The organism is Streptomyces sp. NPDC047869, assembly GCF_040704065.1.
GTDB lineage: Bacteria > Actinomycetota > Actinomycetes > Streptomycetales > Streptomycetaceae > Streptomyces.
Genome location: NZ_JBEYRK010000030.1, coordinates 1 through 56,717 on the forward strand (window position 1 = coordinate 1; position 56,717 = coordinate 56,717).

The 56,717-nt window shown below is 71.0% G+C and carries 51 protein-coding genes and 1 pseudogene (1 of these 52 running past the window's edge); 22 read left to right on the plus strand and 30 right to left on the minus strand.

Features of this window, described 5'->3' with window-relative positions:
• The first annotated feature begins 219 nt into the window (after positions 1–219).
• On the plus strand, positions 220–594 hold the full coding sequence (locus AB0924_RS29795; protein ID WP_366913015.1) for a DUF192 domain-containing protein: 375 nt from the start codon (positions 220–222) through the stop codon (positions 592–594).
• 37 nt (positions 595–631) lie between these two features.
• Here the strand turns inward: AB0924_RS29795 and AB0924_RS29800 are convergent, their stop codons facing one another.
• From AB0924_RS29800 to AB0924_RS29865, 14 genes are all read right to left on the minus strand, one after another.
• Entirely contained in the window at positions 632–1,255 is a 624-nt protein-coding gene (locus AB0924_RS29800) for an OmpA family protein (protein ID WP_366913016.1), read from the minus strand.
• A 7-nt stretch (positions 1,256–1,262) separates the two neighbouring features.
• On the minus strand, positions 1,263–1,847 hold the full coding sequence (locus tag AB0924_RS29805; protein WP_366913017.1) for a hypothetical protein: 585 nt from the start codon (positions 1,845–1,847) through the stop codon (positions 1,263–1,265).
• A gap of 34 nt (positions 1,848–1,881) precedes the next feature.
• A complete protein-coding gene (locus AB0924_RS29810) occupies positions 1,882–2,412 on the minus strand; it encodes a pilus assembly protein TadG-related protein (protein WP_366913018.1) in 531 nt (176 codons plus the stop codon).
• Between the two features lie 56 nt (positions 2,413–2,468).
• Positions 2,469–2,666: a hypothetical protein gene (locus tag AB0924_RS29815; RefSeq protein WP_366913019.1), complete on the minus strand. Its 198-nt coding sequence runs from the start codon at positions 2,664–2,666 to the stop codon at positions 2,469–2,471.
• A gap of 113 nt (positions 2,667–2,779) precedes the next feature.
• On the minus strand, positions 2,780–3,535 hold the full coding sequence (locus AB0924_RS29820) for a response regulator transcription factor (protein ID WP_366913020.1): 756 nt from the start codon (positions 3,533–3,535) through the stop codon (positions 2,780–2,782).
• 67 nt (positions 3,536–3,602) lie between these two features.
• On the minus strand, positions 3,603–4,838 hold the full coding sequence (locus AB0924_RS29825; protein ID WP_358927618.1) for a histidine kinase: 1,236 nt from the start codon (positions 4,836–4,838) through the stop codon (positions 3,603–3,605).
• A 233-nt stretch (positions 4,839–5,071) separates the two neighbouring features.
• The gene (locus AB0924_RS29830) at positions 5,072–5,959 is read right to left on the minus strand and encodes a DUF5936 domain-containing protein (protein WP_358927397.1); all 888 of its coding nucleotides are present in this window, start codon (positions 5,957–5,959) and stop codon (positions 5,072–5,074) included.
• 13 nt (positions 5,960–5,972) lie between these two features.
• The gene (locus tag AB0924_RS29835) at positions 5,973–6,917 is read right to left on the minus strand and encodes a type II secretion system F family protein (RefSeq protein ID WP_366913021.1); all 945 of its coding nucleotides are present in this window, start codon (positions 6,915–6,917) and stop codon (positions 5,973–5,975) included.
• Between the two features lie 8 nt (positions 6,918–6,925).
• Complete coding sequence (locus tag AB0924_RS29840) at positions 6,926–8,263, minus strand: CpaF family protein (RefSeq protein WP_358927395.1); 1,338 nt, start codon at positions 8,261–8,263, stop codon at positions 6,926–6,928.
• Between the two features lie 18 nt (positions 8,264–8,281).
• Positions 8,282–8,629 (minus strand): TadE/TadG family type IV pilus assembly protein, encoded by a 348-nt coding sequence (locus AB0924_RS29845; RefSeq protein ID WP_358927394.1) that lies wholly within the window; start codon positions 8,627–8,629, stop codon positions 8,282–8,284.
• A 1-nt stretch (position 8,630) separates the two neighbouring features.
• Complete coding sequence (locus tag AB0924_RS29850; RefSeq protein WP_358927393.1) at positions 8,631–9,014, minus strand: TadE family protein; 384 nt, start codon at positions 9,012–9,014, stop codon at positions 8,631–8,633.
• 7 nt (positions 9,015–9,021) lie between these two features.
• The gene (locus tag AB0924_RS29855; RefSeq protein WP_358927392.1) at positions 9,022–10,272 is read right to left on the minus strand and encodes an AAA family ATPase; all 1,251 of its coding nucleotides are present in this window, start codon (positions 10,270–10,272) and stop codon (positions 9,022–9,024) included.
• 12 nt (positions 10,273–10,284) lie between these two features.
• Positions 10,285–10,992, minus strand: a complete 708-nt coding sequence (cpaB, locus tag AB0924_RS29860; RefSeq protein WP_366913022.1) for a Flp pilus assembly protein CpaB — start codon at positions 10,990–10,992, stop codon at positions 10,285–10,287.
• A gap of 62 nt (positions 10,993–11,054) precedes the next feature.
• Positions 11,055–11,882: a hypothetical protein gene (locus tag AB0924_RS29865; RefSeq protein ID WP_366913065.1), complete on the minus strand. Its 828-nt coding sequence runs from the start codon at positions 11,880–11,882 to the stop codon at positions 11,055–11,057.
• A 358-nt stretch (positions 11,883–12,240) separates the two neighbouring features.
• Between AB0924_RS29865 and AB0924_RS29870 the strand changes: the two genes are divergently transcribed.
• The 5 genes from AB0924_RS29870 to AB0924_RS29890 all read left to right on the plus strand — a co-directional run bounded on the left by AB0924_RS29870 (position 12,241) and on the right by AB0924_RS29890 (position 20,438).
• On the plus strand, positions 12,241–13,956 hold the full coding sequence (locus AB0924_RS29870) for a glycoside hydrolase family 18 protein (RefSeq protein ID WP_366913023.1): 1,716 nt from the start codon (positions 12,241–12,243) through the stop codon (positions 13,954–13,956).
• Positions 13,957–14,107: 151 nt separating this feature from the next.
• Positions 14,108–14,635, plus strand: coding sequence for a hypothetical protein (locus AB0924_RS29875; RefSeq protein WP_366913024.1), 528 nt, complete (start codon positions 14,108–14,110; stop codon positions 14,633–14,635).
• Entirely contained in the window at positions 14,632–15,291 is a 660-nt protein-coding gene (locus AB0924_RS29880) for a hypothetical protein (protein WP_366913025.1), read from the plus strand. The genes AB0924_RS29875 and AB0924_RS29880 overlap by 4 nt, the downstream gene beginning before the upstream one ends.
• Positions 15,291–20,030: a putative T7SS-secreted protein gene (locus AB0924_RS29885; RefSeq protein ID WP_366913026.1), complete on the plus strand. Its 4,740-nt coding sequence runs from the start codon at positions 15,291–15,293 to the stop codon at positions 20,028–20,030. The genes AB0924_RS29880 and AB0924_RS29885 overlap by 1 nt, the downstream gene beginning before the upstream one ends.
• 30 nt (positions 20,031–20,060) lie before the next feature.
• Positions 20,061–20,438 carry a hypothetical protein gene (locus tag AB0924_RS29890; RefSeq protein ID WP_366913066.1) on the plus strand — a complete coding sequence of 126 codons (378 nt, stop codon included), beginning with the start codon at positions 20,061–20,063 and terminating at the stop codon, positions 20,436–20,438.
• 248 nt (positions 20,439–20,686) lie between these two features.
• On the opposite strand, the gene AB0924_RS29895 is transcribed toward AB0924_RS29890, so the two are convergent.
• Positions 20,687–21,094 (minus strand): ATP-binding protein, encoded by a 408-nt coding sequence (locus AB0924_RS29895; RefSeq protein WP_366913027.1) that lies wholly within the window; start codon positions 21,092–21,094, stop codon positions 20,687–20,689.
• Positions 21,095–21,299: 205 nt separating this feature from the next.
• On the opposite strand from AB0924_RS29895, the gene AB0924_RS29900 reads away from it, so the two are divergent.
• From AB0924_RS29900 to AB0924_RS29920, 5 genes are all read left to right on the plus strand, one after another.
• The gene (locus tag AB0924_RS29900) at positions 21,300–22,151 is read left to right on the plus strand and encodes a DUF5753 domain-containing protein (protein ID WP_366913028.1); all 852 of its coding nucleotides are present in this window, start codon (positions 21,300–21,302) and stop codon (positions 22,149–22,151) included.
• A 4-nt stretch (positions 22,152–22,155) separates the two neighbouring features.
• The gene (locus AB0924_RS29905) at positions 22,156–22,365 is read left to right on the plus strand and encodes a DUF397 domain-containing protein (protein ID WP_358936438.1); all 210 of its coding nucleotides are present in this window, start codon (positions 22,156–22,158) and stop codon (positions 22,363–22,365) included.
• Positions 22,366–22,400: 35 nt separating this feature from the next.
• On the plus strand, positions 22,401–23,657 hold the full coding sequence (locus tag AB0924_RS29910) for a DUF1266 domain-containing protein (protein ID WP_366913029.1): 1,257 nt from the start codon (positions 22,401–22,403) through the stop codon (positions 23,655–23,657).
• A 228-nt stretch (positions 23,658–23,885) separates the two neighbouring features.
• Positions 23,886–25,244: a M14 family metallopeptidase gene (locus tag AB0924_RS29915; RefSeq protein ID WP_358936434.1), complete on the plus strand. Its 1,359-nt coding sequence runs from the start codon at positions 23,886–23,888 to the stop codon at positions 25,242–25,244.
• A 90-nt stretch (positions 25,245–25,334) separates the two neighbouring features.
• The gene (locus AB0924_RS29920) at positions 25,335–26,141 is read left to right on the plus strand and encodes an SDR family oxidoreductase (RefSeq protein ID WP_366913031.1); all 807 of its coding nucleotides are present in this window, start codon (positions 25,335–25,337) and stop codon (positions 26,139–26,141) included.
• Between the two features lie 55 nt (positions 26,142–26,196).
• On the opposite strand, the gene AB0924_RS29925 is transcribed toward AB0924_RS29920, so the two are convergent.
• The 5 genes from AB0924_RS29925 to AB0924_RS29945 form a co-directional block, all read right to left on the minus strand.
• Positions 26,197–26,742 (minus strand): hypothetical protein, encoded by a 546-nt coding sequence (locus tag AB0924_RS29925; protein WP_366913032.1) that lies wholly within the window; start codon positions 26,740–26,742, stop codon positions 26,197–26,199.
• A 74-nt stretch (positions 26,743–26,816) separates the two neighbouring features.
• Positions 26,817–28,298, minus strand: a complete 1,482-nt coding sequence (locus AB0924_RS29930) for a gluconate:H+ symporter (RefSeq protein WP_366913033.1) — start codon at positions 28,296–28,298, stop codon at positions 26,817–26,819.
• A 184-nt stretch (positions 28,299–28,482) separates the two neighbouring features.
• Positions 28,483–28,893: a RidA family protein gene (locus AB0924_RS29935; RefSeq protein WP_366913034.1), complete on the minus strand. Its 411-nt coding sequence runs from the start codon at positions 28,891–28,893 to the stop codon at positions 28,483–28,485.
• Positions 28,890–29,654 carry an IclR family transcriptional regulator gene (locus tag AB0924_RS29940; RefSeq protein ID WP_366913035.1) on the minus strand — a complete coding sequence of 255 codons (765 nt, stop codon included), beginning with the start codon at positions 29,652–29,654 and terminating at the stop codon, positions 28,890–28,892. The genes AB0924_RS29935 and AB0924_RS29940 overlap by 4 nt, the downstream gene beginning before the upstream one ends.
• On the minus strand, positions 29,651–30,682 hold the full coding sequence (locus AB0924_RS29945; RefSeq protein WP_366913067.1) for a sugar kinase: 1,032 nt from the start codon (positions 30,680–30,682) through the stop codon (positions 29,651–29,653). The genes AB0924_RS29940 and AB0924_RS29945 overlap by 4 nt, the downstream gene beginning before the upstream one ends.
• Before the next feature lie 142 nt (positions 30,683–30,824).
• On the opposite strand from AB0924_RS29945, the gene AB0924_RS29950 reads away from it, so the two are divergent.
• Positions 30,825–32,102, plus strand: coding sequence for an amino acid deaminase (locus AB0924_RS29950; protein ID WP_366913036.1), 1,278 nt, complete (start codon positions 30,825–30,827; stop codon positions 32,100–32,102).
• Positions 32,103–32,110: 8 nt separating this feature from the next.
• Positions 32,111–33,718 carry a D-aminoacylase gene (locus tag AB0924_RS29955; RefSeq protein WP_366913037.1) on the plus strand — a complete coding sequence of 536 codons (1,608 nt, stop codon included), beginning with the start codon at positions 32,111–32,113 and terminating at the stop codon, positions 33,716–33,718.
• A 48-nt stretch (positions 33,719–33,766) separates the two neighbouring features.
• On the opposite strand, the gene AB0924_RS29960 is transcribed toward AB0924_RS29955, so the two are convergent.
• Positions 33,767–34,600: a serine protease gene (locus tag AB0924_RS29960; protein ID WP_366913038.1), complete on the minus strand. Its 834-nt coding sequence runs from the start codon at positions 34,598–34,600 to the stop codon at positions 33,767–33,769.
• A gap of 211 nt (positions 34,601–34,811) precedes the next feature.
• Positions 34,812–35,456 carry a hypothetical protein gene (locus tag AB0924_RS29965; protein WP_366913039.1) on the minus strand — a complete coding sequence of 215 codons (645 nt, stop codon included), beginning with the start codon at positions 35,454–35,456 and terminating at the stop codon, positions 34,812–34,814.
• Between the two features lie 253 nt (positions 35,457–35,709).
• Here AB0924_RS29965 and AB0924_RS29970 point away from each other — a divergent pair, with 253 nt between their 5' ends.
• On the plus strand, positions 35,710–36,921 hold the full coding sequence (locus AB0924_RS29970) for a pyridoxal phosphate-dependent aminotransferase (protein WP_358936416.1): 1,212 nt from the start codon (positions 35,710–35,712) through the stop codon (positions 36,919–36,921).
• Between the two features lie 128 nt (positions 36,922–37,049).
• Positions 37,050–37,469 carry a hypothetical protein gene (locus tag AB0924_RS29975; protein ID WP_358936414.1) on the plus strand — a complete coding sequence of 140 codons (420 nt, stop codon included), beginning with the start codon at positions 37,050–37,052 and terminating at the stop codon, positions 37,467–37,469.
• An 83-nt stretch (positions 37,470–37,552) separates the two neighbouring features.
• On the opposite strand, the gene AB0924_RS29980 is transcribed toward AB0924_RS29975, so the two are convergent.
• On the minus strand, positions 37,553–39,283 hold the full coding sequence (locus tag AB0924_RS29980) for an Ig-like domain repeat protein (protein ID WP_366913040.1): 1,731 nt from the start codon (positions 39,281–39,283) through the stop codon (positions 37,553–37,555).
• A gap of 215 nt (positions 39,284–39,498) precedes the next feature.
• On the minus strand, positions 39,499–41,331 hold the full coding sequence (locus tag AB0924_RS29985; RefSeq protein WP_358936410.1) for a phosphoenolpyruvate carboxykinase (GTP): 1,833 nt from the start codon (positions 41,329–41,331) through the stop codon (positions 39,499–39,501).
• Between the two features lie 279 nt (positions 41,332–41,610).
• On the opposite strand from AB0924_RS29985, the gene AB0924_RS29990 reads away from it, so the two are divergent.
• The 4 genes from AB0924_RS29990 to AB0924_RS30005 all read left to right on the plus strand — a co-directional run bounded on the left by AB0924_RS29990 (position 41,611) and on the right by AB0924_RS30005 (position 45,404).
• Positions 41,611–42,324 carry a hemolysin III family protein gene (locus AB0924_RS29990; RefSeq protein WP_358936408.1) on the plus strand — a complete coding sequence of 238 codons (714 nt, stop codon included), beginning with the start codon at positions 41,611–41,613 and terminating at the stop codon, positions 42,322–42,324.
• 109 nt (positions 42,325–42,433) lie between these two features.
• Positions 42,434–44,002 carry an MFS transporter gene (locus tag AB0924_RS29995; RefSeq protein ID WP_366913042.1) on the plus strand — a complete coding sequence of 523 codons (1,569 nt, stop codon included), beginning with the start codon at positions 42,434–42,436 and terminating at the stop codon, positions 44,000–44,002.
• Positions 44,003–44,006: 4 nt separating this feature from the next.
• The gene (locus AB0924_RS30000) at positions 44,007–44,639 is read left to right on the plus strand and encodes a TetR family transcriptional regulator (protein WP_358936404.1); all 633 of its coding nucleotides are present in this window, start codon (positions 44,007–44,009) and stop codon (positions 44,637–44,639) included.
• Positions 44,640–44,672: 33 nt separating this feature from the next.
• The gene (locus tag AB0924_RS30005; RefSeq protein ID WP_358936402.1) at positions 44,673–45,404 is read left to right on the plus strand and encodes a Mut7-C RNAse domain-containing protein; all 732 of its coding nucleotides are present in this window, start codon (positions 44,673–44,675) and stop codon (positions 45,402–45,404) included.
• A 12-nt stretch (positions 45,405–45,416) separates the two neighbouring features.
• On the opposite strand, the pseudogene AB0924_RS30010 reads toward AB0924_RS30005, so the two are convergent.
• Positions 45,417–47,463: pseudogene (locus AB0924_RS30010) on the minus strand (thioredoxin domain-containing protein).
• Positions 47,464–47,884: 421 nt separating this feature from the next.
• Between AB0924_RS30010 and AB0924_RS30015 the strand changes: the two are divergent.
• The gene (locus AB0924_RS30015; protein ID WP_366913043.1) at positions 47,885–51,088 is read left to right on the plus strand and encodes a tetratricopeptide repeat protein; all 3,204 of its coding nucleotides are present in this window, start codon (positions 47,885–47,887) and stop codon (positions 51,086–51,088) included.
• A 10-nt stretch (positions 51,089–51,098) separates the two neighbouring features.
• Here AB0924_RS30015 and AB0924_RS30020 read toward each other — a convergent pair whose 3' ends face one another.
• Complete coding sequence (locus tag AB0924_RS30020) at positions 51,099–51,323, minus strand: hypothetical protein (protein WP_358936398.1); 225 nt, start codon at positions 51,321–51,323, stop codon at positions 51,099–51,101.
• 1 nt (position 51,324) lies between these two features.
• Positions 51,325–52,206 carry a mycothiol conjugate amidase Mca gene (mca, locus tag AB0924_RS30025; RefSeq protein WP_199211761.1) on the minus strand — a complete coding sequence of 294 codons (882 nt, stop codon included), beginning with the start codon at positions 52,204–52,206 and terminating at the stop codon, positions 51,325–51,327.
• 101 nt (positions 52,207–52,307) lie between these two features.
• On the opposite strand from mca, the gene AB0924_RS30030 reads away from it, so the two are divergent.
• A complete protein-coding gene (locus AB0924_RS30030; protein ID WP_366913044.1) occupies positions 52,308–52,706 on the plus strand; it encodes a DUF4307 domain-containing protein in 399 nt (132 codons plus the stop codon).
• 161 nt (positions 52,707–52,867) lie between these two features.
• Complete coding sequence (greA, locus tag AB0924_RS30035; protein ID WP_358936392.1) at positions 52,868–53,368, plus strand: transcription elongation factor GreA; 501 nt, start codon at positions 52,868–52,870, stop codon at positions 53,366–53,368.
• An 82-nt stretch (positions 53,369–53,450) separates the two neighbouring features.
• Here the strand turns inward: greA and AB0924_RS30040 are convergent, their stop codons facing one another.
• From AB0924_RS30040 to ilvA, 3 genes are all read right to left on the minus strand, one after another.
• Positions 53,451–54,302 (minus strand): ABC transporter permease, encoded by an 852-nt coding sequence (locus AB0924_RS30040; RefSeq protein ID WP_358936390.1) that lies wholly within the window; start codon positions 54,300–54,302, stop codon positions 53,451–53,453.
• Entirely contained in the window at positions 54,299–55,312 is a 1,014-nt protein-coding gene (locus AB0924_RS30045) for an ATP-binding cassette domain-containing protein (RefSeq protein WP_366913046.1), read from the minus strand. The genes AB0924_RS30040 and AB0924_RS30045 overlap by 4 nt, the downstream gene beginning before the upstream one ends.
• Before the next feature lie 232 nt (positions 55,313–55,544).
• Positions 55,545–56,717 carry the 3' portion of a threonine ammonia-lyase gene (gene ilvA, locus AB0924_RS30050; RefSeq protein WP_358936386.1) on the minus strand. The gene runs 57 nt beyond the window's last position, so 1,173 of the gene's 1,230 nt are visible here — the last part of the coding sequence; its start codon lies beyond the right edge, outside the window; it ends in the stop codon at positions 55,545–55,547.

Below are 56,717 nucleotides of genomic sequence, written 5' to 3' on the forward strand. Positions count from 1 at the left end.
GCCCACCACGGCCACACCCCTCGACGGTCCGACTGGTCGGGCCAACCAGAGCCACCTCGATCAGCCGGAAAACAACCTAAATCACCGGTATTGCGCCTAGTCCAGTCATGGGGCCTTCCTAGTGGGCGGCGGCCCACCGGACAACTCCTTTACAGACGCGCCCGACAGCGCTTCTCCCTCCCTCCTCCCGGGTACGGTCACCGCGGAGGTGGGCTCGGGATGGCGCGTTGGCGGAACGGGCGGGGGCTGCTGCTGATCCGGCTGGGCGGGAGCGGAGCGGAGGTCTCCGTCCCGCTGGAGATGGCGACGTCCTACCGGGCACGCACGAGGGGTCTGCTGGGCCGCGACTCGCTCGCCGGGGCGATGCTGCTGTCCCCCGCGAGCAGCGTGCACACCTTCCGCATGCGCTTCCCCATCGACGTCGCCTACCTGGACCGCGACCTCACCGTCCTGGCCGTCCACACGATGCACCCCGGCCGCCTGGGCCTGCCCCGGCTCCGGTCCCGCCATGTGCTGGAGGCGGAGGCGGGGGCGATGGCGGGGTGGGGGCTGGTGGCGGGGGCGCGGGTCGGGATCGAGGCCGCGCCGGCGTAGGCACCGGGCCTCGCGCGGCGGCCCGGGTGGGTTCTCCTCAGTTCTCCGTGCGCGGGAAGGAGACCTCCACGCGGCGGTTCTTCTTCCTGCCCGCCTCCGTCGAGTTGTCGGCGATCGGGTACTGCTCGCCGTAGCCGCGCACCTCGAAGGTGACGTTCGGGTCGTTCAGGTCCTGGTCCAGGACCGCCTGTACGGCGTTGGCGCGCTGCCTGGACAGGACGTCGCCGTGGGCGGAGGAACCGAGGTCGTCGGTGAAGCCGAAGACGCGGACCCGGGTCGCGTTCTGCTTCTTGATCTCATCGCCGATGGTCGCGATACGGGCCTTGGCCTCGCCGCTCAGCTTGGCGCTGTCCTTGCCGAAGAGGACTTCGGCCTGGAGGGCGAAGGTGACATCGGCGTTGGTGTCCTCCCGCCGCTCGTCCCCGCTCTGGTCCTCGACGACCGACTTGATGTCCAGCACCTTGGCCTCGGCGAGGGTCGCCCCCTCGGGAAGCTTGAGGTCCGGGTCGGTGGGGTCGACTTTCACGGGGGCGGTGGCGGAGGGTTCCGTGCCCGGGGGGTCGCTGGGGGAGGTGTCGTCGGCGTGGGCCACGGAGAGGTTGGCTGTCGCGAGGAGGACGGCTGTGGTGAGGGTGAGGGTGAGGCGGGGTGTGGTGGTCACTTTGGCCTCACCCGGAGATTTTGATGGTGGCGGCCGGGAAGGTAGGCAGCTGGAAGTCCACCTCGGAGGTGCCCTCCGGGGGTGCGGGGAACTGCATGAACACCGCGAGATCGTCACCCGGCTTGAGGGTTGAGAAGCCGGTCGTGGTCAGCGGGCGGCCATCCGTGTCCCGCAGCACGTAATAGCGCTTCTTTCCCTGCGGGTCGACAAGCGTGGCCCCTCCGAGAGACCTGCCGTTTCTGATGATCTCGGTTTCGTTGCCACTCAGAGCGGAGGGAATGACGAGATTCTTGGCACCGTCGTTCCTGAGGGCGCCGTTCACGGTGACGAACCCACCGGCATCGCGTTGTGCGGATGAGATCTGGAGGAAGAGCCCGTCCGACCCCTTCAACTCGGCCAACGACTCGTTCGACTGGCCCTCCTGTGCACTCGCGTTCGAGCCGCCTGACGCGGCGGCTGACGTCGAGTGCTCCGACTTCTTGGGGTCGTCGCCTCCGCCACCACCGCAACCGGCCGCACCGAGGGCCAGACCGGCCGCAACGGTCATCGCGACCACCCCCCTGTTGGCCTTCCCAGTGAACCGAATGCTCATGGCTCTGCTTCCTTCTGTACGCGTTGTTCGCTTGTCAGCCGGCGAGGTGGACGTCGAAGAGATCCTCGGGTCCAGGCAGGTCGGTCAGGTCGTCCGGGCTCAGGTTCCAGTCACGGTCTCTGCACTCGAGTCGCGGCAGCGAGTCACCCGCTTCGTCCTTGGAGAGCTGAAACGTGCAAAGTGGCTCGATAACGGCTTTGGCAGAAGCCGTCGACCGGAAGCGCTCTGTCCCCGGGACGACGGACTTTCCCACGGTCTTGATCGTTTTGGCATCGACCGTGAAGGTGAGCGGCGTCGGTGAGTCACAATGCGCTCGGGCGTCGTTCTGCGCCGCGAGTTGATCAGCGCGCCAACAAGAGGGACCCAGTTCTACCGCGCCATGGAAGATGTCCTGCCACTTGGTCGGGTCCAGAACGTCCTCCCCCCACTTGGCCGCGAGCAGGTCGCGCCTGTCCTGAGCCGCAGCGAGGGCGGCCGCATCGGCCGCGGTCTGGGCACCGCCGCGATTCACTGCGGCTTGCCCTACGGCGAGGTAGGCCAATGCAAGAAAGAGCAGACCCGCCACCACCGTGATGTAGATGGGGAAGGCCTGCCCTGCGTCGTCGAGCGGACGGAGGCGAATCAGCCGCCTGTGACTTCGGCGATCTTCTGCGTGATCGCGTCGTAGATCGACTGGCCGATGCTCGTGCCTGTGATCGCCAGAACGATCGCCACGACCACTGCGATGATGCCGAGGTACTCCACCGCCGTCTGACCCCGGTCGTTGCGTGCGGCGCGAGCCCACAGGCGCACGACGGTGGTGTTGAACCATTCGCTCATGGCGTTCCCCTCCAAGGTCGCCCCCGATCCGGACAACGTACGGCGGGGCGTCCCGCCCCTCAGAGGGCCCCTGGGCCCAACCCAAGGCCCAATCGCTTTCCCGCGCCCCCACCTCACGCCACCCCCAGCCACTTGGCCGCCGCCTGGGACCTGGTCGTGCTGTGGAGCTTGGCGAAGATGCGGTTGATGTGGTTCTTGACGGTCTTCTCGCTGATGAAGCAGGCGGCAGCGATCTGCTGATTCGTCATGCCGGACGCGATGAGGTCCATGATCTCCGCCTCCCTGCCGCTCAGTTGGAACCGCGACCGATACGACTGTCCCACATCCGATTGCAGTTGCGAAAGGTTTTGGGGTGGAATCAGGCCCAGAACAGGCGGTGGTTCGGGATCCGCATGTGCAGGTGCACTCTCCCGCAGCCCGTTCACCAACGCCCGCGCCGCTCCCGGCGTCACGTGCGGCCGTCCCTCCCGTACGTCGCGCACCGCCCTCACCAGCTGCTCCGTCGTGAACTCACCGTGCACCAGGTAACCCCCCGCCCCCAGCCGCAGCGCCTCCCGTACGGTCCCCGTCTCGTGGCTGTACGTCAGCATCATGACCGGGGCCAGGCGTACCAGGTGGGGCAATGCCGAGATTCCGTCGACGCCGGGCATGCGGACGTCGAGGAGGACGACGTCGGGGCGGTGGAGCAGTGCCGCCTCGTACGCCTCGCGGCCGTCCGCCGCCTGCGCCACCACCGTGGTGTCCTCGCGGTCGGAGAGGAGGGCGGTGAGGCCCGCGCGGATGACCGGGTTGTCGTCGGCCACCACGAGGCGGAGGGGGGCCGTGACGGTGGCCGGCGGGAAGTCCGGGCCGGGGTTCAGGTGCTGCATCGGGTGCCTCCTCTCGGGCTCAACTTCTCAAGGGGTCGGGGTGTCAGGGGCTCAGGAACTCAAGGGTTCAGGGCCAGGGTTCATCGGGCGGGGTGCCGGGTCGTGCGGGCTGTGCGGACCGCAGGGGCAGTTCCACCCGGACCTCCGTGCCGCGTGCGTTGCCGCCCCGGCCGATGCGGATGCGGGCCCCCGCCGCGGCGGCGCGTTCGACCATGCCGAGCAGGCCGAAGTGGCCGGAGCGGCGCAGGCTGTCCAGCGTCGTACCAGGAGGCAGGCCGGTGCCGTCGTCGTGGACGGACAGGCGGAGCAGGTCGCCCTCCACCCCCGCGGTCAGCTCCACTCGGGTCGCGGACGCGTGGCGGTGGGCGTTCTCCAGTGCCTCCGTGGTGATGGCGAGGAGGTGGCGGGTGAGGGGTGGGGGGAGGGACGGGAACGGGTCCCGGGGGTCGTCCGTGCGGCGGCATGTCACCGGCAGGCCCGTGCGGGTGCTGAAGTCGGCGGCACGGGAGGTCGCTTCCGGCCAGAGGTCCGTGTGCGGCGCCGCCACCGGGGAGTCCTCGCGGCGCAGGTCCTCCAGGAGTTCCCGGGACTCCGCCGCCGCCCTGCGGGCCGAGCGGGACACCAGGTCGGCCTGGCGGCGGACCCGGGCCGGGTCCGGGGCGTCGGCCGAGGCGGTCGCCGCCAGACCGTCGGCCGCCAGGGCCACGCCGTACAGGGTCTTGGCCACCGAGTCGTGCATCTCGCGGGCCAGCCGGGCCCGTTCCGCGTGTACCGCCTCCGTCGCCGCCAGGCGGGCCTGTACCGCCGTGAGCGCCTGCGTCGCGGCGCCGTAGCGGAGCATCAGGTTGCGCAGGGTCGAGCCCATCGCGCCGGTGACGACGCACAGGCCGGGCAGCAGCAGCGACTCGGCGACGCCCGCCCGCTGGTCGGCCTCCAGGGTGGCGTGGACCAGCAGCAGGATCAGGGACTGGAGCGAGGCGAAGCAGGCCGCGCCCCGCCAGCCGTAGACCAGGCCGGCGAGCAGCGGGGTGCAGACGCTGACGTAGGCGAGGGTGGTGTCAGGGCCCGCGGAGATCAGCGGGAGGGAGCCGAAGAGGGTGTCGGCGGCCAGCAGGCTGGGGTGGCGCAGCAGGAGGGGGCCGAAGCGTTCCCAGTCGCGGAACAGCACGTAGGACACCATGAAGGTGATGACGACGGCCGCGCCGACCAGGCGGACGCCCAGGCCGGGGGACGCGTTGAGCAGCGCTGCCGGGGCCGCCAGCACGATCATGGCGAGGCGGAACCCGAAGACCTGCCGGCACATCGCCTGCAGGGCACGGATCTGGAGCTTCTCCGGGTCGGGCGCAGGAGGGTGGGCCCGGCCCGGCACCGGGTTCGCGTCGCCACCGGCGCCATCAGCGGGGTCACGGCCGGTAACACCGCCCGCCGCGGGCCGTCCGGTACCGGGGGCCGCCCCCGCGTCCCCCGCCCGGCCACGCCAGTGCCGGCGGCCCGTGGTCCCCCTCGCCGGCGTCATGGTCGTCACCCCGCCCCCGCCTACTCGCCCGTCAGGGAGCCGAAGTCGACGCCGGAGCCCAGCAGCAGGCCCGCGCCGAGCAGCAGCATCGTCGCCGGGACCATGAACGTGGTGATCATCAGCGTGGCCTTGGGGACGGCGCGCGCGGCCTTGCGGCGGGCGTTCTGGGCGTCCGTGCGGCGCATGTCCTTGGCGAGGGAGACGAGGGTGTCGACGATCGGCGCGCCCAGTTCCTCGCCCTGCTGCAGTGCCGTCACGAACATCGCCACCTGTTCGGAGTCGTTGCGGCGCCGCAGCTCCGCGAAGGCCTGGCGGCGGCTCATGCCGAGGTCCATCTGGCGCAGGGTGATGCGCAGTTCGTCCGCCCACGGGCCCTCGTAGCGGGTGGCCACCCGGTCCAGCGCCTGGCGGAAACCGAGCCCCGCGCTCACCACCACCGCGAGCACGTCCAGGAAGTCCGGCAGGGTCCGCTCGATGACGTCCTTGCGGACGCGGATCGCCGACCAGATGCCGACCTCCGTCCAGAACGCCCCGAACAGCAGCAGGAGCAGGGCCACGAACCACTGGCCGCGCAGCAGGAAGACCAGGAAGCCGACGCCGCCGAGCGCGCCGTACACCGCGCGCCGGGCCGCGTAGCGGTCGATGGTGAGGCCGCCGGGGTTGCCCGCGAGGTCGATCCTGCGGCGGTACCGGGCGACCAGGCGCGGGCCCATCAGTCGGAGCACGGCCGGGGCGTAGCGCATGCCCATGCGGTCGATCACGGAGTCCACCGCGCCGGTGCGGGTGGCGCCGACCTCCAGAGCGAGCGCGAGGTCGCCGGGGAGCTTGGCGTCCGCGCGGTACATCCGGATGCCGGCGAAGACGCCCCAGACGCCGAGGCCCATCAGCAGGGCGAGCAGGTATGTCATCAGGTCAGCCCCCTCACACGTCGATCCGGCTCATCCGGCGGATGAGGACGAACCCGACGGCGTACATGGCGAACGCGATGATCACGCAGGCCTGGCCGACCGGTGAGCCGGTCATGCGGTCGAGGGCGCCGTCCTTGACCCCGTTCATCAGGAACAGCGCGCCGACGCCGAGGACGGGGACGGCGTACGACGTCATCGTCACCTGGGAGAGCTGGGTGCGGATCTCGCGCCTGGTCTCCTTGCGCTCCTCCAGGGTCTCGGTGAGGTTGCGCAGGGCCGAGACGACCTGTCCGCCCGCCCGGTTGGACAGCACCAGCGTCGTGACGAGCACGACGAGTTCGCGGGAGGGGAGCCGGTCGGCGAGTTCGCCGAGCGCGTCGTCGAGGGAGTGGCCGATGGCGAGCTGGTCGGAGACCTTGGCCAGTTCCTCGCCGGCGGGTGCCTCCAGTTCCTCCGCCGCCATGCCGATCGCGGTGCGCAGCGCGAGGCCGGCCTGGGTGGCGTTGGCCAGGATGCGGGCCAGTTCGGGGAGCTGGTTGATGAAGCGCTCGATGCGTTTCTGCCGCTGCCAGTTGAGGAACTGGACGGCCGCCCAGACGCCGGTCAGTCCGGCGATCGGGCCGAAGAAGGGGGCCAGGGTGGCCTGTCCGATGAGCCAGAGCGCGGCGACCGCGGCGAGCATGCAGGCGAAGAACTCGCCCGGGGTGACGTCCAGGCCGGTCGCGGCCAGCCGCAGCTCCAGTTTCCTGCCGAGCGCGGTGCGGCGCAGCCGGCGGTCCAGGGTGCGGAAGCGGCGCCGGCGGCCGCTGACGGAGTCGGCTCCGGTGTGCGCGAGCCGGTCGATGAGGGCGGCGCGCTGGGCGCGGCCCGCGGCGTAGGTGTGGATGCCGACGACGGCCAGGACGCAGGTCAGCAGGGCGACACCGATGGTGAGCTGTACGAGCGTATGGAGTTCCATGGGGGGTCCTACCTGGCTTCTCGGGTGGCGAGCTGTTCCGCGAAGTGGGCGACGCCGAAGGCCTGCGGGACGGGCTGGCCCGCCATGTGGAGGCGGTCGGCGGCGCGGCGGGGCAGCGGGTGGTACTCGAAGGCGCCGTACACCTGGCCGTCGGCGGTCATGGGCCGGGCGTGGAAGCGGGCGGCGGTGGCGAGCCGGTACGGATCGCCGCCGTGGCTGTCGAGCAGGGCGATCTCGGTGATGCGGCGGGCGCCGTCGGCGAACCGGGTGAGCTGGACGATGACGTCGACGGCGCTGTTGATCTGGTCGTGCAGCGCCACGAACGGCACCTCGACGTCGGACATGGAGGCGAGGGTCTGCAGCCGGGTGAGGGCGTCCTCGGCGCTGTTGGCGTGCACGGTGGCGAGGGAGCCGTCGTGGCCGGTGGACATGGCCTGGAGCATGTCGAGGGACTCGCCGCCGCGGACCTCGCCGACCACGATCCGATCGGGCCGCATGCGCAGGGAGTTGCGCACCAGGTCCCGGATGGTGACCTGGCCCTTGCCCTCGACGTTCGGCGGGCGTGACTCCAGCCGGACCACGTGGGTCTGCTGGAGCTGGAGTTCGGCGGAGTCCTCGATGGTGATGATGCGCTCGTGTGCCGGGATGAGCCCGGACAGGGCGTTGAGCAGGGTGGTCTTGCCGGTGCCGGTGGCCCCGGAGACGATGATGTTGAACTTCGCCTGCACCAGCCCGGCCAGCAGGTACACCATGGGCTCGTCGAGCGAGCCGAAACCGATCAGCTCCTGGAGGGTGAAGGAGCGCGGGAAGCGGCGGATGGTGAGGGTGGGGCCGGTCAGGGACAGCGGCGGGATGATGACGTTGACCCGCTCACCGGAGGGCAGCCGGGCGTCCACCATCGGGTTGGACTCGTCCACCCGGCGGTTGACCGTCGAGACGATCCGCTCAATGGTCTGCATGAGCTGGTCCGCGGAGGCGAAGCGCAGCGGCAACTGCTCCACGCGGCCGCCGCGTTCGACGAAGATCGCGTCTGGGCCGTTCACCATGATCTCGGTGATGGAGGCGTCCTCCAGCAGGGGCTCCAGGATGCCGAGGCCCAGTGCCTCGTCCACCACCCGCCGGATGAGCTGGGAGCGTTCGGCGGTGGAGAGCACCGGGCCCTCGCGGCTGATGATGTGCCCGAGCACCCGCTCGAGGCGCGCCCTGCGCTCGGCGGCGGCCAGCGAGCTCATCTCGGCGAGGTCGATCTCCTCCAGCAGCTTGGCCCGGTAGGAGGCGACCAGATGCGCGTCCTCACCCCGGGTGCCCTGCTCCTCGGGGGAGTTGATGCGTGCCCGCAGGCTCATGGGTTCGCCTCTCCTCGGTCAGTGGTCGCGGGGCATGGTGGCGGACTTCTCGGCGGGGTCGAAGTGCCAGCCCGGGACGATCGAGGGGATGGAGACGGAGGCCGTGACGGTGACCGAGTCGGCGCCTCCCCCGCTCGCGCCGCACGTCACGGTCAGCCCGCCGCTGACGGCCTGCGCGCACGCCTGCTGGGCGGACTGCCCCAGCGACTCGGCCCGCGCCCCGGCCCGGGCGGCCGTGCCGGCCTGCTCGGCGGCGTAGGCGACGGCCCCGATCTGGAAGCCGGCAAGGCCGACGATCAGCAGGACCGGGATGAACCCGAGGTACTCGACGGCCACCTGGCCGCGGTCGCGTCCCCTGCGTGGCATGTCAGTCCTTCACCTCCTCGACGGCTCCGGCGTGGCCGTGCACGGTGACGGGGAAGTCGATGGAGCCGGGGAAGAGGACGGGGACCTTCAGCGACACGTCGGCGGTCACGTAGCCCTCCCCGCCACACCGCGTCACCTCGGCCCCCTCCCGCCAGGCCCCCGACAGGTGCTTCAGCGCCGCCTGTTCGCACGCGCCGAAACGCTCCCCCCGGTGTGCCGCCGTCCCCGCCCGCACACCCTCGTCGGCAGCATTCCCCGCGAGCGTGTAGGCGTACCCCACGAGCACGCACTGCCACATCAGCACCAGCGTGAGCACGATCAGCGGGGTCATCCCCAGGAACTCGACGGCGACCTGGCCCCGGTCGTCACCGCGCAGGCGTCTCATCGGACCCTCACTCCTTCCGCCGCCGGAAGCTCACCGGCCCCCGGTCACCGCGCGGCCGGCCGGCGCCCCGGTGGGAGGTGCCCTCGGGCGACTTCGCCAGGCCCAGTTCCCCGGCGAGCGCCCACAGGGCCTGCTTGACGGTGCTTCTGCCGTCGAGTTCGTGGACCCGTCCCGCGTCCACGACGGCCTGCAACTCCTTGAAGTTGGCGGGTACGGCCGTGCGTGCCACCGCCGTGCCGGTGATGCGCTGCACCAGCGGGGGCTGGATCTCCGTGCTCCGCGTGTGCCGGTTGACGACGACCGTGGTCTCCTCGGCCTTGCGGATCTGCAGCCGGTCCCACATGCGCACGGTCCGCTTGGCCGCGCGGACGGCGACCACGTCGGGCGTGGCCACCAGCAGCGCGGTGTCGGCCGTCTCCACCGCCGCCGCGCTCGCCCCGCCTAGCTGGGCGCCGCAGTCCACGACGACGACCTCGTAGCGGGAGCGCAGGGCGCCGATGATCTGGCGGGCGGCGCGGTCGGTGACCTCCTCGCCGCGTTCGCCCTCGGCGGGGGCGAGGAGCAGGGCGAGTCCGGTGTCGTGGCGGAAGACGGCGTCGGCGAGGACGCGCGGGGAGATGTCGTTGATGGCGGCCAGGTCCACGACCGAGCGGCGGAACTGGACGTCCAGGTAGGAGGCGATGTCGCCGGTCTGCAGGTCGAGGTCGACCAGGGCGGTGGGCCGGCCGGAGGCCTGGGCGGCGAGCGCGAGCTGGATGGCGGCCAGAGTGGCGCCGACGCCTCCTTTGGCGCCGCTGACGGTGACGACGGTGCCGCCGGCGCCGCCGAACGTCTCGGCGCCGTGCCCGAGATGGCGGCGTACGCCCGTCGACCACTGGGCGACGGCCTGGACGCGGCTGGCGAGTTCCTCGTACGACAGCGGGAGCGGGACCAGGCCGCGGGCGCCGGAGTCCATGGCGGCGGCGAACAGGCCGGGGCTCGCGTCGGTGGTGACGAGGATGACGCCGACGGCGGGGAAGCGCAGGGCGACCTCGCGGATCAGCTCCAGCGCGGGTACCGGGCCGATGCGTTCGTGGACGACGACGACCTCGGGCAGTTCGTCGACCGACTCGGCGGCGAGCCGGGCGAGGGCGTCGACGAGCTGGGTGGAGTCGGTGACGGGCGGCTGCGGCTCGGCGTCGGGAAGCTGGCTGAGCAGGGTGACGAGGGAGCGGACGGCGTCGGGGTCGGCGCCGGCCGGGAGGATCCTGGTGGGCATGCGGACCGCCTCTCACTTGTCCGTCGCGAGTTCGTACGTGCGGTCCTTGTCCGGGACGCCGGTCTGGCCGCCGGGCGCCACCAGGGCGAGCCGGACCCGCTGGGCGAAGGACTCGGCGTAGGTGATCCGCTGGGCGTCGAGGGTGGACAGCGCGAAGGTGATCGGGACGCCCTCGGTGGGCTCCCGGCGGTCCTTGCCGGTGTCGGGTTCGAGGGCGGTGATCCGGCCGACGTCGAGGACCCGGGCGTTGGTCACGATGATCTTCGACTGGTCGGGGTCGCCCTCCTGCTTTCCCTCGAAGGTGGCATAGACGTTGACGCGCGAGCCGGGGGTGATCTTGCCCGCGACCCCGGTCGCCGCGTCGATCATGATGGCGACCTCCTGCTGGCCCGGCTGGAGGGCGGGCCGGTCGACGATCATGTCGGTCTGGAGCAGGGAGCCGGCCCGCAGGGTGGTCACGGCGATCTTGCCCCGGAGCTGCCGCAGATCGGTGACGGCGTTGCCGGACAGCCACCGCTTGGGCATCTCGGTCTTCTCGAACTGGCCGGTGTTCAGCGCGGTGTACGGCTTCACGTCGGACTTGACCCGGTAGGCGGTGACCTCGGGCCCGACCTTGGAGTTCACGTCGTGGACGACGGAGAGCACGCCGGCGAACGCGCCGAGAGCGCACAGGACCGACAGGATCAGGAGTATCACGCCGCGGCGCTGACGGGAGTTCATGAACCGTGCAACCTCATTGGGGGGAATCGGTCGAGCGGGATGTGATCTGGTGTTCGTGCTGGTCAGGCGGGCGTTCGCTGTTCCAGGGCGCGCGGCGCGGGCGGCTCGTGGACGGGCGGGGTGGCGGAGCAGAACACGCAGCGGTCTCCGAGGACGTCGAGGCCGCACCAGTGGCAGGTGGACTGCCGCACCGAGGTCACCAGTTGGTAGAGGACGGAGAGGTCGGCGAGGTAGCTGCAGAACTCGATCACCCGGCCCGTACCCCACCAGCGCGGCGACTCGGCGGGCAGCGGGGTCTCGCGCAGCGCGTGCGCGGTCCACTCCTTGGCGAGTCCCGCGAGCCAGTCGCTCTGCAACTGCCCCTTGGCGACGAGCATCCAGGTGCCGAACTCGGGACCCTTGAGCCTGGCGCCGGGGGCGACCCGGACGAGCTGCGGCTCGGGATGGGCGACGACGGCGAACTGGCTCCCCGGCACCCAGGACTTGGCGTGCGCCTTGAGCCCGACCGGCACCCGGTCCAGCCGGGCGACCGAGCCGAGGACGGCACCGGCGTGGATGTAGTGGGTGAGCAGCCGGCCGGCCGAGGCGAGCACTCCGGGGCTGAGGTCGCAGGAGGCGAGCTGTCTGAGCTGCCGGGCGAGCACGGCGATGCCGAGCGGCGGCAGCTCGGGCCGGAAGACGGCGACGCGGTCGCTCTCCAGCAGCGAGCGAAGGGTGTGCAGCCGTCGTACGACGGGTTCCGGGGTGGCCTGCGAGCACACGACGACCAGGTACCCGTGCTGCTCGGTCAGCGCGTGCAGTTCGGTGAGGGTGTGCTCCAGCGGGCGCCGGTCGAGGTCGCGCAGCACGACGGCCGGCATGGTCCGTTCGTCCTGCGCCGGCAGTGCCATGTCGGCACTGGTCACGGCAATGGCAGTTGGCACGCGCAGCTCCCCGCTCCTTCACGCCCCACGGCTCGCCGGTGTTACTCCAGCGCGCCGGGACGACTTCATTGCGTGACTACCTGAGCACTGTATCCACGCCCCAATGACCGGAGAACAGCGTTTGTGTAGCTCGTGTGGAACTCATCGGGCACAAGTGGCGCCAAAACCGGACAGGTTGAGCGCTCGACCGGAGACGGTTTTGGTCTGGACCTCTTGACAGCCGGATTGGCCTAGACCAACTTGTACGCCAACGGTGGCCGCCGTCCCCGCCCCACCCTCCCCACCGACTCCCCCACCGGAGGCCCCTGTGGACCGTGCATCAGCCATGCCGTCGGACCGGACCGGACGCAGACGCCGGACTCGCGTCGGCACCTGGTCCGCCGCCACCGCCCTCGCCCTCGCGGTCGCGGGCCTGGCCGCGACCCCCGCCTCGGCCGCGGACGTCAACAACGCCCGCAACGCCGGCTTCGAGTCGGGTCTGGGCAACTGGACCTGTACGGCCGCGAGCGGCACGACGGTCTCCTCCCCCGTCCACTCCGGCTCCTCGGCCCTGAAGGCCACCCCGGCCGGCCAGGACAACGCCCAGTGCACCCAGTCGGTGGCGGTGAAGCCCAACTCGACCTACTCGCTGAGCGGATGGGTCCAGGGCGGCTACACCTACCTGGGCGTCACCGGCACGGGCACGACGGACGTCTCGACCTGGACCCCCGACACCGCGTCCTGGAAGCAGCTCTCCACGACGTTCACCACGGGCGCGTCGACGACGTCCGTCACGGTGTACACGCACGGCTGGTACGGGCAGGCCGCGTACTACGCCGACGACATCTCCGTCTACGGCCCCGACGGCGGCGGTGGCGGCGACCCTGCGCCCACCGTTCCGGCCGCGCCCACCGGACTGACGGCCTCCGGCACGACGTCCTCCTCCGTCTCGCTGTCCTGGTCGGCCGTGTCCGGCGCCACCGGCTACAACGTCTACCGCAACGGCACCAAGGTGACGGCGGTGACGGGCACCTCGGCGACGATCAGCGGCCTCACCGCGTCGACCTCGTACTCCTTCCAGGTGACGGCGACCAACTCGGCCGGCGAGTCCGCGAAGTCGGGCACGGTGACGGCGACGACGGCGGCCACCGGCGGCGGGGGCGGGGGCGGCGGTTCGCTGCCCAAGCACGCCGTGACCGGCTACTGGCAGAACTTCAACAACGGGGCGAAGGTCCAGAAGATCTCCGACGTCCCGTCGGCCTACGACATCATCGCGGTCGCCTTCGCCGACGCCACCACCACGCCGGGCGCGGTCTCCTTCAGCCTGGACTCGGCCGGCCTCGGCGGCTACACCGTCGACCAGTTCAAGGCCGACATCAAGGCCAAGCAGGCGGCCGGCAAGAAGGTCATCATCTCCATCGGCGGCCAGAACGGCACGGTGTCGATCAGCGACTCTGCCTCGGCGGCGAACTTCGCGAACTCCGTCCACTCCCTGATGCAGACGTACGGCTTCGACGGCGTCGACATCGACCTGGAGAACGGCCTCAACGCCACGTACATGACGCAGGCACTGCGCTCCCTCTCCTCGAAGGCGGGCTCGTCGCTGATCATCACGATGGCACCCCAGACGATCGACATGCAGTCGACGTCCAACTCCTACTTCCAGACGGCCCTGAACATCAAGGACATCCTCACGGTCGTCAACATGCAGTACTACAACAGCGGTTCGATGCTGGGCTGCGACGGCAAGGTCTACAGCCAGGGCTCGGTGGACTTCCTGACGGCCCTCGCCTGCATCCAGCTCCAGGGCGGCCTCTCCCCGTCCCAGGTCGGCCTGGGCCTGCCCGCGTCGACGAGCGGCGCGGGCAGCGGCTACGTGTCCCCGACGGTGGTGAACAACGCGCTGGACTGCCTGAGCAAGGGCACCGGCTGCGGCACCTTCAAGCCCTCGAAGACCTACCCCGACCTGCGCGGCGCGATGACCTGGTCGACGAACTGGGACGCCTCGTCCGGCAACGCGTGGTCGAACGCGGTGGGGGCGCATGTGCACGCTATGCCGTGACATGAACTCCGGTTGAGTGCGGATGCCCGGGCCGGGGGCCCGGGCGTCCGTATGTCCGCATCCCCGCCGCCGGGCACATTCGGCCAAAGCCTCTTCACCGTGACGGATGCCGCGTTGCGTTCGGCAATGGGCTGGTGTGATGATCCCGGGCATGGCTGATCACGGGGGTGACGGCGGCCGGGCGGGGGACATACGCAGGTCGTCGCTTTCTGAGTACGCGGAGATGACGGGTGCGGAGGCGCCTGACGACGTCTCGCGCAACGAACGTGCCGTACCTGCCCGGGAAGCCGTCGACTTGCGGCGCAGGCGCCGGGAGTTCGCCGCTCTGCTGGGTGAGTTCCGTCGCACGGCGGTCCTGGTCCCCCTGGACGCGGACGAGAACCCGCTGACCGCCGACCAGGGAGGCGTCCGCTGGATCCTGGCCTTCTCGAACGAGCCGGCACTGGCCCGGTTCGCGATCGCGAGGGGTGAGGGAGATCGGGAGTGGGCTTACCGGCGGGTGCTGGGCGCCAGGCTGCTGGACGCCGGGGTCCCAGCCGTCGGTGTGCCGTGCGGGGTGGCTCTGGACGCGGCCGACGGGGACGAGGGCGTGCTGTTCCCGCCGGTTGTGGGGATCGTGCCTGACGCGGTGGCCGTGGACCTGGCCGTCAGGGCGACCGATGAGGAGGCACCGCGGTGAGCGGGGGCAAGGGCGGCAAGGACATCAAGGCCGCGGGGCTGGACGAGATAGCGAAGGGCATCACGCTCACCCTGGCCGAACTCAAGGAGCTGGGCATCGGCAGCCTGGCCGGTGTGGGCCGGGGCTTCTCGAACCTGGAACTCTCCGGCATCCAGTTGGGCCACGAGGATCTGACCGCCAAGTTCAAGTCGTTCTGCGAGCGCTGGGAGTGGGGCGTCCGAGGCTTGGTGGCGGAGGGCAACAAGTTCGCCCAGGACGTGGGTCTGTCGGCGGGCACCCTGCACGAGACGGACGAGTACATCAGCGGCGCCATGAAGGTCGCCTACAACGCGGGCGTGGGCAACCCGTACGCGTCCGAGGACGACGTCACCAAGATGAGCTGGGACGAACTGCGCCGGAGCAGCGTCGACGCCGTCACCGACCCCGACTACAGCGGGAAGTCGTTCGACGAGGCCTGGCAGACGTCCAAGCAGAGCTTCAAGGACGCCGGGCGGGACGCCATGACCGGATCACTTGGCCTGCCGCCGGGCGTCACGATGGACCGCGTCAACCAGGCGACCGGGACCAGCGACGACTACAACCGCGTGCTGGACGACATGTGGGGCCCGTCCCCGGAGGAACGCGCGAAGGCGGCCGGGCAGGATGGTGAAGGCTGATGGGCATCCTCGGCGACATCGGCGACGGCATCAACAGCGGTCTGACATACGGAAAGAACGTCTACGACGCGGGCAAGAAGAAGGTCGGCGAGGGCATCGACAAGGGCAGCGACGTCACCGCCGACGCCCTCGACAAGGTCGGTGCCCATGGCTGGGCGGACAAGGTCCACCACTACGGCGACCGGGCCGCCTCCGCCCTGGGCGCCACCCCGGGCGAGCAGCAGCTCGGCGAGAGCGACGAACCGACCGACCTGATCCACGGTGACGCGGGGGACATCCGGTCCACCGCCAAGCACCTGAAGGACTTCCACACCGCCTTCGACCGGGTCGGCCAAGGCATGCGCAAGCTGGACTCCTCGCAGTGGCAGGGCGAGGCGGCCGACGCGTTCCGCAAGAAGTTCGAGATGCACCCGGTGGACTGGCTGCACGCGGCGGACGCCTGCGCCAAGGCGGCTACGGCACTGGAGACCTACGCCGAGACGGTCGTCTGGGCACAGCAGAAGGCCCGTGACGCGATCGACCTGTACAAGAAGGGCAAGGAGGCCTCGGCGACGGCGAAGGACGCGTACGACAAGCGCGTCACCGCCTACAAGGACGCCGTGAAGTCAGGCGACAAGGAGCCCGGCCCGGACCCCGGCGACTTCGACGACCCTGGCGCGGTGCTCGTCAAGGAGGCCGAGGAGCTTCTCCACGACGCCCGCAAGCAGCGCAACGAGACCGCCGACGCCGCCGCGAAGGCCGTCGAGTCGGCCATGGCCCACGCCCCGGCCGAACCGCCCCCGCTGGCCCAGCTGAAGGTGGACGCGGTCGACGGTTACGGCGCCTTCAACACCGAGATGCTCCATGTCGGCGGAGGCATGGTCAAGGGCACGGCAGGCCTCTACAGCATGGTCCGCGGCGCCAATCCCCTCGACCCGTACAACCTGGCCCACCCCGCCGAGGCACTGCAGCACCAGGCCATGACCCTGGCCGGCCTGGTGTCCAGCGCGACGCACCCCGAGCGGACGCTCAAGCAGACGCTGCAGGACTTCGCCAAGGACCCCGCCGAGTTCGGCGGCCGCTTCGCGCCCCAGGTACTCCTGACCGACGGAGTGGGGCTGGAGGTGAACGGGGTACGGGCCGCCACCGCGGAGAGACTCGCGATGCGGGACTCGCTGAAGGTCGCCGAGCGCGACGGGGTGGGGGCCGAGGGCGCGGCCGGGAAGAGCGCGCGGGAGACCGTGGACGAGGACCCGCCGGCGCCCTCCCACGACAAAAACAGCACGCACAGCGACGACACCGATCCGATCAACCTCGCCACCGGCAAGATGTACCTGCCGCAGAGGGATGTCACCCTGCCCGGGGTGCTGCCCCTGGTCCTGACACGGCGAGTGGAGTCCGGCTACCAACTGGGCCGCTGGTTCGGCCCGTCCTGGTCCTCCACACTGGATCAGCGCTTGGAGATCGACGCGGAGGGAGTCGTCTTCGTCACCGAGGACGGCCTGCTCCTGGCGTACCCGCACCCCGTACCCGGTCTCCCCACACTCCCCAGCCAGGGCCCCCGCCGGCCGCTGGACCGAGTGGACGGCGGATACACGGTCACGGACCCGCAGACCCGCCGCACCTGGCACTTCGCCGACCGGGGCGAGAACCTGGCGGTGCTGGAACAGATAGACGACCGCAACGGCAACTGGATCACGTTCGAGTACGACGCGGAGGGCACTCCGCTGGCCGTGGTCTCCAGCGGCGGCCAGGGCGTGCGCATCACGACGGAGTCCGGTCGCGTCACGGCCCTCCACCTCGCCTCGACCGGCGAGGAACTGAAGCGCTACGGCTACACGGACGGCAATCTGACGGAGCTCGTCAACTCCTCCGGTCTGCCGCTCCGCTTCACCTATGACGAGGCGGGCCGGATCACCTCGTGGACGGACACGAACGACCGCAGCTACACATACGAGTACGACGACCGGGACCGCTGCGTCGCCGAGGGCGGCTCGGCGGGTCACATGAGTCTGACCCTGTCGTACGGGGACCCGGACCCGGAAACCGGCCTGCGGACCACGACCGCGACGACCGGCGAAGGCCACACTCGCCGCTATCTCGTGAACGACGCCTGGCAGGTGGTCGCGCAGACTGACGCCCTCGGTGCGACCACCCGCTTCCACCGCGACCGCTACCACCGCCTGCTCTCTCAGACTGACCCCCTGGGCCACACGACGTCGTTCCGCTACGACGAGGACGGCAACCTCACGTCGGTCGTCCGCCCGGACGGACGCGAGGCGACGGCGGAGTACGACGGGCTCGGCCTGCCGGTGAAGGTGATCAATCCGGACGGCACAGTGGTCCGCCAGTCGTATGACGAACGCGGCAACCGCACGTCGGTGACGGACCCGGCAGGCCGGACGACCCACTTCACATACACCGAGGCCGGCCATCTGACCTCTGTGACCGACCCTCTCGGCAACACGACACGGGTCGTCTGCGACCGCGCCGGCCTCCCACTGGAGATCACGGATCCCCTGGGCGCGATCACTCGCTACGAACGCGACGTGCTGGGCCGCCCCGTCGCCGTCACGGACCCGACCGGAGCCGTGACCCGGCTGCAGTGGTCGGTGGAAGGCCACCTGACCCGCCGCACGGCCCCCGACGGCACCACCGAGACGTGGACGTACGACGGTGAGGGCAACTGCACGAGCCACACCGACCCGTTGGGGGGCGTCTCCCGCTTCGAGTACACCCACTTCGACCTGCTGACGGCGCGCACCGGCCCGGACGGGGTGCGTTACGAGTTCGACCACGACGCGGAGCTGCGCTTGACGAAGGTCACGAACCCGCAGGGCCTGACCTGGACGTACGAGTACGACGCGGCGGGCCGCCTGGTCACGGAAACGGACTTCGACGACCGCACCCTCACGTACGAGTACGACCCAGCCGGCCGCCTCACCGCACGGAGAAACGCTCTCGGTGAGACGCTGGCCTTCGAGCGCAACGAACTGGGCCAGGTACTCCGCAAGGATGCGGACGGCCAGGTCACGACCTACGCCTACGACTTCACCGACCAACTCGCCCAGGCAACAGGCCCGGACGGCACGACACTCACGCTGCTGCGCGACCGCTACGGCCGCCTGCGCTCCGAGACGGTCGACGGCCGCACCCTGACGTACACCTACGACGCCCTCGGCCGCCGCGCGGGCCGTACGACCCCGACCGGTGCCACGACGACCTGGTCCTACGACGCCGCGGGCCGCCGCACCGGCATGGTGGCAGCATCGGGCCACGCCATCGACTTCACCTACGACGAGGCAGGCCGTGAGCTGTCCCGCCGAATCGGTGGCACGATCGCCCTTGACCACACCTTCGACCCCCTGGGCCGCCTGATGACCCAGTCGGTGACCGGTGTCGGGGACCGGCCGGTGCAGCACCGGACGTACAGCTACCAAGCCGACGGCAACCTGATCGGCATCGACGACCACCTGTCCGGCTCCCGGCGCTTCGACCTGGACGCGGCAGGCCGGGTGACGGCAGTGCACGCGGCTGGCTGGGCGGAGCGGTACGCCTACGACGAGGCAGGCAACCAGACCCAGGCCGAGTGGCCGACGAACCACCCCGGCGGCGAGGCGACAGGTGCCCGAGCCTATGTGGGCACCCGCATCACCAGGGCGGGCAACGTCCGCTACGAACACGACGCGCTGGGCCGCATCACGCTCCGCCAGAAGACCCGCCTGTCCCGCAAACCGGACACCTGGCGCTACGAATGGGATTCCGAGGACCGCCTCACGGCGGTGACCACCCCGGACGGCACCCGCTGGCACTACACCTACGACCCCCTGGGCCGCCGCACAGCGAAACTCCGCCTGGCGGCCGACGGCGAGACGGTGCTGGAACGGGTGGACTTCACCTGGGACGGCACAACACTGTGCGAGCAAACCACCACGTCCGATGACCACCCCAACCCGGTCACCCTCACCTGGGACCACCAGGGCCTGCGCCCCCTGGCCCAAACGGAACGCATCACAGCGGCCGACACCCAGGACGAGATCGACTCCCGCTTCTTCGCCATAGTCACCGACTTGGTCGGCACCCCCAACGAACTCATCGACGAAACCGGCAACATCGCCTGGCGCACCCGCAGCACCCTATGGGGCACAACGGCATGGGCAGCCAACAGCACGGCATACACCCCTCTACGCTTTCCAGGCCAGTACTACGACCCGGAAACCGGCCTCCACTACAACTACTTCCGCCACTATGAACCTGAGAACGCCAGATACCTAACTCCTGACCCTCTCGGCCTGGATGCGTCACCCAACCCGATCACGTATATCGTCAACCCACATCGCTGGACTGACTCCCTTGGTCTCGCACCTGACTACGTCGCCGTTGATACGAACCCCGTGACTGACGCCCTCAAAGGCATCAAAAGCGCCGAAGTTGATGCTGCTCTGGCCGGCAGATCACCCGTTCTGTCACCTCAGGCGCACCGCGAGCTAATTGAGGGCGGACATAGCCCAGAGGCAATCAGCAAATGGCTGTCGGAACGTAGTGGCCGTATGGGCCCTGAAGCCACACCGCAAGGCGTGGCAGACATCCAAGCAAGACTCAAGGCCATGTGGAAAGGAAAGTCGTTCAATCCAATGATCCATGATCACGACGCCATGGTCCTACACTCTGCAACCCAGGAAGGACTGTCGATCATTACGAACGACACAAGGTTTTACAAGAATGCGGAACGACTTGGCTTCCCGACTGAGAGATACTAGACCCCTTACAGGCAAGGAGAAGTGTCCAGCATGAACGATAAACGAGAAATGGCCGATGACGGAATGGCCGATGCGCTTAATCTCGATGAGATTGAAGAGGTGTCCGCGGCAGCAACCCCGGGGCCATGGTTCGTTCGCCAGCTTGACGACGACTACGCCATGAACCTAGTCGCGATCAGTACGGTAGCGGATACAGACCAGGGCACGAGGTGGCCTGATTTTGATCACCGCGAGATGATCGCAGCAACGCTGGTTCAGCACCCGCGCTACGTGGACTGCGCCGATAGCCGCTGGGATGAGAACGCGGCCTTCATCGCCATGGCTAGAGAAGCGGTACCGCAGCTAGTCGAAGAGGTCAAACGCCTGCGCCAACGTCTGTCCACCGACACCGATCGACCTCGATCGTGACGGATGAGTTCCATTTCATTCGCCCTGAATGCGAGTCCCTGTGGCCAGAAGGCGAGGAATTGAGGGACTACGTGCCAGCATCGAGTTTGGGCCGTCATCCGACGCCGCAGCCTCTGAGCTGTACACACCCTGCGGGTGTTCCGTTCCTTGTGTTCGCGGCATGGTCGCGGGCCGCCAAGTGTCGCCAGTGCGATAGGCCGTTGATGCGGCACCGGCTCTGCGGACGACTGGTGGCGGCCAGCCGACCATCACACCGCCGCGAGTTCGCACCACACGTACTTGCCCCGCTTCCCGAACCTGGCCGACGGCTGCCACCCCCAGAAGTCCGCGCATGCCCTGACCAGGGCCAGGCCCCGGCCCCCTTCCCCAAGCTCGGCCACCTCCTCCAACGGCCGGAACGGCTCCGGCGGGCCGGGGTCCGTGTCCCACGCCCCGATCCAGACCACCCCCTCCGCCGAGCGGCGCACCCGCAGCGCGGCCGGCCCCTTCGTGTGCCGTACGGCGTTCGACACCAGCTCCGTCGCCAGGAGTTCAGCCGTGTCGACCAGGCCGATCAGACCGTGCATCGTCAGGATTAGACGCAAGGTCCGGCGAGAGATCGTCACCGCTCTCAGGTCGTTGGGGATGTAGAGGGTGTAGTCCCAGGTTTCGGGCATGACTCATCCACTCCTGCGAGGTGAGGGATTCAAGGCGTGCGGTGGCATTGCCGCGGTCGTCCTGGCAGGACGACGCGGTGCACTTCCGCTGCGTGTGCGATGCGTCACCGACGGTAGGGCTAACATGTCATCCCGAGCAAGCCGGTCGCGTAATCTGGCCCCGAACGAGGCCAATCCGCAGGTGCGTTGATGTGAGGCAGCAACCATGGTCCTGAGGCGTGAACCGACGGCGCGGCAGATGCGCTTGGCAGTCGAGTTGCGCCGGCTCCGGGGCGCCGCAGGGCTTGCGGCACGTGAAGCAGCAGCGCTGCTCGGGGTGAGTCACGTCCAGATCAGTCACATCGAGTCGGGGCTCACAGGTGTGAGCGAGGAGCGCCTGCGCCGTCTCGCCGCCAACTACGCCTGCTCCGACGAGAGTCTGATCCAAGCGCTCGCGGCCATGGCGACCGACCGTGCGCGGGGCTGGTGGGAGGAGTACCGGCACCGGCTGCCTACGGCTTACCTGGATCTGTCCGAGCTGGAGCACCACGCCTCATACCGGTGGGACGCCGACTTCCTGCATGTCCCGGGCCTGCTCCAGACAGAGGACTACGCTCGTGCGCTTTTCTCCTACGTCAATCCGGAGTTCCCTGCGAGCGACGTGGCGCTTCGAGTTGAGCACCGGATGAGGCGCAGGGTCATCATCGAGCGCCCGGATCCGACCCCGTACGTCGCCGTGATCCATGAGGGGGCCCTGCGCATCCGAGTGGGCGATCGCCCGGCAGCGCGAGCCCAGCTCGCTCGCGTACTGGATCTCTCCGAAGCCGACCACGTCACGGTCCGGGTCATCCCGTTCGACTTGGACGGATTCGCCGGTGCCGGCAGTGCCATGGTCTACGCGGGCGGCCCGCTGCCCAGACTGGACACCGTGGTTCGCGACGGCCCTCATGGCACCGCGTTCGTGGACGCCGAAGCCCAACTCGGTCGCTTCCGAACGCTCTTTCGTAGGCTTGAAGCCTCTTCACTCGAACCGGAGCGTTCGTGTGACTTCATCCACAGGCTGGCGAAGGAGCTGTGAGGTCATGACCACCCCCCTAACCTGGCGAAAGTCGTCGTTCTCCGGTGGTGGCGAGGGAAACGCCTGCGTCGAGATCGCCGACGGCCCCACCCACATATCCGTCCGTGACTCCAAAGCCCCCGCCCGAGCCACCCTCACCTTCGCCGCCCAGTCGTTCACCCACTTCATCGACGCTCTGAAGGCGCCGGCCGCCGACGCCGGTTCGGTCGAGTAGCCATACAAAGACCCACAACTCGAGAGAGGCACAGCATGTCGTTCGGTCCGCCGCCCGCGGGTTTCGGGCCTGCCGCGCCGCCTGTCTGGAAGCCGCCGACGGAGATCGAGCAGGCCCTGCTGGAGGCCAAGGCGCGGGAGGACTGGGCGGCGTACTTCGACACCCTCGCGGACAGCCGGCTGTACTTCGAGATACGGCGGGACGGGGCGGATGCCGAGCCGAGCAGGACGATTCCCGTCTTCGGGCACGATCCCCGGGTGGCCGGCGGGCGGGTGTGGGCCGTGTACACGGAGGGGATGCTGCCCGCGCCCGATCCGCACCGGGTGCTCGACTGGCAGAAGCTCGGGTGGTTCGCCAAGGTGTGGGCCCCGACCGATCCGGCGATGATCGTGGTCAACCCGGGGACTCCGTGCGAGGCGTTCCTGCCCTCCGCGCCGCCGCACTCCGCCGCGTGGGCCCAGTACGGCGCGCGGGAGCGGGCCCCGCTGGACCGGGCGCGGGTGCTCACGCTGCGGGTGGGCGGTCCGAAGGACGGGCCCGTCGCGCGAGGCCTTGCGTGCGGGACGCTGCTGATCGTGCGGGACGGGCTGGCCTGGAACGCCATGGCGTATCACGGGAACGGCTACACCTCGGAGCGGCGGCTGCTGCGCGAGTGGTGGGGCGTCGGGAGCCGGGAGGAGTGGCAGTCGCAGCAGCGGGCGCTGCTCGATCCCGACGGCGCCAATCCCGTCTGGGAGTTCGCCCTCGAGCTGCGGCGGACCATCGCACGCGACTTCGGCGGGCACGTCGACACCGGCTACTGGCGGGACGCCGTCGCCCGGGTGCTGCGCGCGCGGGCCGGCGGGGAGACCGTCCTCACTCCGGACGGGGTGACCACCACGCCCACCGTTCCGGAGGCGGAGACCGAGGCGCGCATCAAGGGGGTGCAGCACCTCATCGGCCGTATCACCCGGTACGAGGCCCGCTTCCGGGCCGACGGGATCCTGGACGGGAACCGGTACGTCAGCTCCGTCGATGCCTGGAACTTCGGGCGGGCGTCAGGGATGGCCCGTTGGGGGCTGGGGGCGCGGTACTGCTCGCTGCCGGAGGCCGAGGCCGCCGTCGTGGAGGCGGGCCGGGCCGCCGCGCGGTCGTACAAGTCGTGGCAGGACTTCGCCGCCGGGTACATCCTCGGGCGCTGTCTGCACTTCGACGACGAGGAGTTCGGGAACTGGTACACGGACATGGTGGACGTCCACCGGGTCCTGATGTCCGACCCCGAGAGCCCCTGGCTCACCGTCTCCTTCAGATGAGGTAGTGGCACGGCTCCGGCGAGTTTCGGACGGAGCCAGCGTCACCGTCGGCCATGTCTTGACCTGATCATGCCAACGTCGGACCATGAGCGCCAGCCCCGCACAGCGGACTCACAGCTACCGGCTTCCCGTGTCCGCACCCGCACGTCGCACTGAAGCACCTCAGCTCCCAGCTCCACTCCCCCACTTCCGGCGACCCCGGAATTCCTGGAGATCCAAGGAGAGTTCATGCGACTTCGCATCCGCGGCTCCGGCGCGCGCGGCGGCAGGCGTACCGCCGCACTCGGCGCGCTGCTGGCCCTCGCCCTCGCCGCCCCTGTCTCGGCCACCGCCACGCACGCCACCGCCGAGAGCGCCCGGAAGGCCGCCCCGGCGTCCGGTGAGGACATCCGGCAGTACGAGATCCATCGGAGCACGAACCCCGTGACGCGTACGGCCATCCAGGCCACCGGTGTCACCGTCGACGAGGCCGACGAGGAGACCGTGGTCGTCTCCGGCCGGGCCGACCAGATCCGGCGGCTGCGCCGGCTCGGTTACGAGGTCACACCCCTGGAGGCCGCTCCCGACCGGGCCGGTGCCCGGGGCGAGCAGCGGCTGTACGACTTCCCCGGCGCCGACTCGAAGTACCACAACTACGCCGAGGCGAACGCCGAGATCGACCAGCGGATCGCCGCCCGCCCGGACATCATGAGCAAGCGGGTGATCGGGAAGTCGTACCAGGGGCGGGACATCGTCGCCGTCAAGGTCAGCGACAACGTGGGTGCCGACGAGGACGAGCCCGAGGTGCTGTTCACCTTCCACCAGCACGCCCGCGAGCACCTGACCGTGGAGATGGCCCTGTACCTGCTGCGCGAGTTCGCAGCCGGGTACGGGACCGACTCCAGGATCACGAACCTCGTCAACAGCCGGGAGATCTGGCTCGTCCCCGACCTCAACCCCGACGGCGGCGAGTACGACATCGCCACCGGGTCGTACCGGTCGTGGCGGAAGAACCGGCAGCCCAACTCCGGGTCCTCGTACGTCGGGACCGACCTCAACCGGAACTGGGACTACAAGTGGGGCTGCTGCGGCGGGTCCTCGGGGTCGAAGTCGTCCGAGACCTACCGCGGCGCCGCCGCCGAGTCCGCGCCCGAGGTGAAGGTCGTCGCCGGCTTCGTGCGCAGCCGGGTCGTCGGCGGCAAGCAGCAGATCAAGGCCGGTATCGACTTCCACACCTACAGCGAACTGGTGCTGTGGCCGTTCGGGTACACGTACTCGGACACCGCCACGGGGATGACGGCCGACGACGCCGCCGCGTTCAAGGCCGTGGGGCAGAAGATGGCGGCGAGCAACGGGTACACCCCCGAGCAGTCGAGCGACCTGTACATCACGGACGGGTCGATCGACGACTATCTGTGGGGGACGCAGAAGATCTTCGACTACACCTTCGAGATGTATCCGACGTCCAGCTGGGACGGTGGGTTCTACCCGCCCGACGAGGTCATCGAGCGGGAGACCTCCCGCAACCGGGACGCGGTACTGCAACTGCTGGAGAACGCCGACTGCATGTACCGGTCGATCGGGAAGGCCGCCCAGTACTGCGGCTGAGCGGGCGCTGACTCGATTCCGCCCAGGGCCGGTTCGACGGGATCTAGGCTCCCAGCGTTTCGTGATCCCGGAGAAGGGCGCTGAACGGCATTGAGCGGCGAGCGAGTTGTCATCGTGACCGGTGGAGGTACGGGCATCGGGGAGGCCACCGCCCGGCTGCTGCGCCGCAACGGTCACCAGGTGGTCGTCTCCGGGCGGCGGAGCGAGCCACTGCGCCGCCTGGCGGCGGAGACCGGGGTCCTGCCCCACTCCTGCGACGTGGGGGACCCCGAGGCGGCCGAAGGTCTCGTGCGGGCGGCGCTGGGCGCCTACGGGCGACTCGACGGGCTGGTGCTCAACGCGGGCATCGGACGCGGCGGAGCCGTGGGCGACCTGTCGCTCGCGGACTGGGACGAGGTGATGCGCACCAACCTCACCGGGCCGCTGCTGCTCCTGCGGGCGGCGATCCCGCACCTGCTGCGGACGAGCGGGGCGGTGGTCGCCGTCGCGTCGGTGTCCGCGTTGCGCAACGGCACGAGCAACGCCCCGTACGCCACGTCGAAGGCGGCCCTGCTCCAACTCTGCCGCTCGGTCGCCGTCGACTACGGACGCCAGGGGGTGCGGGCCAACATCGTGTGCCCCGGCTGGGTCCGCACGGAGATGGCCGACCGGCGCATGGCGCGCTTCGCCGCGGAGGCGGGCCTCGAGGGCGGTGCGGAGGCCGCCTACGAGGAGGCGACGGCCGCCCTGCCCATGGGTCGGCCGGGCGAACCGGGTGAAGTCGCCGAGGTGATCGACTGGTTGCTGTCCCCGGCGGCGTCGTACGTCAACGGCTCGGTGCTGACCGTCGACGGCGGCACGACGGCCGTCGACCCCGGGACCCTCGGGTTCGACTTCCACATCACCCGCCGGGGCTAGGGCCGCTCGCGGCGGGGCACCGGTCCTCGACCGGCGCCCCTGTCACCACATGTCCCTACGCCTCTTCGAAGTAGGCGTCGAGCACCGCGTCGAGCTGGGACTCCCACTCCTTGAAGCGGGACCTGGCCGCCGCCTCGATCTCGATCGGGTACCAGCGACGGTCGGGCGTGTGCACCGTGATGGTGAAACGCTTGCCGAAGCGGGCGGACCCGGTCTCGACCGCGGCGATCTCGTCCCAGTGGAACTCGCAGTCCTCCTCGTCCAGGCGGAGGCGGACACCGCGGTGGTCGGCCACGAACCGGGCCCGGCGGTCGGAGGCCTCGAAGACGGGGGCGCCGTCCTCGGGTGCCGTCTCCTCCTCCGGTTCCTCCGCGGGTCCGGCCCCGGCCGGTTCGGCGGCGGCCCCGGCGGGCTCCGCGGCCGCCGGCTTCGCGTCCTCGGCGTCGGCCCCGGTGCCGGCGGTCGGCCCGGCGTCCGCCGGTTCCGGTTCCGGTTGTGTCGCCGGTGCGGTGATCCCCGGGATGAAGGCCGGGTCGAAACCGGCGCCCTTGACGGGCTCGCCCTTCAGGGGCTGGCTGCTCGATCCTATGCGCTGGTCCACGGCGGCAGTATGGACGACATTCCTGTGCCGGAACCAGTCAGCTCACTCCTCACGTCGGTTCACACAGGTCACACTTACACAAACAGGCTCACCACCCCGGCCACCGCGAACCCGGTGACCGACAGCACCGATTCCAGCACCGTCCAGGTGCGCAGCGTGTCCCGTTCGGTGATGCCGAAGTACTTGGCGACCATCCAGAAGCCGCCGTCGTTGACGTGCGAGGCGAAGATGGAGCCGGCCGACACGGCCATGATGACGAGGGCGACGAAGGCCTGGGAGTGGTGGCCCTCGGTCAGCAGCGGGGCCACGATGCCGGCCGTGGTGACGATGGCGACCGTGGCCGAGCCCTGGGCCACCCGCAGCACCACCGAGATCAGGTACGACAGCACGATCACCGGCAGGCCCACACCGTTGAAGGTGTCCGACAGCGCCTGCGCCACCCCGCTCGCCTTGAGGACCGCGCCGAAGACCCCGCCCGCGCCGACCACCAGCAGGATGTTGCCGACCGGCTTGAGCGACGAAGTGGACACCTGCTCCAGGGACTTGCGGGACCAGCCGCGCCGGATGCCGAGCAGGTAGTAGGCGAGCAGCAGGGCGAGGGTGAGGGCGACGAAGGGGCTGCCGACGAACTCCAGCACCGAGCGGCCCGCGGAGGGGTCGAGGGCGATGGACGAGAAGGTGGCGGCGAGGATGAGCACCAGCGGCGTACCGATGATGGCGAGGACCGTGCCGAGCGGCACCGGCCGTTCCTGCGGCGGCACGCCCTGTGCGCGCTGCTCGGCGAGGACCGCCTGCCGGGCCTCCTCGGCGGCCTCGACCATGTCCTGCGGTACGGCGACGAAGATCCGCCTGCCGATCCAGGCGGAGTACGCCCAGGCGGCCAGGACGGCGGGGACGCCGCAGACGACGCCCATGAGGACGACCCAGCCGAGCTGGACGTGCAGCAGTCCGGCGGCGGCGACCGGGCCGGGGTGCGGCGGCAGGAACGCGTGCGTCATGGACAGCCCGGCGAGCAGCGGCAGGCAGTACAGGAGGATCGACCGGCCGCTGCGCTTGGCGGCCGCGTAGACGATCGGGGCGAGCACGAAGATGCCGACGTCGAAGAAGACCGGGATGCCGAAGATGAGGCCGGTCAGGCCCATCGCGAGGGGTGCGCGGCGTTCGCCGAACAGATGCAGCAGGCGGGATGCCAGCACCTCGGCGCCGCCGCTGACCTCGAGGATCGCGCCCAGCATCGTGCCGAGACCGATGATGATCGCGACATGGCCGAGGATGCCGCCCATGCCGGACTCGATGGTGGAGACGGCGTCGGAGCGCTGGACGGTGCCGAAGAGTTCGGTGACCGACAGGCCGGCGAGCAGGCCGACGGTTATGGACACGGCGAGCAGGGCGACGAACGGCTGCAGCCGGACCTTGATGATCAGGAAGAGCAGCAGGGCTATGCCGATGGCGGCGACGGTGAGGAGCCCGGCGGTGCCGTCGACGAGGAGGAGCAGGCCTCCGGTGTGGGGTGGTGCGGCGGGCGCTGGAGCGGTTGCGGCGAGCGAATGGGACATCAGGGGGTCCTCTTCGTAAATGCATGCTGCTTTCGGGCAGGGGGGATCGCGGCACGGCACCGCGAGTGCGGTGCCGCGCCGTGTGCCGTGCGCGTGCTGGTGGTGCTAAGGGGGTGGCGCCAAGGGAGTGGTGGAACGGGCGCCCGCCGGAGGGGCGGCGCGGAGAGCGGAGTCCGGGCCGTCGTCAGCCCAGGACGGCGAGGGCGTCGATCTCGATGAGGAGGCCGGGCGGCAGGCCGACGTAGACCGTGGTCCGGGCGGCGGGCGGCTGGGTGAGGCCCTGCTCGCCGAAGTAGGTGTTGTAGATGTCGTTCATCTCGGCGAAGTGGTCCACGTCGGTGAGGTAGACGCGGATCATCATCACGTCGTCCCAGCTCGCGCCGCCCTCCTCGAGGATCGCCTTGACGTTGGCGAGGGTCTGGGGGGTCTGCTCGCGCAGCGTCGGACCGGCGGGCGTCGGGGCCTTGCCCTCCTCGGCGGGCAGGAAGCCGACCTGGCCGGCGACCTGGAGGATGTTGCCCTTGCGCACCCCGTGGGAGAACCTCGCGGGCGGGGTGGTGTGGGTCTTCGGGGTGAGCGCGGTCTTGTCGGTCATACGGGGGTGCCCTTCACTGGCGTTCTTCCGGAGTACTCGCCGCTGATCGCGTCCGCGGTACGGCGCACCTGCGGGAGCAGGGTGAGGAGTTCCTCGGCGGTGACGACGACGTTGGGCGCGGACACCGACATGGCGGCGACGACCCGGCCGTCGGCGCCGCGGACGGGGGCCGCGACGCAGTTGATGGACTCCTCGTGGCCACCGAGGTCGGTGGCCCAGCCCTGTTCGCGCACCTGCTCCAGCTCCCGCAGGAACGCTGCGGCGTTGGGGGTGGAACGGGGCGTGTAGAGGGGGTAGTCGAGCTGGTCCGCGAGGGCGCGGCGCTCGGCTTCGGGGAGGTCGGCGAGGAGGAGTTTCGCCACGGCCGCGACGGTGATGGCCACGGGCTTGCCGATCCGCGAGTACATCCGGACCGGGTAGCGGCTCTCCACCTTGTCGATGTAGAGCACCTCGTTCTCCTCGTGGACGGCGAGGTGCACGGTGTGGCCGCAGGCCTCCTTGAGCCGGACCAGGTGGGGATGGGCGATCTCGCGGACGTCGAGGTTCTCCATCGCTTCCTGGGCGAGGGCGAAGAGCCGCGCGCCGAGCCGGTAGCGCTGGTCGGACTGGCGGTAGACCAGGCCGTGCTCGTGCAGGGTCCGCAGGAGGCGGAGCGCGGTCGATTTGTGCACGCCGAGGCGGTCGGCGACCTGGCCGAGGTCGGCGGGGCCCTCGGCGAGTAGCGGCAGGATGCTGAGGGCGCGGTCGACGGTCTGACTCATGGGGTGTTCGCCTCCTCCGGGGCCCGGTCGGCCTGTGTCCAGCCGGGGCCGAGTCGAAGTCTCCCCCATGCCTCGTCGTCCAGGGCGGCGAGGCGGTCGGCGTGGCCGCGGGCGGGTGGGTCGGCGAGGTCGGCGGGGGTGGTGAGGGCGGCCGCGGCCGCCAGGTGGCCGTGGCGGAGGCGTCGTTCCACCGGCAGGCCGCGGAGGGTGGCGGAGAGGAACCCGGCGGCGAAGGCGTCGCCGGCGCCGATGGGGGCGACGACGTCCACCGTCGGTGGACGGACGGGAAAGGCGGTGCCGTCGGCGTCCTCCAGCCCCTCGGTGTCCCTGGTGAAGGCGGTCGCTCCGCCCTTGCCCTGCTTGACGACCACGGTCGCCGGCTCGGGCAGCGCCTCCCTGATGGCGCTGCCGCCGCGCAGTCCCCACACCTCACGTGCCTCGTCGTCGCCGACGAAGACGATGTCCGCGCGCCGCGCCAGTTCCAGCAGCACACGCGGCCCGTCGGCGCCCCGCCAGAGCGCCGGACGGTAGTTGACGTCGAAGGAGACCAGCGGGCGGCCGGGGCGGGGTGCCGTCAGCGCGCGCGTCAGGTCCAGGCACTCCGCGGACAGCGCCGCCGTGATGCCCGACAGGTGGAGTACGCGGCCGGCGTGGGCCGCGGTCAGGTCCGTGTTGGTCACGGACATCGCGGAGGCCGCCGAGCCGGCCCGGTAGTACGCCACCTCGTGGGCGGCGGTGGCCCGGTCGGCCGCCGTGCGGAAGTAGACGCCGGTGGGGCGGGAGGGGTCGGTGCGGACGGCGCGGACGTCGACGCCGTATCCCGCGATCCGCTCCACCAGGTGGCTGCCGAAGCCGTCCGCGCCCACCCTGCTCACCCACCGCGTGGAGTGGCCGAGGGCGGCCAGCACGCAGGCCACGTTGGACTCGGCGCCGCCGATGCCCCGTTCGAAGGAGGGAACGTCGGCGAGGCGGCCCGGCCGGGTGGGCAGGAAGGTGACCATGGACTCGCCGAGCGTGACGACATCCACGACGTTCACGATGGTGGGACTCCTCGTCATCCTGGGGTGAGCGGCTTTCGTTGACCCTGTGTCGGCCGAGATGCTAGACAGCAGTGAGCGACATACGCAATGGGCGTTGCATGGAGTGCAACGCACGGATCAGGAGGGTCACATGCCCCGCGAAACCGGCACCGAAGCGCTCGCCCGCCTCGCCGAGGAACGGGTGGACCACCGCTTCAAGGGCCTCCCGCCGGACGCCGAGGGCCTGACCGTCGCGGAGCTGGCCGCCCAGCGCCGCAACCTCTTCACCGGCGGGTTCAGCACGCCCGTCCTCGCCCTCTCCGCCGAGCGGCTGGAGCACAACCTGGCGCTCATGGAGACCTACGCGGAGCGGCACGGCCTCGCCTTCGCGCCGCACGGCAAGACCTCGATGGCCCCGCGGCTCTTCCAGCGGCAGATCGAGCACGGCGCCTGGGGCATCACGCTCGCGGTGCCGCACCAGGTGTGGGTGGCCCGGGCGTTCGGTGTCGAACGGATCTTCCTGGCCAACGAACTGGTGGACCCGGCGGCGCTGCGCCGCGTCGCCGCCGAGCTGGCGGCCGACCCGGCGTTCCGTCTCGTCTGCTACGTCGACTCGGTGCGCGGGGTCGAGCTGATGGACGCGGCCCTGCGCGGCGCCGCCCACCCGGTGGACGTCGTGGTGGAGCTGGCCGCGGGAGAGGGCGCCCGCACCGGAGTGCGCACGGAGGCGGAGTGCGCGGCCGTCGCCGACGCCGTGGCCGCCGTACCCACGCTCCGGCTGGTCGGGGTCGCGGGGTACGAGGGCGAGGTGCCGCAGGCCGACACCGGGCGGGTGACGGCCTATCTGCGGCGGCTGACGGCACTGGCCGCCGACTTCGACAAGAGCGGCCGGTTCGCCGGGGTGGACGAGATCGTGGTGAGCGCCGGCGGCAGCGCGTGGTTCGACGCGGTGGCCGACGTGTTCGCGGAGATCCCCGAACTGTCCGTGCCCGTACTGAAGTTGCTGCGTTCGGGGGCCTACGTCTCGCACGACGACGGGCACTACCGCAGGCTCACGCCCTTCGCCCGCGTCCCCCAGGAGGGCGCGCTGGAGCCCGCGTTCCGGCTGTGGGCGCAGGTCGTCTCCCGGCCCTCGCCCGAGCAGGCCTTCGTCAACGCGGGCAAGCGGGACGCGGCCCACGACCTGGACCTGCCCGAGGCCCAGGTGGTACGCCGGGACGGCACCGAGCGCCCGGCCGACGGGGTCACCGTGACCGGTCTGTCCGACCAGCACGCCTGGCTGCGCACCACCGGGGACGCGGACCTGGAGGTCGGCGACTGGGTCGGCTTCGGCCTGTCCCACCCCTGCACGTCCTTCGACAAGTGGCAGCTCATCCCGCTCGCCGAGGCGGACGGCACGGTCGTCGACTACATCCGCACGTTCTTCTAGGGGGCGCCGTGGAGGAGCTGGTCATCCGGGACGCCGACGTCGTCGACGGCAGCGGCGCGGACTCCTACCGCGCCGACGTGGTGGTCGACGGCGGCCGGATCGTCTCCATCGTCAAGGAGGCCGCGGCGGCGGGCTGTCAGCGGCCCGGGGCGCGGCGGGAGCTGGACGCCGAGGGGCTCGTGCTGTCCCCCGGCTTCATCGACATGCACGCCCACTCCGACCTGGCCCTGCTGCGCGACCCGGACCACAGCGCGAAGCTCGCCCAGGGGGTCACGCTCGAGGTCGTCGGGCAGGACGGGCTGTCGTACGCGCCCGTGGACGACCGGACGCTGGAGGAGGTCCGCCGGGCCATCACCGGCTGGAACGGGTACGGCGACGTCGACCTCGACTGGCGCACGGTCGGCGAGTACCTGGACCGCCTCGACCGCGGGATCGCCGTGAACGCGGCCTATCTGATCCCGCAGGGCACGGTCCGCGCGATGGCCGTCGGCTGGGAGGACCGCCCGGCGACCGGCCGGGAGCTGGACCGTATGCGGCAGTTGGTCGCGGAGGGCCTGGAGCAGGGCGCGGTCGGCCTGTCCTCCGGACTCACCTACACGCCCGGCATGTACGCGGACGACGCCGAACTCACCGAGCTGTGCCGGGTGGTGGCCGCGTACGGCGGTTACTACTGCCCGCACCACCGGTCCTACGGCGCCGGCGCCCTGGAGGCGTACGCCGAGATGGTGGAGCTGACCCGGCGGGCGGGCTGCCCGCTGCACCTGGCCCACGCGACGATGAACTTCGGCGTGAACGAGGGACGCGCGCCCGAACTCCTCGCCCTGCTCGACCGGGCGCTGGACTCCGGCGCCGACATCACCCTGGACAGCTACCCCTACACTCCCGGCTGCACCACCCTCGCCGCGCTGCTGCCGAGCTGGGCCGGCGAGGGCGGCCCGGAGGAGATCCTGGCCCGGCTCGCCGACCCGGCGACCGCCGAGCGCATCCGGCACGACCTGGAGGTCACCGGCTCGGACGGCTGCCACGGTGTGCCGGTGGAGTGGGACACGATCGAGATCTCCGGCGTGACCGGACCGGCCCTGGCGGACCATGTCGGGCGGACCGTGCGGGAGTCGGCGGACGCGCGCGGCGAGGACCCCTGGACGACCGCGCGCCGGCTACTGGTCGAGGACCGGCTCGGCACGACGATCCTCCAGCACGTCGGGCACGAGGAGAACGTCCGCACGATCATGCGGCACCGCGCCCACACCGGCGGCTCCGACGGCATCCTGCGGGGCGCGAAGCCGCATCCGCGCGCCTACGGCACCTTCCCCCGCTATCTCGGTCACTACGTGCGGGAGGCGGGCGTGCTGACGCTGGAGGAGTGCGTCGCCCATCTCACCGCGCGGCCCGCGGCCCGGCTGCGGCTGCCGGACCGGGGCCTTGTGCGCGAGGGCTACCGGGCCGACCTGGTGCTGTTCGACCCGGACACCGTCGCGTCCGGCGCCACCTTCGCCGAGCCCCGAGTGCTCCCGGCCGGGATTCCGTACGTACTGGTCGACGGCCGTCTCGCGATCGAGGACGGCCGCCGGACGGACGTGCTGGCGGGCCGGGCGGTCCGCCGCACGCCGGTGTGACCGCCCGGGCCGGGGCAACGGCTCGAACAGGAGTCGCGGCAGCCGGAGTTACGGCTTGGGCACGGTGCAGCCGGACGCGCTCAGGTTCAGCTTGTTGCCGGTGGTGAAGCAGGCCGGGATGTTGTAGGTCTCCTCGGCGTAGTTGATGCCCTGGCGGACGGTGACGTTGCCGCTCTGGTCGACCTCGCAGGGGTTGTTCTCGGTGCAGCGCTGGCCGTCCTCGTTGCCCGTGTTGTTGACGGCGACGACCTTGCCGGTGGCGGTGTCGATCACCGGCGAGCCCGAGGTGCCGCCGATGGTGTTGCAGGCGGAGGTGTAGCGGACCGAGTCCTTCCAGGTCCAGTCGCCCTCCTTCAGGCGGTACACGAAGCCGTCGATGTTGCAGCTGTAGATGCGCTTCCAGTAGCCGGAGACGACCTTGATGGCGGTGCCGGCGACCGGGTGGGTGTCCTGCATGGTGAGCGGGCTGATGCCGTACGAGCTCTTGATCGCCGCGTAGGTGGTGGTGGTGCGGTAGATCGTGACGTCGGTGTCCGTCATGGTCGAGTAGACGACCTGGTTGGCGCGGAGCGTGGCCACCTTGCTGCCGGAGGAGTTCAGCAGGCCGAAGGTGCGGCTGGAGGACTGGCCGGTGATGACCTGGCCGGGCGCCGGGAAGCCGGTCTCCAGGCAGTGGCCGTTGGTCAGCACGAGCGCCGGGTCGGTGTCCGCGGAGTTGGGGAAGCGGATGACCGAGCCGGAGCAGTTGCTGAGCGAGACGGTCCCGGCGAAGTTGACGGCCACCGCGTTGGCCGCCTTGCCCTGCGGTGCGGCGACCGCCGGGGTCGCGCCCAGCCCGGCGATGGCCAGGGAGGAGAGCGCGGCCAGGAGAGGCTTGTTCATGTGGGGGTCCCCTCGTACGACTTGGGCGACCGGAGATCTTCCGGTCGCCTCGCGTTTTGTCATGAGCATTCTCATGAGAGGGGCGTGCGGGGGCAAGCAGTTGTATGCGACGGCGTGGCCGCCCGGGGCATACGCGCGCTTTTGTCGGGTGGCGGACCGCAACTCGCGTGGGATCACTACCCACTTGGCGGCGCGTTACGGCCGCCCCCGGCTACCGGGGCCGCTTCGTCGCGCCGCGGCCGTGGCCCCGGCCGCCGCCCGGGGTGCCCGAGTCGGACTGCGTCGGCGTGGCGGACGAGAGCGTGGGCGCGGGGGTGACGGGAAGGGCGGAGGCCGTGGCGGCCGGGGAGCCGGACCGGGCGGACGCGCCGGAGGCCGCGGGCCCTCCGGTGGCGGTGGCCGCCTCACCGTCCGCGGCAGGCACGGACGCCGTGGACGACGCCGCCGGAAGGCCGGACCCGGTGCCGGGCACGCTCGCGGTGGGGGCGGAGGAGTCCGCGCCGGTGGTCGCGGCGCCGGGGACGCGGGCGGGCCCGTCGCTCGCGGGGCTGGTTCCGGCCGGGGCGCCGTCCGGCCAGGCGAGGACCGTGATCACCGCGACCACGCCGGCCGCGCCGAGACCCCCGGCGAGGAGCGCCGTCCGGCGGCGGGCGGGCGCCCGCCGCTTGCGGCGCCGGTCGCGTCGGCCGCCGTCCGCCCCGGCCGCGACGGGCGCGGGCGGCCCGGCGGGCCCGGACAGCCCGGAGAGGGCCGGCAGCTCGCGCGTCTCGTCGTAGGCGTTCTGCCAGCCATGAGCGGCGGCCGGATCGGCGTACTCCTCGTAGGAGGGGGCCGCGGCCGTCTGTGGGTGGTACACGTTCGGCTGAACCTCCGGCTCGCCGCCACCACCGTGCGCCTCGTACAACCCCACCCTCCCCTTGCCCGGCCGTCCTCGCCGCCCCCTGTCGCACCAGGCACATCAGCGGCCTCGGCGCACCGGCACCGCGGCGCATTCTAGGGACGCGAGCGACTTCTGAGACAGCTACCGCCGATAACGAGGCAAACCGGCACCGTCTCAAGTGGCGGAAGACACCACCCATGAGCCGTTACCGGGTCGTAAGCTCACGGACATGCAGGTGATCCAGTCGACCAAGCTCGCCAACGTCTGTTACGAGATCCGGGGCCCGGTTCTCGAGGAGGCGATGCGCCTGGAGGCGGCCGGGCACCGCATCCTGAAGCTCAACACGGGCAATCCGGCCGCGTTCGGCTTCGAGTGCCCGCCGGAGATCCTCGAGGACATCCTGCGCAACGTCTCCGGCGCGCACGGCTACGGCGACGCCAAGGGCCTGCTGGCCGCCCGGCGCGCGGTCGTCATGCACAACCAGACCATCGGCATCGAGACGGACGTCGAGCACGTCTACATCGGCAACGGCGTCTCCGAGCTGATCGTGATGGCGATGCAGGGCCTGCTGGACGACGGCGACGAGGTGCTCGTGCCGGCGCCGGACTACCCGCTGTGGACGGCGGCGGTCTCCCTCTCCGGGGGCACGGCCGTGCACTACCGCTGCGACGAGCAGTCCGACTGGATGCCCGATCTCGCCGACATCGAGCGCAAGGTCTCCGACCGCACCAAGGCGATCGTCATCATCAACCCGAACAACCCCACGGGCGCGGTGTACGACGAGGCGGTGCTCAAGGGCCTGACCGACATCGCACGCCGGCACAACCTGCTGGTCTGCTCGGACGAGATCTACGACAAGATCCTCTACGACGGCGCCACGCACACCCCGACCGCGAAGGTCGCCCCCGACCTGCTGACCCTCACCTTCAACGGCATGTCCAAGGCCTACCGGGTGGCCGGCTACCGCGTCGGCTGGATGTCGATCTCGGGCCCGCGCGCCCACGCCGACTCCTACATCGAGGGCCTGACGATCCTGGCGAACATGCGCCTGTGCGCGAACATGCCGGGGCAGCACGGGGTCGTGGCCGCGCTCAGCGGCCGGCAGACGATCAACGACCTGGTGCTGCCGGGCGGGCGGCTGAAGGAGCAGATGGACGTCGCCTACGAGCTGCTGACCCAGATCCCGGGCGTCAGCTGCGTCAGGCCCAAGGGCGCGCTGTATCTCTTCCCGCGCCTGGACCCGCAGGTGTTCAAGATCAAGGACGACCGGCGGATGGTGCTGGACCTGCTGCGCCAGGAGAAGATCATGGTCGTCCAGGGCACCGGGTTCAACTGGCCCGAGCCGGACCACTTCCGGGTGGTGACCCTGCCCAGCGCCGGTGACCTCCGGGACGCGGTGACCCGGATCGGGACCTTCCTGGACGGCTACGGCCAGCCCTAGGGGCCGGCCGCGGGACCCCTCGGGGTTCGGCCGAGGGTAGCCGGAAGGCCGCGATCCGTGACCCGACTCAACTTTAGACGAAATCCAAGCTAGGATGGTTTCCTGTCAGAGCACAGGAGGCCATCCCCATGTACGAACCGATCCGCACCAAGTCGGTCCACAGCACGATGGCCGGCGACCCTTCCGACTTCCCCCACCGCTCGCGCGAGGAGGAGCTGGACATCCAGCTCGCCGGGCATCTCGCCGCCCTGCTCGCCGTCACCGACGACCTGCGCGCCCTGACCCCCTCCGCCGATCTGGAGGCGGCCGCCGAGCGGCTCGCGGCCCAGGTGGCCCGGCTGCGCGGAGGACGGGCACCGCTGCGCGCCCAGCCGTCCGCCGCCGGTGAGCCGGCGGGCCTGCACCGGCGGGCGCACGCCCTCGCGGGCCGCGCGCTGGTGGTCGCCGCCTCCCGCGCCGACACCGCCGCGGCGATCCTGTCGGCCGAGCGGATGGACGCGCACGCCGCCGCCCTGGCCGGGCCGAAGGAACTCAGCTCGGCCCGCTGACCCCGCCCGGGGTCCCCGAACGGCCCCGGTCCGCGCGCATCCTGCAGCGACGCGCGGACCGGGTGCCACACATCCGGCCGGGCTCAGCGGCGGACGTTCACCGTCGCCGACGCCGTCGCGCCCTCGTGCAGGGCGTCACCCGCCCAGGCGACCGTGTAGGTCGTGTCGCGGCGGGTGCGCGGCAGGTCTTCGATGGTGAAGGTGCCGTCGGCGGCGACGGCGACCGACGACAGGGTGCCGGTGCCGAGCCGGTCCGCGCGTTTCACGGTGAGCGTGGCCCGCTCGGGCAGCGCCTTGCCCTGGGCGGCGAACGTGCCGGTGATGTGCACGCCCCCGCTCATGGTGGCCTCCTCGGGCGCGGTGAGCGCGATCGAGCTGGGCGCCCTGCCGACCGTGACGGTGTGGGTGACGTCGGTGGCCGGGCGGTGCGTCAGGTCGCCGAGGAAGGACACCGTGTACGTGGCCTCGCCGACCAGGTCGGGCTCGTCGAGGACGGTGAAGGTGCCGTCTTCCTTGACGGTCGCGGTACCGAGCTGGTGCGTGCCGTCGGCGTCCTGGCGTACGGCGGTCACCTTCAGCGGCCCGGCGGGCGCGGGCCCGTCCCACTGGAGCCGGCCGCGCACCGCCAGCGGCTCACCGGCCACCGCCCCGGAGGGACTGTGGGTGAGGCCGCCGGTGAAGCCGGTGTCGTACTGGACGGCCGGGGGCTGGATGACGTGCAGCCAGTACTGGCTGCCGGCCGCGTTGGTGGTCACCGCGAACAGCCGGGAGCCGTCGGCCGCCCACTCCATGCCGCGCGGGGCGACCCGGTCGCCGTCGAGGCTGCCCTCGAAGACGAACTCCAGCGGGGCGGTCGCGTCGGTGGGGTCGGCGGGCTGGAGGAGCAGGTCGGGCGTGGCGCCGGTGGCCGCCGCGCCGCGCGCCAGGTACTTGCCGTCACCGCTGAAGGCGACCGAGCTGGCGGTGGCGCCCGCCGGGAGGGCCGGGTAGGAACCGTCCGCGTCGGAGAGGTCGGCGGTGTTGAGCAGCCGGGTGCCGTAGGCCGCGTCGGCGAGGGCGACCTTGCTTCCGTCGGCGGAGAACGCCATGTCCTTCAGGTCGAGCGCGCCGTTGCCCACGTTGTCGGCGAAGCGGCGCGCGGCGTTGCGGACCAGGGAGTCGCCGCCGGTGTCGTAGACCGTGACGAAGGGGTCGGCCGCCTTCGTGCTGCGCGGCTGGCCCATCAGCATCCGGCCGCCGGGGCCCGCCTCGAGCTGGAGCCGGCCGTAGTCGTTCCAGCCGGTGCGGGTGTGCGTGCCGTTGACCACGCCGTCCAGGTAGGTCTGGGCGGTGGAGCACTCGCCGACGTACTGGGAGTACGGCGTGGTGAAGTACAACTGCCCGCCGGAGAAGGCCAGATCGCGGCCGCAGGTGTCGGTGTTGGTGTAGGCGACGAGGGCCGGCTCGAGGGTGGTGGTGTCGTAGGTCTGGATCTGCTCGCGCAGGCCGGCGTAGAGCTTGGAGCTGTCGGCGCTGAGGGCCAGACCGGAGACATGGGCCGGCGTCTGGAGGGTGGCGACCCGCTCGCCCTGGAAGTCGTAGACGGCGATGGTGCCCTTGTTGAGGTAGTAGCTCGTGTTGCTGTCGGCGACGAAGACGCGCTGGTGGACGGAGTCGACGGCGATCGCGGAGTACGAGGAGATCGGCAGCTTGACCACGGCGTCCGAGGCCGCCGCGTAGGCGGCGGGCGCGCCGGCGACGGTCAGTCCGGTCCCGGCGAGAGCGGCGGCCAGCAGTGTGGCCGCGAGCCGTCTGGATCGGTGTGCAGTATTCAACTGGGCCCCCCACAGGCTTGGTTGGGCGCTCCACCGGTACCGGTGAGACGCCTGTAGACGCCATGAAACCGGTGTGAAGATCCGGTAGCAAGGGGGCGCGCGACGGGGCCCCGCACGCCTTTGTGCGGGGCCCCGTCGGGGTTGTCACCACGGCCGGCCGTGACGATCGCTGGTCAGGGCATCCGGACCGGCCGTGGAGTCATGGGGTGCGGGTCTCAGCCCAGGCGCTGCACCAGCGCGCGGTACTGGTCCCACAGTTCCTTCGGGGTGTGGTCGCCGAAGGTGTTGAGGTGCTCGGGGACCAGGGCGGCCTCCTCGCGCCAGACCTCCTTGTCGACCGTGAGCAGGAAGTCCAGGTCGGCGTCGGACAGGTCGAGGCCCTTGGTGTCCAGCGCCTCCTTGGTCGGCAGGATGCCGATCGGGGTCTCGACGCCCTCGGCCCTGCCGTCCAGCCGGTCCACGATCCACTTCAGGACGCGGCTGTTCTCGCCGAAGCCCGGCCAGACGAACTTGCCCTCGTCGTTCTTGCGGAACCAGTTGACGTAGTAGATCTTCGGCAGCTTGGACTGGTCCTTGTCCTTGGCCACGTCGACCCAGTGACCCATGTAGTCGCCCATGTTGTAGCCGCAGAACGGCAGCATGGCGAACGGGTCGCGGCGCAGCTCGCCGACCTTGCCCTCGGCGGCGGCGGTCTTCTCGGAGGCCACGTTGGCGCCCAGGAAGACACCGTGGTTCCAGTCGAAGGACTCCGTCACCAGCGGCACCGCGCTGGCGCGGCGGCCGCCGAAGAGGATCGCCGAGATCGGCACGCCCTTGGGGTCCTCCCACTCCGGCGCGATGATCGGGCACTGCGAGGCCGGGGTGGTGAAGCGGGCGTTGGGGTGCGCGGCGGGCGTACCGGACTCGGGAGTCCAGGAGTTGCCCTTCCAGTCGGTGAGGTGCGCCGGGGTCTCCTCCGTCATCCCCTCCCACCACACGTCGTTGTCGTCCGTCAGCGCCACGTTGGTGAAGACCGAGTTGCCCCACAGCGTCTTCATCGCGTTGGCGTTGGTGTGCTCACCGGTGCCGGGGGCGACGCCGAAGAAGCCGGCCTCGGGGTTGATCGCGTACAGCCGGCCGTCCTCGCCGAAGCGCATCCAGGCGATGTCGTCGCCGATGGTCTCCACGGTCCACCCGGAGACCGTCGGCTCCAGCATGGCGAGGTTGGTCTTGCCGCAGGCGCTCGGGAAGGCGGCGGCGACGTACTTGGACTCACCCTGCGGCGGGGTGAGCTTGAGGATCAGCATGTGCTCGGCCAGCCAGCCCTCGTCGCGGGCCATGACGGAGGCGATGCGCAGCGCGTAGCACTTCTTGCCGAGCAGGGCGTTGCCGCCGTAGCCGGAGCCGTAGGACCAGATCTCACGGTCCTCGGGGAAGTGGGAGATGTACTTGGTGGAGTTGCACGGCCAGGGGACGTCCTCCTGGCCCTCCTCCAGCGGGGCGCCGACGGTGTGCACGGCCTTGACGAAGAAGCCGCTGTCGCCGAGCTCGTCGAGGACCGGCTGCCCCATGCGGGTCATGGTGCGCATGGAGACCGCGACGTAGGCGGAGTCGGTGATCTCGACGCCTATCGCGGAGAGCGGGGAGCCCAGCGGGCCCATGCAGAACGGGACGACGTACATCGTCCGGCCCTTCATCGAGCCGCGGAAGACGCCGCCCTCGCCGTTGGAGCCCTGGAAGATCTCCCGCATCTCGGCCGGGGCCTTCCAGTGGTTGGTCGGGCCGGCGTCCTCCTCCTTGGCGGAGCAGATGAAGGTCCGGTCCTCGACGCGTGCGACGTCGGTGGGGTCGGAGGCCGCGTAGTAGGAGTTGGGGCGCTTGATCGGGTCGAGCTTGCGGAAGGTGCCCTTCTGGACGAGCTCCTCGCACAGCCGCTCGTACTCGGCCTCGGATCCGTCACACCAGACCACGCTGTCCGGCTGCGTCAGTTCGACGATCTCGTTGACCCACGAGATCAGTTCCTGGTGGTTGGTGGGGACGCCGGTGGGAGCCGCGATGTCGCGCGCCACGATTGCTCCTAAATGAGGGATTTTTTGTCTTGTCGCCCCGTGGGGGCCTCGACCCGGACGCTTCGTAGCCGCTCATCCGGTGCCGACCGCACTCATTTGATCATCCGATTCTAGTGCCCATCTGTCCAGAGGGCATCACAGGTGAGCAACGTGAGGAACGCCACGGTTACCGCGGTTCTTTGCGTACACATGAAGTTCGACAGAAGGACTTTTTGCGTTGGGGCCCTCATGGGGGTGCCCTGACACCCGACTTACGGGGCCGTAGGTACGATGCCCCGCATGACTGCGCCCGTCCCCGACGCGCCCCAGGACACGCCGGCCGCCGGCCGCGGTCCTGTGACGCTCTCCCTTCCGCACCCGGTCAAGCCCCGGCTGCGCGGCTGGCTGCACCTCGGAATGTTCCCGGCCGTGCTCGTCGCGGGCCTCGTGCTCACCGCCCTGGCCGACTCCAGCAGAGGCCGGCTCGCGTGCGGGATCTACGTCCTGACGGCATGCCTGCTCTTCGGCGTCAGCGCGCTCTACCACCGGGGCAACTGGAGCCCGCGGATGGACGGCGTCCTGCGCCGCCTGGACCACGCCAACATCTTCCTGATCATCGCGGGCACCTACACGCCGCTGACCATGCTGCTCCTGCCGGGCGCCAAGGGGCAGTGGCTGCTGTGGGGCATCTGGGCCGCGGCCGCCGCGGGCATCGTCTTCCGCGTCTTCTGGGTCGGCGCCCCGCGCTGGCTCTACACGCCCTGCTACATCGCGATGGGCTGGGCGGCCGTCTTCTTCCTGCCCGACTTCATGCGCAGCGGCGGCATCGCCGTCCTGGTGCTGGTCGTCGTCGGCGGCCTGCTGTACAGCGCCGGGGGCGTGGTCTACGGCATCAAGCGGCCGAACCCCTCACCACGCTGGTTCGGCTTCCACGAGGTCTTCCACTTGCTCACCCTCGCCGCCTTCGTCGTGCACTACGTCGGCATCTCCCTGGTGGCGTACCAGCACGCGTAAGCGCCCGCGCGCACCCCATGGCCACGGCTCGTCAGCCGTGGCCATTTTCGTGTGCCCGAAAGCGAGTACCGATTGACAGCGAGCATATTTTGATAGCTACTGTCATTTCATGGTTACTGTCACCGGTGTGGAAGAGACGCGGCGCGATCCCCGCCGCTGGTGGGCCCTCGGGGCCCTGGTCGCGAGCATGCTGACGCTCGGCTTCGACATGACGATCCTCAACGTGGCCCTGCCGACCATGGCCGAGCGGCTCGGCGCCACCACCGGTCAGCAGCAGTGGATGGCGGACGCGTACGTCGTCGTCTTCGCGGCGCTGATGCTGCCCGCCGGGCTGCTCGGCGACCGCTTCGGACGGCGGCGGATGCTGATCACCGGCCTCGGGATCTTCCTGGCCGGTTCGCTCGTGGGCGCCCTGGCCGGGGACGTGAACCGGGTGATCGCCGCACGAACCGTCATGGGCGTCGGCGCCGCGCTGATCACCCCGCTGGCGATGTCGGTGCTGCCGTCGCTGTTCACGCCCGACGAGCAGGGCAAGGCCATCGGCCTGGTCTCCACCGGCTCCGCGCTGGGCCTGCCGCTGGGCCCGATCATCGGCGGCTGGCTGCTGGACCACTTCTGGTGGGGCTCGGTCTTCCTGATCAACGTCCCCATGGTCGCGATCGGCATCGCCGCCTGCGTCCTGCTGCTCCCCGAGACCCGCGACCCCTCGTCCCCCCGGGTCGACACCCGCTCCACCGCTTTCACCGCGGCGGGTCTCGGCGCCCTGATCTACGCGATCATCGAGGCGCCCGAGCGGGGCTGGGGCGACCCGCTGGTCCTCGGGATGCTCGTCGGCTGTGCCGTCCCGCTCACCGGACTGGTCCTGCGCGAGCGCCGGATGGAGCGCCCCCTGCTCGACATGACGCTGCTGGCCCGCCGCGGCTTCCTGCTCAACACCATCGCGGCCACCCTGGTGATGTTCGTCCTGTCCGGCCTGCTGTTCGTGCTGCCGCCCTACCTCCAGGCCGTCCTCGGCAACGACACCCTGGGCACGGGCGTCCGACTGCTGCCGATGGTGCTCGGCCTGTCCGTCGCCGCGAAGCTCGCCCCGCCGGTCACCACCCGCTTCGGAGCCCGCGCCACGGTCGCCGCGGGCCTGGTGGTCCTCGCCTTCGCCGGCCTCCTCGGCAGCCGCACGACGGCCTGGTCCGGCTACGGATTCACCGCGCTGTGGCTCTCCGTCGCCGGTCTGGGGTCGGGCTTCGCGCTCGTGCCGTCGATGACCGGCGCGCTGGCCACCCTGCCCCGCGACCGCGCCGGCAGCGGCTCCGGACTGCTGCTGACGATGCGCCAGGTCGGCTCGGCGATCGGCATCGCCCTGCTCGGCAGCCTGCTGTCCGGCGTCTTCCGCGGCCGGCTGGACGTCACCGGCCTGCCCTCGGGGGCAGCCGGCACCGCCGGTGACTCCGTGGTCGCCGCGCACCTGATCGCCGCGCGGACCGGCTCGGCCCGGCTCGCGGCCTCCGCGAACAGCGCCTACGTACACGGCATGGGTGTGGTCCTGCTGGTCTGCGCGCTGGCCGCCCTGGTCTCCGCGCTGCTGGCGGCGGCTTTCCTGCCCGGCACCGGGCCCGCCGCACGCGGCACCTCGCGTGCCGCTGCGGAGATGGTCACCTCCGGGCCGGATGCCGGACAATGACCGCATGACGGCAGCACCCTCCCCCCTCTCCCCCGCCGACCGCCCCCGGCTGGGCCTGCGTGAACGCAAGAAGATCAAGACGCGCGAGGCGATCCGCTCCGCCACGTACGCGCTGGTCCAGGAACAGGGATACGACGCCACGACGATCGAGCAGATCGCCGAGCGGGCCGAGGTGTCGCCGTCGACCGTCTTCCGGTACTTCCCGACCAAGGAGGACATCGTCCTCACGGACGAGTACGACCCGCTGATGGCGCAGGAGTTGCGCTCCCGGCCGGCCGGCGAGTCGTGGATGGACTCGCTGCGGTACGTGATGGACAAGGCCATCGACGCGATGAACCGGGAGGACGCCGAGGTGCTGCGGATGCGGGCGCACCTCGGCGTCCAGATCCCCGCCGTGCGCTCCCGGATGGTGGAGAGCATGTCGGAGACCGGTCGGCTGCTGCGCGGCGCCCTCGCCGAGCGGGCCGGTCTCGACCCGGACGCCCTGGAAGTGCGCGTCTACGCGATGTCCCTGGTCGGCGGCATGATGGAGGTCTACATGGCCTGGGCGGAGAACGACTTCGAGGGCGATCTGCGCGACCTGGTGCAGCGGGCCCTGGACGTCCTGGAGCACGGTCTGCCCACCGGAAATCCCTGAGCCCGGCGCCCCGCGGCGTGTCATCCTGGCCGGGTGAACGGTCCCGAGATCCACGTCGAGTTCGCCCCCGGCCTGGCCCTGTTCGTCCCGAGCGGACGGCGCCGGGGGTCCACCGCCCTCACCACCGACGGTGTCTCGACCCTCGGCCACGTCGTCGAGTCGGCGGGCGTCCCGCTGACCGAGGTCGGAGCCCTGTGGGTCGACGGCCGTGAGGTGCCCACCTCGTACGTCCCCGTCGCGGGCGACTCGGTGGAGGTCCGCTCCGTCGTACGCCCCCAGCGGGTCCCCGGCGCCCCGCTCCGCTTCCTCCTCGACGTGCACCTCGGCACCCTCGCCCGCCGGCTGCGCCTGCTCGGCGTGGACACGGCGTACGAGTCGACCGACATCGGCGACCCGGCGCTGGCCGCTCGCTCGGCCGCCGAGAAGCGCGTCATGCTCAGCCGGGACCGGGGGCTGCTGCGCCGCCGCGAGCTGTGGGCCGGAGCGTACGTCTACAGCACCCGCCCCGAGGACCAGCTCCGCGACGTCCTCGAGCGCTTCGCCCCCGAGCTGCGCCCCTGGACCCGCTGCACCGCCTGCAACGGCCTGCTGGCGGAGACCACCAAGGAGGAGGTCGCCGACCAGCTAGAGCACGGCACCCGGCACACCTACGACGTGTTCGCCCGCTGCGGCGACTGCGGCCGTGCCTACTGGAAGGGCGCGCACCACGACCAGCTCGAGGCCATCGTGGAGCGCGCCCTGGCGCAGTTCAGCGGGCGGGGCTGACGCCTCCCGCGCTCAGGTGGTGTTCAGCGCCCGGCCCAGCCGCTCCGCATCCGTCGTCGGGGCGTCGCAGGTGAAGTTCCGGCAGACGTAGGCCGCCGGCCGGCCGTCCACGAGCGGGCGGTCGGCGAGCAGCGGGAACTCCTCGCCGCCGGGGACCCCGGCCGCGACCACCGCGCCCGGCGCGGTGCCGAGAAGTGCCGTGCGGTGCAGGGCCGTTGTCTCCTCGTCGGTGAGCGAAGGGCCGACCACCGCCACTTCCCGTGGCCCGTCGAGCAGCGCTTCGGCGACGGCGAGACCCCAGCCGATGAACCGGGGCACCCGCGGTCCCAGCGCCTTCACGACACCCAGCGCTGCCTCGGCCGCGGTGCGGTGGGCCTCGGAGCCCGTGTGGGCGGCGTAGCTCAGCAGGGCACCCGCCGCGGCGCTCCACCCGGAGGGTGTGGCGTTGTCGGTGGGGTCCTGCGGCCGGCGGATGAGCTGCTCGGCGTCGGCGGCGGTGTCGTACAGGGCGCCGCCCGCGGGGTCGCCGAAACGGACCGGTACCTGGTCGAGGAGCAGCCCGGCGAAGTCCAGCCACACGCCCTCCCCGGTCACGGACGCGAGCGCGAGGAAGCCCTCGGCGACGTCGGCGTAGTCCTCCAGCACCCCGGCGTTGGGCCCCACGAGGCCGTCCCGGCTGGTACGGGCGAGGTGGGCGTGCTCGTCCAGGTGCACCCGGACCAGGAGATCGGCGGCCGCGACGGCGGCCCGGACGAGGTCCGGCCGGTGGAAGTAGGCGCCGGTCTCGGCGAGCGCGGCGATCGCGAGCCCGTTCCAGGCGGCGACGACCTTGTCGTCCCGGCCGGGGGCGGGGCGCAGCGCCCGCCGGGCCAGCAGGCGCTCCTTGACGGACGCCACCTGCTCCGCGTTGAAGACGCCCTCGGTCTGGGGCAGTTGCAGCACCGACCGGCCGTGCTCGAAGGTGCCCTCGGCCGTCACCCCGAAGTACTGGGCGGCGAGTTCGGCCTCCTCGCCGAGGGCCTCGCGCAGCTCCTGCGGTGTCCAGGCGTAGTAGGCACCCTCCACATGGCGCCCGGTACCGTCGTCGCTGTCCGCGTCGAGGGCCGAGGCGAACCCGCCCTCATCGGTGCCCAGTTCGCGGACCATGAAGTCGGCGGTCTCCAGTGCGACCCGCCGGGCGAGCTCGGAGCCTGTCGCCCGCCACAGGTGCGCGTACACCCGGCACAGCAGGGCGTTGTCGTACAGCATCTTCTCGAAGTGGGGCACGACCCAGTCGCGGTCGACGGAGTAGCGGGCGAAGCCACCGCCGAGCTGGTCGTAGATCCCGCCCCGGGCCATCCGCTCACAGGTGTCGGACGCCATCTGCAGGGCGCCCTCGGCGCCGGTGCGCGCGTGGTGCCGCAGCAGGAACTCCAGCACCATCGACGGCGGGAACTTCGGCGCCCCGCCGAATCCGCCACGCTGCGGGTCGTACTCCCGGGTGAGCGCGAGCAGCGCCTGGGCGAGTTCCTGCTCTCCGGGCGGCTCGGTGGCCTGGTGGCCCAGCTCCCGCTGGGAGAGGTCCCGCACGATCTTGCCGGCGACCTCGGCCACCTCGCCCCGCCGGTCGGCCCAGGCCCGCTGGACGCCCTCCAGCACCTGCCGGAAGGAGGGCATGCCGTGCCGGGGCTCGGGCGGGAAGTAGGTGCCGAAGTAGAAGGGCTCGGCGTCCGGGGTGAGGAACACGGTCATGGGCCAGCCGCCCTGACCGGTGGCCGCCTGCACGGCCTCCATGTATACGGCGTCGACGTCGGGGCGTTCCTCGCGGTCGACCTTGATGCTGACGTAGTGCTCGTTGAGGTAGTCGGCCGTGGCCTGGTCCTCGAACGATTCACCGGCCATGACATGGCACCAGTGATCAGCCGGCTAAGTGGCACGACGAGTAACCCACCGAAAGAAGGATGGGAACGTCGCGCCTCTTGGCCTCTTGCATCGCCTCCTCTCCCCATGGCCACCAATCCACTGGATTGCCGGCGTGCTGGAGGAGATACGGCGACTGGGAGTGAGCCAGTCGATTCATACCAGCATCGTCGCACGACCGGGGCCGTCCGGCCCAGGACGCGCTACGGGCACCGCGTCCGGGGAACCGAGCGGGCGTCCCGCCCACGGCGGTCGAGCCGGCGCCGGCCGGCGGCCACCCCGCACAGCCGGCCGAGGCGCTGACCGCGCCGGCCGAGACGGACCCCGCCCGGCCCGCCGGCCTGGGCCGCGCCGAGCGGGCGCCGCACCGGGCCGGGCCGGGCCGGGCCGGTGACGCGGGAGCGGCGGCAGTACGCGAACGGGTGAGCAAAGCACGCCGTCGTGACCGCGGAAAACGCGCTGCTCACCGAGGAGTTGTCATGGGATCAGCACCCATCCGCTGATCACCGCCCCCTCGCCAACCCGCCGTCCCCGAAGGACACTCGTAGGCAACGGAGTTGACGCCGACAGGGGGACGGGACATGCGGGACGGCCATCGGACCGAGGCCGAGCGGCTGCTGGCGCGGGCCGTGGACGAGGAGGTACGGCGCTCCGGCGGCCGGACCGACGGGCAGCTGCTGCTGTCGCGGGCGCGCGGTTCGCTGGACACCATGGCGCGGCAGGCCGCCGAGGAGTACGAGACCTACGTCCGCGCGCTCGACGAGGCCGACGCCGGCCGGCTCACCTTCGGCCAGCGCTACGCGCGCGAGGGTGCCGGAACGGCGCTGCTGGTGGCCGCCGTCGCCGCGGTGGCCGCCGCCGTCGCCGACCTGTCCCTGGGCACCGGCGCCGGCACGGCCGTCGGCGCGGGGATCACGGTGGGCGTGGTGGGCGCCGCCGCGACGGTGGTGAAGGTGGCCGGCTCCCATCTGCCGGCCGCCCACCACCGGGCGGGCGAGGCCGGTCAGCCCGGAGGCCCGGAGCAGCTCCGGCTGCAGTGGCTGACCGCGCTGGAGGTGCGCGGCATCCGTCCGTTCCTCGACCAGCAGCGGGTGCTCACCGCCTCCACCGGAGCGAAGAAGAAGACCGGCCCGGCGCTGCGCGGCGCCGACAAGAGCGCGGCGGCCCGCCGGCGCACGGTGCTGGAGCAGTCCTTCGGGCAACTGCCGGAGCCGGACGGGCCGTTCGCGGGCCGCCGGCCGGAGCTGGCGCGGATCAGGCAGTGGGCGCAGGCGGCCAGGGCGGCCACCGAGACCCGGCCGACGGTGGTCGTGCTGCACGGCGAGCCCGGCTCGGGCCGCACGACGCTCGCCGTCCGCGCGGCGCACGACCTCAAGGACCACTTCCGCGGGGCGGTCGTCGTGGACCTGCGCGGCGGCAGCCGGGACGAGCCGCCGCTGCCCGTCCGGGACGCGCTGCTGCATCTGCTGAACCGGCTCGGCGCGCCTCGTGAGCAGTTGCTGTTCCGTGAGCGCTCCTCCCCCGATCAGCAGGTCAAGCGGCTGTCCGAGCTGTACCACCGGCATCTGGCCGGCCTTCCGGTGACGATCGTGCTGGACGACGCCTCGGACCCGGAGCAGGTGCGCGCCCTGGTGCCCGAGCACTCCGACAGCCTGGTGCTGGTCACCGCCCGCACCCCGCTCGAACTGCCCGCGGAACTCGGCGCCTGGGTCCATCACCTGCCCGTGCGGGAGCTGGACGCGGCGGGCGCCGAGGAACTGCTGGCGGCGACGGCGCAGGACGCCTCGGGGCCGTACGACGCGGAATCCGCCGACCTCGTACGCCAGTTGTGCGGTGGGCTGCCGCTGGCGCTGCGCGTCGCCGGCTCCGCCCTCGGCCCGCGGTCGCCGCGGCAGCTCGCCTCCGATCTCGGCGCGTACGGCCCGGTGGAGCCGATGGAGCGGGCGCTGTGGCTGCGTTACACCGACCAGCCGGACACCACGCGCCGGCTGCTGCGCAGGCTGGCGCTGGCCGGCCGGGCCTCGCTCGGCGCGGCGGCGGCCGCCGCCCTGCTGGCCACCGACGAGCCGGAGGCCACCCGGCATCTGGCGGCCCTCGCGGACGCCGGCCTGATCGACCATGTGCGCGGCAGCCGCTACCGGCTGCACGACCTGGTGCGGGCCTTCGCCCAGGCGCGGCTGCTGGACGAGGAGGACCCGGGCGAGCGGACGGCCGCGCAGGAGCGGCTGGTCGTGAACTACGCGGAGCTGGCCGACTCGGTGCTGCGCCTGGTCGACGGCAACATGTCGACGCGCTCGAACCAGTTCGGCGGGCACGGCTTCACCTCGCTGGACGAGGCGCTGCGCTGGCTGGACGACGAGTCCAGCTTCATCACGGCCGCGCTGCGCCACGCCGAGGGGGTGGACCAGGCCGCCGTGCAGAACCTGCTCGGCGCCCTGTGCGACTACTGCCTGCTCCGCGGTGACCTCTACCGCCTCGGTGAGATCAGTGAGCTGGCGCAGGCCGTGGACGAGGGCCTGCTGATGCGCTCCGTGCAGTGGCGCACCGGTATCGCGGCCCGGCAGCTCGGCGAGCTGGACAAGGCGCGCACCACGCTGGCCTCCGTGGTCGACCTGTACCGGGAGGCCCATCACGACGCGGGCGCGGCCCGCGCGCTGTGCTCCCTCGGGATCACCCTGCACCACCAGGGCAACCTCACCGAGGCAGCGGCCCGGCTGCGGGAGGCCCTGGACCTCCAGGCGGCCGAGGAGCTGGCGACCGACCGGGCGTGGACGATGCACGCGCTGGCGGCGGTGCAGCGCGACCGGGCCCGGCTGCCGGAGGCCCTGGACCTGCTCACCCGCTCACTGGTCCTGCACCGGCAGGGCGGCTCCCTGCACGGGGAGGCCTGGGCGCACTTCCAGCTCGGCCAGCTCGCGCTGCGCATGGGCGACGTGCCGAGGGCGGAGACGGAGCTGCGGGCCGCCCTGGAGCGCTACCGCCAGACGCACGACGCGCGCGGCGAGGCCTGGGCGCTGACCCAGCTCGCCCGGGCGCGGATGGTCGGCGGGGACGCCGGTCCGGCGGTCGAGGACCTGCGCCGCGCGGCGGCGCGGCACCGGGAGAACGAGGACGCGCGCGGCGAGGCGTGGACGCTGTTCCACCTCGGGCAGGCGCTGGAGGAGACGGGGGAGCTGGATCTGGCGGTGCGGGAGCTCGAGCGGTCCCGGCAGATGTTCTCGCGCATGCGGGACGTCTACGGCCTGGCCTGCGCCCGGCACCACTCGGCGCGGGTCACCCGGGACCAGCGGGCCGCGCAGACCGGCTCGCTGCGCAACTCGGGCTTCGCCCGGCAGCTGCTCGTCGACGCCCGCGCCGACTTCCAGCGCATCGGCGTCGCCCACGGCGAGGCCTGGACCTGTCTGGAGCTGGCGGTGGTGGACGCGGGCAACGCCCGGATCCAGCAGGCGCTGGCGCTGTGCGACGAGGCGCTGACCCTGTTCACGTCCTACGGCGACCGCCGCGGTGAGGACTGGGCGCGGTTCCTGCGCTGCACCCTGCTGCCGTACGCGGCGCCGGGCGGGGTGGAGGTGGGCACGGCGGTCGCCCAGGAGGAGCTGGCCCAGCTCGCCCGCGCCTCGCACCCGCTGCGGGACGAGAAGCTGGACGAGTGGGTGCCGGCCTACGCCCTGCTGCTGGAGCGGGGCGTGAGCCTGGAGGCGGGCTGGCAGGCGTGGCGTCTGCGCATGACCCCGGACCGCCACGCCCGGGAGGTGATGGGAGTGGCGGTACCGGCGCGGAACTGAACCTCCGCTGTCAGCCCTGCGGCGCCTTGGATTCGGTCTTCTCCTCGGCCCCGGCTTCGGGGGCCTCCTTGAAGTCGACCTTCTGCATCTGCTTGCTCATCGACTTCATCAGGCCCCACACGGCCACGGCCATCACCGCGAACACGATGAAGCCGAGGACGCCGGGGGTGACCTTGTTCTCGTCGACCTCCTTGGCGAGGGGGACGAGATGCGTCAGTGCCAGGCTTGCGCTCATGTCAGGCATTGTCCCGGATGCCCGCGAAGAGGTCGTCCTCGGGGAGGGAGGTGTCGACGAGAGACTTCGCCAGCTCGTACTCCTCCGTCGGCCAGACCTCCTTCTGCAGGTCCATCGGCACCCGGAACCAGCCGCCGTCGGGGTCGATCTGGGTGGCGTGGGCGATCAGCGCCTTGTCGCGGACCTCGAAGAAGTCCGCGCACGGAACGTGCGTGGTCAGCGTGCGCTCGACGCGCTCGAACTCCTTCCAGCGCTTGAGCCAGTCCCCGTAAGGCGACTCCAGGCCGCGGTCGAGCATCGCGTGGTGCAGGGCCTCGGTGCGGGGGCGGTTGAAGCCCTGGTTGTAGTAGAGCTTCCGCGGCTGGTGGACGGGGCCGTACTCGGCCTCGGGGTACTTCTCGGCGTCCGCCGCGCCCTCGAACGCCACCATCGAGATCTTGTGGGTCATGATGTGGTCGGGGTGCGGGTAGCCGCCGTTCTCGTCGTAGGTGGTGATCACCTGCGGACGGAAGGAGCGGATCTGCTTCACCAGCTCGCCGGCCGCCTTGTCGACGTCCTCCAGGGCGAAGCAGCCCTCGGGCAGCGGCGGCAGCGGGTCGCCCTCGGGCAGGCCCGAGTCGACGAAGCCCAGCCACTCCTGCCGGACGCCGAGGATCTCCCGGGCCTCGTCCATCTCCTTCTTGCGCACCTCGTGGATGTGTTCCTCGATGTAGGTGTCACCCTGCAGCTTGGGGTTGAGGATGGACCCGCGCTCGCCGCCGGTGCAGGTCACCACCAGCACGTCCACCCCCTCGGCCACGTACTTCGCCATGGTGGCCGCGCCCTTGCTCGACTCGTCGTCGGGGTGCGCGTGAACGGCCATCAGTCGCAGCTGGTCAGTCAAGACTCAATCCTCGGTCAGTCGGCGCCCCGTGTCTTCGGCGCAATCGCAGGCTTCTATAGTGACGGAATCGGGGGGCGATTAATTCCGCGGAGAGGACGATCATGGGTACGGCGAGCACGCGGCTGCCCGAGGGCCGCTACGGCCGCGCCTCGGACGAGCGTGTCGACCGCAGGCTCAAGGTCGCCGGATCGCTGCTGGGTGTGGTCCTGCTCGCTCTGATCGGCTACTTCGCCTACCACTACGTCGCGCAGAACGAGATCAGCGCCCAGGTGATCACCTTCAAGGCCTCCGACGACGAGGTCCGAGTTCATCTGGAGGTGCACAAGGACTCGGGTGCCTCCGGCTACTGCACCCTGCGCTCCCAGTCGGCCGAGGGCGCCGAGGTGGGACGGGCGGACTTCCGCTTCAGCGGCGCGGCCACGCGCATCGACAAGGCCGTCACACTGCGTACGACGGCCAGGGGTACGACGGCCGAGCTGCTCGGCTGCCACGCCGACTGACCAGGTGCAGGCCGTGACCTGCGCCGATGTGATTCTGATGGCTTATGTCCTCCCCCTTCCGCCATTGAATTGTTAGGCTCGTGGTTTCGCCCATCCAAGAGGGAACATTCTTCTGGGTAGGGCGATGCTTTGTATTTCCCAGTACCGACGAGGAGCACCCTGTGACCCAGACCAGCGAGAACGTCACCTGGCTGACCCAGGAGGCGTACAACAAGCTCAAGGACGAGCTTGAGTACCTTACTGGTCCTGCGCGCACGGAGATCGCCGCCAAGATCGCCGCCGCGCGTGAGGAGGGCGACCTGCGCGAGAACGGCGGGTACCACGCGGCGAAGGAGGAGCAGGGCAAGCAGGAGCTCCGTGTGCGCCAGCTGACCCAGCTCCTCGAGAACGCCCAGGTCGGCGAGGCTCCGGCCTCCGCGGACGGTGCCGTCGCGCCGGGCATGGTCGTCACGATCGCCTTCGACGGTGACGAGGACGACACGATGACGTTCCTGCTCGCCTCCCGCGAGTACGCGAGCGCGGATGTCGAGACGTACTCGCCGCAGTCGCCGCTCGGCTCCGGCGTCATCGGCCACAAGGTCGGCGAGGACGCGGAGTACGAGCTGCCGAACGGCAAGAAGGCCTCGGTGCGGATCCTGAAGGCCGAGCCGTACTCGGGCTGATCCACCGAACCAGGTTCATGTCGCGCCCCCGGCGTCCCCAGGACACCGGGGGCGTCTTCATGCCCTCACGCGGTGGCCGCCGTCACGCGGTGGCCGAGCGGTACTTGCGGACCGCGAGCGTGCGGAAGGCCACGGTGATCAGGACCGACCAGATCAGCGAGACCCACACGGAGTGCTGCATGGGCCAGGCATCCGGGGTCCGGTAGCCCGGGGGGAAGTTGCCGAACAGCTCACGGCACGCCTGCACGGTGGCGCTGAACGGGTTCCACTCCGCGATGTGCCGAAGGAACGGCGGCATCTTGTTCGCGTCCACGAACGCGTTCGAGATGAACGTCAGCGGAAACAGCCAGATCAGGCCGCCCGAGGTCGCCGCCTCGGGGGTGCGCACGGAGAGGCCGATGAGCGCGCCGATCCAGGAGAACGCGTATCCGAGCAGCAGGAGCAGCCCGAATCCGGCGAGCACCTTGCCGAAGTTCTCGTGCGTGCGCCAGCCGACCAGCACCGCCACCACGGCGAGGACGAGCAGGGTGAGCGCCGTCTGGACCAGGTCCGCGAGGGTCCGCCCGGTCAGCACCGCGCCGCGTGCCATGGGCAGGGAGCGGAAGCGGTCGATGAGGCCCTTGTGCATGTCGTCGGCGATACCCGCGCCGGCGCCGGCCGTGGCGAACGTGACGGTCTGCGCGAAGATGCCCGCCATCAGGAACTCGCGGTAGGCCTGCGTGGAGCTGGACCCGCCGACCTGGATCGAGCCACCGAACACATAGGTGAACAGCACCACGAACATGATCGGCTGGATCAGTCCGAAGATGACCATCTCGGGGATCCGGCACATGCGGATCAGATTGCGCTTGGCGACGATCAGCGAGTCACGGACGGACCGGCCGACGGCGTTGCCGGGGGCCGCGAGGGGCGCGGCTTCGGTCACGGCACTCATTTCACGGTCTCCTTGCCTTTGGCGCCCTTGCTGCCCTTGCCGGCCCGGCCGTTCCCGGCGGTTTCCTCGGCCTCGGCCACGTGTCCGGTGAGGGAGAGGAAGACGTCGTCGAGGGTCGGGCGGCGCAGTCCGATGTCGTCCATCTCGATCCCGCGGCCGTCCAGCTCCCGGATGACCTCGGCGAGCAGCTTGGCGCCGCCGGTGACGGGCACCGTGAGCTTGCGGGTGTGCTCCTCGACCGTGGTGTCGCCCTTGCCGAAGCCGCGCAGCACCTCGGCGGCGGTGGCGATGTGCTCGCGCTCGTGCACGACGACCTCGACGCGCTCGCCGCCGGTGCGGGCCTTGAGCTGGTCGGAGGTGCCCTTGGCGATGACCCGGCCGTGGTCGACGACCGCTATGTCGTGGGCCAGGTGGTCGGCCTCCTCCAGGTACTGCGTGGTCAGCAGCAGGGTCGTACCGCCGGAGACGAGCTGCTTGATGACCTCCCAGAGCTGCTGCCTGTTGCGCGGGTCGAGGCCGGTGGTCGGCTCGTCCATGAACATCACGGGCGGTGAGACCACGAGGGCGGCGGCGAGGTCGAGCCGGCGGCGCATGCCTCCGGAGTAGGTCTTGGCGGGGCGGTCGGCGGCGTCCGTGAGATGGAACTGCTCCAGCAGCTCGACCGCGCGCTGCCGGGCCGTCCTGGCCCTCATCTGGTAGAGCTGACCGACCATCTGCAGGTTCTCCCGGCCGGTCAGGTATTCGTCGACCGCCGCGAACTGCCCGGACAGGCCGATGGAGCGGCGTACGGCGTCGGGGTCCTTGAGGACGTCCACGCCCGCCACGACGGCCCGTCCGCTGTCGGGCCGCAGCAGTGTCGTCAGACAGCGGACCGCAGTCGTCTTGCCGGCGCCGTTCGGCCCGAGCAGGCCGAGGACCGTGCCCTCGGGGACATCGAGGTCTACGCCGTCCAGTGCCCTTACGTCGCCGAAGGTCTTGACCAGCCCTTCGGCATAGATGGCGCCTGGCATGTGGGTCTCCACGTCGTTGGGGATGCTTCGGAAAGGCTAGGTTCGCGTGCTCGCCGCCGCCTTCGGTTTTCCATCAGCGGTTTTCACCCCGTGGGTTCTCACCCCGGGGTTCTCCGCATGGAGGCACCGGCGTATCGCGTGCGGCACGACACACCATAACGCGATGTATCGCGTTCGCCAATGGGTTTCCCCGGATGAGCGACACCGCCCTCTCGCGCTCCGGCGCGGTGTCTCAGTCGATGACCGTGTAACCCGCCTGACGCAGGGCCTGGCCGACCTCGACGCAGTGCGCCGGGCCCTTCGTCTCCAGGTGCAGCTCCACCTCGGCCTCCGTGAGCCCGAGCCGGGGATCGGTCCGCACATGGCTCACGTCGAGGACGTTGGCGTCGACCACGGACAGCACCCCGAGGAGCGTCGCGAGGGCGCCCGGGCGGTCCGTGAGCCGCAGCCGGACCGCCAGATAGCGGCCCTGGGCGGCCATGCCGTGCCGCAGCACCCGCTGGAGCAGCACCGGGTCGACGTTGCCGCCGGACAGTACGGCGACGACCGGGCCGGGGAAGGCGCCGGGTTCGGACAGCAGGGCCGCGACCGGGCTGGCCCCGGCCGGCTCGACGACCAGCTTGGCCCGCTCCAGGCACAGCAGCAGCGCGGCCGACAACTGGTCCTCGCTGACCGTGCGGACCTCGTCCACCAGGTCACCGATGATCTCGAACGGCACCAGACCGGGCCGGCCCACCTTGATGCCGTCGGCCATCGTCGCCGGGTTCTGCACCGACACCGGACGGCCTGCGGCGAGCGAGGGCGGATAGGCCGCCGCGCCCTCCGCCTGCACACCGACGATCCGGACCTCCGGCCGCAGCGCCTTCACCGCGACCGCGATGCCCGCGGCGAGCCCGCCGCCGCCGATGCCGACGACGATCGTGCGCACCTCCGGGCACTGCTCGAGGATCTCCAGGCCGACCGTGCCCTGGCCGGCGATGACATCGGGGTGGTCGAAGGGGTGGATGAACACCGCGCCCGTCGTGGCCGCGTACTCCTGGGCGGCGGCCAGGGTCTCGTCGACCACCTGACCGTGCAGCCTCACCTCCGCGCCGTACTCCCGGGTCGCGCTGATCTTCGGCAGCGGTGCGCCCTTCGGCATGAACACGGTGGAGTGCACACCGAGCAGCGAGGAGGCCAGGGCCACGCCCTGCGCGTGGTTGCCGGCGCTCGCCGCCACCACTCCGGCGGCCCGCTCCTCCGGCAGCAGCCCGGCGATCCGGACGTAGGCGCCGCGCAGCTTGAACGAGCCCGTGCGCTGGAGGTTCTCGCACTTGAGGTGCACCGGCGCACCGACCAGCTGGGAAAGGTGCCGGCTGCCCTCCATCGCGGTCGTCCGTGCCACGCCCGAGAGCATCTTCTGGGC

Coding starts and splice junctions, on each gene's coding strand:
- AB0924_RS29795 (WP_366913015.1), top strand. CDS start 220: ATGGCGCGTTGGCGGAACGGGCGGGGGCTGCTGCTGATCCGGCTGGGC.
- AB0924_RS29805 (WP_366913017.1), bottom strand. CDS start 1,847: ATGAGCATTCGGTTCACTGGGAAGGCCAACAGGGGGGTGGTCGCGATG.
- AB0924_RS29815 (WP_366913019.1), bottom strand. CDS start 2,666: ATGAGCGAATGGTTCAACACCACCGTCGTGCGCCTGTGGGCTCGCGCC.
- AB0924_RS29820 (WP_366913020.1), bottom strand. CDS start 3,535: ATGCAGCACCTGAACCCCGGCCCGGACTTCCCGCCGGCCACCGTCACG.
- AB0924_RS29825 (WP_358927618.1), bottom strand. CDS start 4,838: ATGTGCCGGCAGGTCTTCGGGTTCCGCCTCGCCATGATCGTGCTGGCG.
- AB0924_RS29830 (WP_358927397.1), bottom strand. CDS start 5,959: ATGACATACCTGCTCGCCCTGCTGATGGGCCTCGGCGTCTGGGGCGTC.
- AB0924_RS29835 (WP_366913021.1), bottom strand. CDS start 6,917: ATGGAACTCCATACGCTCGTACAGCTCACCATCGGTGTCGCCCTGCTG.
- AB0924_RS29840 (WP_358927395.1), bottom strand. CDS start 8,263: ATGAGCCTGCGGGCACGCATCAACTCCCCCGAGGAGCAGGGCACCCGG.
- AB0924_RS29845 (WP_358927394.1), bottom strand. CDS start 8,629: ATGCCACGCAGGGGACGCGACCGCGGCCAGGTGGCCGTCGAGTACCTC.
- AB0924_RS29850 (WP_358927393.1), bottom strand. CDS start 9,014: ATGAGACGCCTGCGCGGTGACGACCGGGGCCAGGTCGCCGTCGAGTTC.
- AB0924_RS29855 (WP_358927392.1), bottom strand. CDS start 10,272: ATGCCCACCAGGATCCTCCCGGCCGGCGCCGACCCCGACGCCGTCCGC.
- cpaB (WP_366913022.1), bottom strand. CDS start 10,992: ATGAACTCCCGTCAGCGCCGCGGCGTGATACTCCTGATCCTGTCGGTC.
- AB0924_RS29865 (WP_366913065.1), bottom strand. CDS start 11,882: ATGGCACTGCCGGCGCAGGACGAACGGACCATGCCGGCCGTCGTGCTG.
- AB0924_RS29870 (WP_366913023.1), top strand. CDS start 12,241: ATGCCGTCGGACCGGACCGGACGCAGACGCCGGACTCGCGTCGGCACC.
- AB0924_RS29875 (WP_366913024.1), top strand. CDS start 14,108: ATGGCTGATCACGGGGGTGACGGCGGCCGGGCGGGGGACATACGCAGG.
- AB0924_RS29885 (WP_366913026.1), top strand. CDS start 15,291: ATGGGCATCCTCGGCGACATCGGCGACGGCATCAACAGCGGTCTGACA.
- AB0924_RS29890 (WP_366913066.1), top strand. CDS start 20,061: ATGAACGATAAACGAGAAATGGCCGATGACGGAATGGCCGATGCGCTT.
- AB0924_RS29895 (WP_366913027.1), bottom strand. CDS start 21,094: ATGCCCGAAACCTGGGACTACACCCTCTACATCCCCAACGACCTGAGA.
- AB0924_RS29900 (WP_366913028.1), top strand. CDS start 21,300: ATGGTCCTGAGGCGTGAACCGACGGCGCGGCAGATGCGCTTGGCAGTC.
- AB0924_RS29905 (WP_358936438.1), top strand. CDS start 22,156: ATGACCACCCCCCTAACCTGGCGAAAGTCGTCGTTCTCCGGTGGTGGC.
- AB0924_RS29910 (WP_366913029.1), top strand. CDS start 22,401: ATGTCGTTCGGTCCGCCGCCCGCGGGTTTCGGGCCTGCCGCGCCGCCT.
- AB0924_RS29915 (WP_358936434.1), top strand. CDS start 23,886: ATGCGACTTCGCATCCGCGGCTCCGGCGCGCGCGGCGGCAGGCGTACC.
- AB0924_RS29930 (WP_366913033.1), bottom strand. CDS start 28,298: ATGTCCCATTCGCTCGCCGCAACCGCTCCAGCGCCCGCCGCACCACCC.
- AB0924_RS29935 (WP_366913034.1), bottom strand. CDS start 28,893: ATGACCGACAAGACCGCGCTCACCCCGAAGACCCACACCACCCCGCCC.
- AB0924_RS29940 (WP_366913035.1), bottom strand. CDS start 29,654: ATGAGTCAGACCGTCGACCGCGCCCTCAGCATCCTGCCGCTACTCGCC.
- AB0924_RS29950 (WP_366913036.1), top strand. CDS start 30,825: ATGCCCCGCGAAACCGGCACCGAAGCGCTCGCCCGCCTCGCCGAGGAA.
- AB0924_RS29960 (WP_366913038.1), bottom strand. CDS start 34,600: ATGAACAAGCCTCTCCTGGCCGCGCTCTCCTCCCTGGCCATCGCCGGG.
- AB0924_RS29970 (WP_358936416.1), top strand. CDS start 35,710: ATGCAGGTGATCCAGTCGACCAAGCTCGCCAACGTCTGTTACGAGATC.
- AB0924_RS29975 (WP_358936414.1), top strand. CDS start 37,050: ATGTACGAACCGATCCGCACCAAGTCGGTCCACAGCACGATGGCCGGC.
- AB0924_RS29990 (WP_358936408.1), top strand. CDS start 41,611: ATGACTGCGCCCGTCCCCGACGCGCCCCAGGACACGCCGGCCGCCGGC.
- AB0924_RS29995 (WP_366913042.1), top strand. CDS start 42,434: ATGGTTACTGTCACCGGTGTGGAAGAGACGCGGCGCGATCCCCGCCGC.
- AB0924_RS30000 (WP_358936404.1), top strand. CDS start 44,007: ATGACGGCAGCACCCTCCCCCCTCTCCCCCGCCGACCGCCCCCGGCTG.
- AB0924_RS30015 (WP_366913043.1), top strand. CDS start 47,885: ATGCGGGACGGCCATCGGACCGAGGCCGAGCGGCTGCTGGCGCGGGCC.
- AB0924_RS30020 (WP_358936398.1), bottom strand. CDS start 51,323: ATGAGCGCAAGCCTGGCACTGACGCATCTCGTCCCCCTCGCCAAGGAG.
- AB0924_RS30030 (WP_366913044.1), top strand. CDS start 52,308: ATGGGTACGGCGAGCACGCGGCTGCCCGAGGGCCGCTACGGCCGCGCC.
- AB0924_RS30040 (WP_358936390.1), bottom strand. CDS start 54,302: ATGAGTGCCGTGACCGAAGCCGCGCCCCTCGCGGCCCCCGGCAACGCC.
- AB0924_RS30045 (WP_366913046.1), bottom strand. CDS start 55,312: ATGCCAGGCGCCATCTATGCCGAAGGGCTGGTCAAGACCTTCGGCGAC.